The following is a 57,671-nucleotide window of genomic DNA, read 5'->3' as shown; positions in this document are numbered from 1 at the left end:
TTCTTGCAGAAATAGTCCACAAGACTTGTCTCAAAGAAAGCGAGGGATTGCCAGAATGAATCGCCAAACGCCAACGAAACAAGCCATTGTCGAAGCTGCCTTGCATTTATTTCATTTGAAAGGTTACCACGCGACCTCGATCCGGGATATTGCCAATAAAGCGAAGGTGAATGCTGCCAATATTGCCTACTATTTCAAAAACAAACAGGGACTGCTGGAGTTCTGTTTCACTTCCTATTTAGAAGACTATATCCTGGTCCTTGAGACCAACATGACCCTTCTCGACCTTAATGGACCGCAGCAATGCCTGCTGGACCTGGTGAAAGGCATTCTCGCCTTCCAGAGGGAAAACTTCCTGGCTGCGCGATTCATATATGGGGAATCTTCATTGGATTCCAATTTAAACCGGGAAATTCATTCGACTTATTTTACAAAGGAAAAGTCTTATTTTCAATATATTTTGGAACAAGGGATCAAGAACAGGAGCTTCCACTCGGTCTCAATCCCGATGTATCTGCTGCAGCTGAAGGGCCTCCTTACGGCTCCTGTCCTTCATACCCATTATGCGATGGATGTGCTTCATGTGTTCCCGCAGGAGGCTTATTACACGAATATCTATGCGAATGAAGTCGGGAGGTTCCTGCAGGATACCCTTTTCATTGCAAGGGACCTTGAGCCACAGTTGGCGGGAAGGGCCTGAAGTTATCCGTTGAACCCTGAAATCAAAGCCCGGTATCCCTGCCCCAAATCTTTGGCCTGATGGGCATCTGAGCCATAAACAAGCGGAATGCCGAGCTCCGTGGCACGTCTGGCAAACCGTTCTGGCGGATACGGTTCCCCGCAAAGCGGTTTAGCGAGACCGGCACCATTGTAATCGAGTTGATAATTTTCTTTCTTGATCAAATCCAGCACCCTGTATACACGCTCGTCAAAATTCAATGCGGATGGATGACGCTGCTGGAATTTATGGACAAGGGTGATATGTCCGATCCGTTTCGGCTTATATATGCCTAAATCAGCTTCAATTGATTTTTCTACTGTATCATAATATTTGGCATATAGCGCCTCGACGGATCCCAGTCTTTTAGCGATTTGACTGAACTCGTCTGCACTGTAATCCATGCAGTGCCAAGTGTTTTTGATCTTGATGAAGTGGACGGAAAGGATGCTGTCATCAAGGAACTCCCCGATTTCATTGAGGAACTCCTTTGTAGCTCTCTCATGGCCCTCGATAAAGTCGACTTCCAGTCCTGTTTTGATCAAGATTTTGTCTTTATGGCGTTCTTTCAATACGCGCAGCTCCTGAAAGTAATCGAGGAGCAGGGCAGCGTCCATGCCACTGTCCTTTTCAGGTGTCGGGTCTTGAAAGTCCCGTGGCAAGGGAGCGTGTTCCGTAAAGGTGATTTCCTTTAATCCCAGCTCGATCCCCCGCCTGATATAATCATCGAAAGTATCCGCAGAGCCGTGAGGGCAAAACGGAGTATGCACATGACTATCAGCTTTCATGGTCATTCCCTCCCAAAAAACAGGTATTTGTAGCAATTTTCTACAAAAAAATCATTTTTCTCATCAAAAATTATTGCTAACATGGTATCATAAAAGCATTAAATTTAACATTTTAAAAATTGATATATAATAGAGCAAGACTGTAAGGACTAGAACAGGGGGCCTAGCATGGAGTACATACTTGGAGTAATCGTATTAATTTTGATTTTCATCATTTGGGGTTATTTTTTCAAAAAGAGGTATTTTAAAGAAATCGATCGACTGGAATCCTGGAAAATAAGCATCATGCACCGCCCCGTGCTTGAAGAGCTTTCTAAAGTCAAACAATTGAACATGACTGGTGAAACGGAGGAAATGTTCGAAAACTGGCGTATCGAATGGGATGCCATCATTACGGACCATATGCCGAAGGTCGAAGAGCTTTTATTCGATGCAGAGGAGTACGTCGATAAGTACCGGTTCAGCCGCTCGAAAGAGGTACAGCACAAAATTACCGTCATGCTGAATGAAATAGAGGAAATGATCAAGAAGATTTTATATGAATTGAATGAACTTGTTGGCAGTGAGGAAAAGAACCGCTTGGAAATCGAGGATATTAAAGAATCCTACCGCCAATTGAAGAAATCATTGCTTGCACATAGACATAATTATGGGAAAGCGGCGGATAAGCTCGAAGGCTCCCTGGATGAAGTATTGCAGGTCCTGCAAAGGTATGAAGAAGAAACGGAAAACGGAAACTACTTGAATGCGAGGGAGCTTGTTCTTTCGATTAAGGATAAGCTGTCAGTCCTTGCCGTCAAAATGGAGATGCTGCCCAAACTATTGGTTGACAGCCAAACCGAGCTGCATGCCCAAATCAATGAATTGAAGGATGGGTATGAGGAGATGTCAGGGCAGGGCTACCTATTGAGCCATATCCATTTTCAGCAGGAGGTAGCAAGGCTTGAGGAGGAATTGGAGCTTTACAAGACGCAATTGGAAAATGCCGAAACGGAAGCTGTCGAAAAAGGCATTAAAGATATGCACGAAAGCATCGAGGTACTGTATGACCTGCTGGAAAAAGAGGTGCTCTCCAAACAGTATATCTTGAAGAATGATGAAGTCCTCAGGAAAACGATAAGTGACCTTGAATATGAAAATGATAAACTCAAAGTTGAAACGATACATGTCCAGCACACCTATCATTTGACTGAAAATGAGCTCGACGCACAACGGAAAATGGAAAAGCAGATTGCCCAGATTTCAAAACGCCATCAATTGCTCGTTTTGAAAATGGAGGATAATGTGATGGCAAGCTCATTGATCAGTGAAGAGATGCAGGGGCTTTCAGAGCAGCTGAAAGAATTGCAGGAAAATCAGAAAGATTTTACTGTCAAGCTGCAGGCTTTACGGAAGGATGAAATGGACGCGAGGGACTCATTGGCTGAATTGAAGCGGAAAATGGTTGAAACGGGCCGCTTGATTTCCAAAAGCAATATCCCCGGACTTCCCGAAGATTATAAAACGGTGCTCCAGGATGCCAAAGAAAGCATCGAGGACGTTCAAAATAAACTGGAGGAAAAGCCGCTTGATATGGCTGCCGTTTATATATATTTAGACAAAGCGGTCCAACAGGTGAATAAGGTTTACGAAAAGGCACAGGAATTGATCGAGCATATGTATTTGGCCGAAAAAGTGATTCAATTCGGAAATCGGTATCGCAGCAGTCATGATACTATTGCCGACAGCCTCAGGGAAGCAGAGGCGAAATTCCGCAGCTATGAATATCAAGCTGCATTGGAAACGGCAGCCACGGCGATTGAAAAGGTCGACCCAGGCAGCCTGCGGAAAATTGGTGCGAATATTGAAGAAGTCCTATCTTAAAACCCGCCATGGCGGGTTTTTTGATTTGGTGGCTAAAACAGATCCAAGAGCACGGTTAAAGCGCATAGCTCCATTTTTAGCGTGGCATTCAAACCGTGGCCATTGATTTACATTCTCTTTCAAATTCAATTATGTTATTATTAGTAGTTGCAACAGCAACAATCCTAATGATATGCAAAAGATTGACCATCATAGATACAAAACATGGAAGGTGAACCATGATTTATTTTGACAATAGTGCAACAACCAAACCATATCCAGAAGTCATCGAATCGTTCATGAAGGTATCTTCTGATTATTTCGGCAATCCCTCCTCGCTGCACGGGCTTGGGGTTCAAGCCGAAAAACTGCTTTCTGCAGCACGAAAGCAGATCGCTGATTTATTGAAGGTTAAAGGCTCTGAAATATATTTCACTTCAGGGGGAACGGAAGGAAATAATCTTGCCATTAAAGGTGCAGCCCAATACCGGAATAACCGGGGCAAACACATCATCACGACAGCGATCGAGCATCCATCTGTCGAAGATGCCTGTCAGTCATTGACGAAATCCGGTTTTGAGATCACGATTCTGCCCGTTAACGAATATGGGCAGATTGACATGACCGACCTTAAGGAGGCATTGCGGGAGGATACGATATTGGTTTCCATCATGCATGTCAATAATGAGGTAGGCTCGATACAACCGATTGCTGACATAGGAAAAATACTGGAGCGATACCCGCACGTGCTCTTTCATGTCGATAACGTCCAGGGAGCTGGTAAGGTTCCTTTATCTTTACGCGAAGCCAATATCGATTTATGCACCTTTTCCGGGCATAAAATCCATGGCTTGAAGGGGACAGGCTTCCTGTATATTCGTGAAGGCGTTCAGATCGACCCGCTGTTTCATGGGGGCAATCAAGAAACGCAAATCAGGAGCGGCACCGAAAATGTCGCTGGAATCGTTGCCCTTTCAAAAGCCTTCCGCATTAGCATGAACAATCAACTGCTGTATCATGATAAGCTTGAACAAATAAAAACATATTTATATAAAGGGTTATTGGAGACGGAAGGTGTGCTGGTCAACAGCCCTGAGGAGGGTGCACCGCATATATTGAATTTTTCCGTACCGCTGCTTAAATCAGAGGTATTGCTGCATGCTCTCGAATCGGATGGAATCATTGTTTCGACGACCAGCGCCTGTTCTTCGAAAAAAAGGTCGGTCAGCAAAACGGTGGATGCGATGTTCCGTGATCAAGCCCGGTCAGAGAGCGTCATCCGCATCAGCACTGCCTATGGAAATGAGCTGGAAGAAGCGAAGCGAGTTCTGGCTGCGATACGGAAAATCGTCGCTAACTTAGAAAAAATAATGAGGGTTGCTAAATGAAATTTGATCATATAATTATCCGCTATGGAGAAATCTCCACGAAAAAAAGAAACCGCAAAGGCTTTGTAGACAAAATGAAGGCACACATCCGCTGGAGTTTAAAGGATATCGAAGGTGTAGTGCTTACAGCAAACCGCGAGCGGATGTATGTCCTGCTGAACGGAGTGGACCATAAGCCTGTCATTGAACGGTTAAAGGGGATCTTTGGCATCCAGTCTTTAAGTCCGGCAATAAAAATCGAGCGTGACCTCGAAGTGATGAAAACGGCAGCGCTATATTACCTTAACCAAACTTCCGAAGAGGTAAGCACATTCAAGATCACGACGAAGCGTGCGGACAAGGATTTCCCCTATAATACCGATGAGATTAACAGGGCCCTCGGCGGACATTTGCTGCGAAATACGGAAAATGTAACAGTGGATGTAAAGAATCCCGATTTGAATCTGCTGGTCGAAGTGAGACGTGAAGCTGTATATCTGACGGGTGAAATCATTCAAGGTGCCGGAGGGCTTCCGTTCGGATCAAGCGGGAAGGCGATGTTAATGCTTTCAGGCGGGATCGATAGCCCTGTAGCCGGATTCCTTTCCATGAAACGCGGTTTGGATGTCGAAGCGATCCATTTTTACAGTCCGCCTTTCACAAGTGAAAGGTCCAGGCAAAAGGTCATTGATCTGGCAGGGAAGCTTGCTGAAATAAATGGAAGCATGAAGGTTCATATCGTGCCATTCACGGAAATTCAATTATTGATTCAAAAACAAATCCCGGAAAACTACTCGATGACCACAACTCGCCGCTTGATGATGCGTGTCGCCGATAAAATCCGTGAAAAAGAGGAAGCCATGGCCCTTATCACCGGCGAAAGCCTTGGCCAGGTGGCGAGTCAGACGATGAGCAGCATGTTTGCCATCAACGAGGTGACGAACACACCGATCTTGCGCCCGCTTATCACGATGGATAAAACCGAGATCATCAAAATTGCCAGGGAGCTCGACACGTTCGAAATATCCAATCTTCCATATGAAGATTGCTGTACCGTATTCACGCCGGCAAGTCCAAAAACGAAACCGAAACGTGAGAAGGTCAACTACTATGAAAGCTTCGTCGATTTCGATTCCTTGATTGAAAAAGCGGTGTCCGAAACCGAAATCTTGACCATTAAACCGGGGCAGACATTCGATAAAGAAGAAGCCATGGAAGACTTGTTTTAATATCCTGTAATTACCAATAAAATAGTGCGAATGAAGCCCTGTGTTTTAACACACTCTATAATCACAAGGAGGTGAAAAACACATGGCAAACAACAACAGCTCAAACGAATTATTGGTACCTGGAGTTGAACAAGCTCTAGAACAAATGAAATACGAAATCGCTTCTGAATTCGGCGTACAACTTGGTGCAGACACAACTGCTCGCGCTAACGGATCAGTAGGTGGAGAAATCACAAAACGCCTTGTTCAAATGGCTGAACAACAATTAGGCGGAGGATACAAAAGATAACTTCATAAATATGGCTACAGAGAGCGGGTTGTAAAACCCGCTCTCTTCTTTATGCACAAAAGATGGTTATATTCGAGTTTCTTTGAATAAACGAGTGCCTAAAGTGAAGGAACGACCAAAGAAACAATCATCTATTACACGGAAACGGCATTCGCTTAACCCTGGGGAAGCGTCTTTCATCTGTCCTCTCTTATGAATTTGTAAAAATACATGGATATGTGTGAGCAGTATCTTGTATAATGAGTAGGTACTAAGAGTTCATAATTGGAGGGAAGAAAATGAAACGTGAAGATTTATTAGCTCCGGAACAGTACAACTTAGTGAGTGAAATGGAACGTTTTGCAAAAAATCCAGAAAAAGTTGCTGTTCTTTGGGAGAACGAAGCCGGAGAGAAAAAACAACTTACATATGAAAAATTACTTAAACGTGCAAATAAAATCGGGAATGCCTTCAAGAAGGAAGGTCTCGGAAAAGGCGATACGGTCCTGATCATCATTCCTCGCCTGGTTGAAGCCTACCAGGTTTATTTAGCTGCATTGAAAATGGGCATGATCGTCATCCCTTGCTCGGAGATGCTGCGTGCAAAGGATCTGGAGTATCGGATTGGCCATGGTGATGTCAAAGGGATAGTCAGTTATCATGAATATACATCCGAACTGAATGAGGTAGATGGCGCCGCTGGCCTGCTGAAATTCTCGATCGGAAACCCTGTTGAAAATTGGCTCGATTTGGACGAGCTCGCCGCTGCCGAATCGGATCTGCTGGCAATGGCTGCGACGAAGAGTGAGGATATGGCCTTTTTATCTTACACATCCGGTACGACAGGAAATCCAAAAGGGGTCGTCCATACGCATGGCTGGGCTTATGCCCATCTGAAGACATCGGCAGCGAATTGGCTCGGCATCAGCGAGGGGGATGTGGTTTGGGCCACGGCAGGTCCGGGTTGGCAAAAGTGGATCTGGAGTCCGTTCCTGGCTGTTCTGGGAACGGGAGCAACGGGCCTTGCCTACCATGGCAAGTTCGAGGCGAAGAAATACCTTCAGCTGCTGCAGGATTACAAGGTGAATGCGTTATGCTGCACACCGACCGAGTACCGGCTGATGGCTAAGGTGGATAATCTTGATGACTATGAACTTTCACACCTTCACAGTGCCGTATCGGCAGGTGAGCCCCTCAATCAAAAAGTATTCGAGGTGTTCAAAAAACATTTTCATATCGAAGTCCGCGATGGATATGGACAAACCGAAAATACCCTATTGGTGGGGGTTACAAAAGGGATGGAGATCAAGCTGGGCTCGATGGGCAAACCGACTCCGGGGAACCATGTGGAAATCATTGATGATTCCGGCAACCCTTGTTCTCCCGGCATAGTCGGAGACATTGCCGTGCATGTCGATACGCCTGCACTCTTTAAAGAATATTTTAAAGACCCTGAGCGTACAGCCAAGCAATTCCGTGGCGAGTATTATATTACCGGCGATCAAGCGAAAAAGGATGAAGAGGGATATTTCTGGTTTGAAGGACGTGCCGATGATATCATCATAAGCTCCGGATATACTATAGGGCCGTTTGAAGTGGAAGATGCACTTGTCAAGCATCCATATGTGAAAGAGTGTGCCGTCATAGCCAGCCCTGATGAAATTAGGGGGAATGTGGTTAAGGCCTATGTCGTCTTGATGGATGATATCGATCCGCTTGGCCAGGGCTTGGTCAAAACCCTTCAAACGCATGTAAAAGAATTGACGGCCCCCTATAAATACCCAAGGAAGATCGAATTTCTTGATGAACTTCCGAAAACGACCTCCGGTAAAATCAAACGAATTGATTTACGGAAAAGGGAAGAAGGAATCCTGAATAACTAATCATCATCATTGGTCATTGGTCAGCCCTCGGGCTGACTTTTTTCGATTGACTGGGATGGAAGGGAATCTTACCTCTGGGAATCTGTGGAATGGGATGGTACACTTACTGCATATCCGTAAGAAACATTTAATAAGGAGTGTATAGCCGGTATGGGAACGTTATGGTTCAATGGGTCCATTTATACGATGATTAAAGAAGAAGATCGGGTGGAGGCACTTTTCAGCGAGGATGGTGTAATTGTCGACACAGGCAGTCTTGCCTATTTAAAGCAGGAGTATGCCGGCAATATTTCCAGGGAAATCGACTTAAAAGGACAAACGATGCTTCCAGGGTTGGTGGACAGCCACCTTCATTTGGTCGGACATGGCGAGGGTCTGCTTCGTATTGACCTTTCCTTGATGGAAAGCAGGGAAGCCATCCTGGGCGTCCTGAAGGAAAAGTGCGCCGTGACGCCTGCAGGAAAGTGGATTGTCGCTGAAGGCTGGAATGAAAACGAATGGACCAGTCCGGAATTGATTCTGCGGGATGAACTTGATGCGATATCGATGGAGCATCCCATCGTTTTGAAAAGGATCTGCCGTCATGCCTTGGTGGTGAATTCCTGCGCTCTCTTGGCAGCGGACATCGAGGAAGGTGCAGAGGAACCGGCAGGCGGTGTGATCTGCCGCTATCCCGATGGGCGGTTAAACGGTTTGTTTAAGGAAAGCCAGGCGCAAAACCTGATCTTAGACAGCCTGCCCGGCATTGACCAGGACTATATTGAAACGGCGCTTACGGAGGCGATACAAGATGCCCATAAGCTGGGGCTGACGGGCGGACATACGGAGGACCTCCATTATTACAATGGCTTCCAGCCGACGTACGCGGCGTTTAAAACGGTCATCGAGGAAAAGGGCATGGCCTTCCGGGCCAATTTGCTCGTACATCATGAAGCCCTTGAAGATATGCTGGCAGCAGGCGGCCGTTATCAAGGGGGAACGCAATATATCAAGTTCGACAGCATGAAGCTATTCGCCGATGGCTCGTTAGGCGGTCACACAGCCCTGCTGAGCGAGCCTTATGCAGATCAAAGCAATACGAATGGCGTGGCAATATTCACGGAAAATGAACTTCGCCGATGGGTGCAAAAAGCAAGGCAGGCAGATATGCCGATCGCGGCTCATGCGATTGGCGACCTTGCTTTTGAATATGTATTGGATGCACTCGTTGCCCTCCCCCCGAAAGCCGGCTTGCATGATCGGCTCATCCATGCTCAGATTGTCCGGCCGGACCTGTTGGAACGGGCAGCAAAACTGCCGGTGATCTTCGATATCCAGCCGGGCTTCGTACCGTCGGATTTCCCATGGGTCGAAGAAAAGGTTCCGGCAAAGCTATTGGCATCTTCATACGCATGGAAGACCTATTTGAACTTGGGCATCATTTGTGCGGGAGGTTCGGATGCGCCGATCGAGCCGCTCAATCCAATCTTGGGGATTCATGCTGCTGTGACGAGGGCAAAAATCGGCAGTGATGCTGCTGGCTATGGCTTGGCTGAAAGGCTCACCGTTTTTGAGGCATTTTCCCTTTATACGAAAGGCAGTGCCGCGGCTATAGGTCAGGAAAAACGGCGCGGTATGATCGTAAAGGGGTATGATGCCGACTTTACCGTGTTTGATCTGGATGTATTCAGGGTGAAGCCCGATGACCTCCTAACAGCTCAAGCCGTCATGACGGTCATTGATGACAGAATCATGTATGATAAAAATAACAGTTGCAAAACGGGCGATCGGGATGCAAAATAGGTAGATGGTTTTAAAAGATAAGGAATGAATGGAAAGAAGGCAGGTTATGAAAGTGAATGAACAAAAAGAAGGGGCAATATACGCCGCTCTTTCTTATATGATGTGGGGAATTGTTCCGATTTACTGGAAATTCCTTCAGGGGGTCGGTGCAACAGAGATTTTGGCGCAAAGGGTATTGTGGTCCTTCGTCTTCATGCTGGTGTTATTGCTGTTCATGAAAAAATGGCAAGCGTTTCTTGACTATGTCAAGAATATAGTTCGTAACCCGAAACTCTTTACGGCTTTACTTACAGCATCACTGCTCGTTACAGCTAACTGGGGAGTGTTCATTTGGGCCGTTAACTCCGGCCGGATCCTTGACACCAGCCTCGGCTATTATATCAATCCGCTGGTCAGCGTCCTCTTGGGCGTGGTCGTCTTAAAGGAAAAATTGAGCAGGGCGCAGATCACGTCCTTCGTGCTTGCTGGAATCGGTGTCTTGATCCTTGGGATTCATTTCGGCACCATTCCCTGGGTCTCCCTTGTATTGGCGATGACCTTTGGCTTGTACGGATTGGCAAAAAAAATGATCAAGGCCGAATCGGCGATCGGGCTGACGCTGGAAACGATGATGGTAACACCTCTCGCACTAGGTTACTTGATATATTTGTCCGCCCAGGCAGACATGCAATTCTTTACAGCGGGGAGCACGGGCTTGCTGTTGGTGGGCGGCGGGATCGTCACCGCGTTACCTCTTTTGTATTTTGCGAAAGGGGCAGAAAAAATCCCGCTTTCGATGCTTGGCATTTTTCAATACATCGCCCCGACCTTGTCCTTACTGATCGGTGTATTCGTTTATCATGAAAGCTTTACGAAAGCACATCTATTAGCCTTTTTGTTCATATGGTCGGCTTTGGCGGTTTATACGCTCTCCATTACGAAATGGGGGCAGGCAAGCGCCCGCAGGTTCAAAGGCAAAAGGAATATCGGTGCGTGAATATAAAAAAGATGCTTGGCGGAACTTTTCCTCCAAGCATTTTTTTTTTGCGCGGCCATGCATCATGAAACGTGAAGCTTCGAACCGATCTCGGCAACGATCGATTCAGGTAGGCTGCTCAGGCGGTAACTCTCTTCTTTACGGCCGGGAAATGGTTGGACTGTGTCATAATAGTAGGAACTATCAAGGCTGACGATATGGTTTGATAGGTATGCCGATATCGAGGCATTCAATTTTCGGTTATCGTTCAATTCATCAATGATTCCCTTGGAATTGGTAATGCCGATTCCGTGCCCAAAAAAGAGGTCTTTGCCTAATAGTATCGCGTTTTCCCCTTGCCATTCAGGCGTTTTTTCATTATGTTCAGGATTCTTGAAGTACACGCAGTCTCCTGGAATATAATCGGTGCCCCGATGAACGCGCAGGGCCATATTCGTCGGCGGATGCCAGTCATACAGGAATAGGTCCGAAAACAGATAATCAAAATTCCTTGGACCGATGATGTCCATGATTGCCCTTAAGAACGTAACGACAATGGCTGTGCCGCATTCGAAAGCGTACAGCCTTCCATTTTGGAAAATATCCGCAATGGCAAGATGGGGAGGGATCCCTGGCTGGAGGGTGAAGGTGCCATCCTTTGCGAGGCGCCAATATCGGTGGTTTGTTTCCGATTCATCGAGTGTTGCAAATTCTGCACCGCTTTTATCTAATGAAATGGCTGCGTCCATGACACGAAGCCTCAATTGAATTTCGAAATTAAGCTCTTCCAAACTCTGGTATTCAAAAACGGTCGCATATCCCGCCAGCAATTGAAGCAGCTCCAGCGCCTTAGATGGTATACCTGGCTGGATTTGACTGACATCTAACCATTTGTGATTAATCTTGATCATGTTCATATCCACCTTTTGCTTATGAGTTATGAATCTTGTGCATGGAAATGTCTGCAGGTCATGTTCATTATATGACTGACCGTAAGGAAGTGACCATGTGGAGCAGGAAAGGTGCAGGTCGTCAAGCCTGCTTCCGATGGCGGGCTGCAGCGAGATTTTTCTAGCGGAAGCAAATTAGTTTTCCCTTTTCACCATGAATTGATATAATGATAGGGAAAGTCCATATGTGCGAGAAATGTAGGGGAGCCAGTATTGCTGGCTGAGATTGCATCCTTTAGATGCTGACTCTTTGAACCTGATCTGGATGGTGCCAGCGGAGGGAACATATCATGACAGATTGTCCGTTTTGTATGTTAGCGTCCGAACTCAGCTTCGGGCGTTTTTTGTTTTTTATGCTGCAGAAGAACCCGGCGCCCTTCATCTTCCTGCATATGGATCTTATAAGATGAGTAGGAGGATACCCGCTTGAATAAATTTTTGCCATTGCTGACTTCGTTGTTCCTTTTAGCTGGATGTGGCGCCGGCGGAACGGAAGAAAAAGAGGAAGCCACAAAAAAGAAAGATAATGAAGCTGGATTGAAAAAGGTATCGGTCGTGCTTGACTGGACACCTAATACAAACCATACAGGATTGTATGTAGCCAAAGAAAAGGGGTATTTTAAAGAACAAGGATTGGATGTGGAGATCATTATGCCAGGTGAAGCCGGTGCCGATCAGCTAGTGGCCTCCGGGAAATCCGAATTCGGTGTAAGCTATCAGGAAGCGATCACCCAGGCGCGCGTCCAGGATGTGCCGATCGTTTCAGTGGCTGCAGTCATCCAGCATAATACGTCTGGATTCGCCTCACCAGTGGATAAAAACATTAAATCCCCTAAAGACTTCGAAGGGAAAACATACGGTGGCTGGGGGTCTCCGGTAGAAAAGGCCCTGATGGATTCACTGATGAAAAAAGAAAATGCGGATGTCAATAAGGTGGATATAGTGAATACAGGGGACGCTGATTTCTTCACTTCGGTTAAAAGGAATATAGACTTTGCCTGGATTTATTATGGATGGACAGGTGTCGAGGCAGAACTGAGAAATGAAAAGCTGAATATGGTTTACTTGACCGATTATTCGGACAAGCTCGATTACTATACACCTGTTCTGACAACGAATGAAAAGCTCATCAAAGAGGATCCAGATACCGTTAAGGCATTCGTTCATGCAGCTTCGAAAGGCTATCAGTATGCGATTGATGAACCGGATTCGGCTGCGGACATCTTGATGAAGGCGGCTCCGGACCTGGATGCGAAACTGGTGAGGAAAAGCCAGGCGTGGCTTGCAGACAAATATCAGGATGATGCTTCCCGCTGGGGTGAACAAAAGCTTGATATATGGAAGAATTACAGTGATTGGATGAAAGATAATAAGCTTCTTGAAGGAGATTTCAAACCTGAAGAAGCGTTTACTAATGAGTTTTTACCAAAATAGGAGGAAACAAAATGGCCAATTCTTTAATTAGCATACAAATCATCCCTAAAGGGGAAAATGTCATTCCTTTGGTCGATGAAGCAATCAAGATCATTGATGAATCAGGTGTCAAATACGAGGTTCACCCGCTGGAAACGACCATGGAGGGTGAGCTTTCCCAGTTATTTTCGGTGATAGAAAAAATGAATGACAGAATGATTGAATTAGGCTCGCCGAATGTCATTTCCCAAGTCAAAATATTATACCAGCCGAGCGGGATCACGATGGGAACTCTGACGGAGAAGTATCGGGCATGATCGGAAGGGGAATTTGGAAGAAGGGGGCTCCCTTCTTTCTTTTAATATTGCTGCTGGCGGCATGGGAGGCAGCGACAGTGATATGGAATATCGAAAAATGGCTGCTTCCCGCTCCATCCGTAATCTTTTTTGAAGGAATCGAGTCTGTTCACAATCTTCTCGGACATCTGTTATCAACCGTCGAGCTTGCGTTATCGGGCTTTTTGATTGGAAGCTGTATCGGCTTATTGATTGCAGCTGCCTTACATCTGTTCCCAGGTGTGAAGGATGCCGTTTATCCTTTGCTCATCCTGTCACAAAACATTCCCATCATCGTATTGGCCCCGCTTTTAGTGATATGGTTTGGCTTTGGGATGCTTCCCAAGCTCATTGTCATTTCTCTCGTGTGCTTTTTTCCGGTCGCCGTTGCCTCCTTGGATGGCCTGCGCCAAACACCGGATGAACTTAAGCATTATTTTAAAATGATGGGGGCGGGAAAAAGACAGTTATTTTGGAAGCTTGAACTCCCGCACTCGATTCCGTCCATTTTCTCCGGCCTCAAAATCTCGGCCACCTATAGTGTAATGGGGGCCGTCATATCCGAGTGGCTCGGGGCGAAATCCGGGATCGGCGTTTATATGACGCTCGCTTCCTCGGCATTCAGGACCGATCGGGTGTTTGTTGCCATTTTCATCATTATGGGAATGAGCCTGCTTTTCTTTGGTGTGATTAGCCTGCTTGAGAAGCATCTTGTTTCATGGAAGCGGAAGGAGGACGAAAAGCATGCATCTGGAAATTAAAGATGTTTCGTATTCCTTCGACGGTAAACGGAATATTTTGGAGAAGCTGAATTTCCATGTGAATGAAGGGGAATTCGTCACGATTCTTGGACCATCAGGCAGTGGGAAAAGTACATTGTTCCACTTGACAGGCGGCATTTTGAAGCCGGATCATGGCGACATTTTACTCGATGGCAAGAACATTAACGGCCTAAAGGGCCATATAAGCTATATGCCGCAGCAGCCTTCGCTATTGCCTTGGAGAACGGTATTGGAAAATGTCCTGCTAGGAAGCGAGCTTGCTGGCATGAAAGATAAAGAAAGGGCCAAATCGCTATTGAAGAAAGCAGGGCTGGGAGAGTATGAGCGGGCCTATCCGCATGAACTGTCCGGTGGCATGAAGCAAAGGGCCGCCTTTATTCGGAGTATCTTGAGTCCGCAGGATTTAATGTGCCTTGATGAACCATTTTCAGCCTTGGATGAGATGACGAGAGTGCAGATGCAAAAATGGTTGATGTCGTTTTGGGAGGAATATCGGCGGTCGGTGCTTTTCGTGACACATAGCATTGATGAAGCGATTTTCCTATCCGATAGGATTTACGTGTTGTCATCCAAGCCGGCCTCTGTCATCAAGGAGGTTGTCGTCCCATTCCCGAGGCCAAGGAGGGAAGACCAGCTCCTCAGTGATGAATTCATTCATTTGAAACGAAAATTATATGCTGCACTGAAACCAAATTAAACTCATGAGCTAAGGAGGGCCTGAAGCATGAAGATCATCGACAGCCATATCCATCTTGATCAATATGAGGGAATGAGGCAGGAGCAGCTACTTGCGGATATGGAAAAGGTGCAGGTGGAGGCACTGCTGACGGTTTCCATGGATTTGCCATCTTGCGTGAAAAATGCCCAGCTTTCACGCAAGGATTCACGAATTAAGCCGGCGTTTGGTTTTCACCCAGAGCAGGCGCTTCCCAGTGAACAGGAACTGAAGGACTTATTGGATTGGATGCGATTACACCAGCACCAGATGGTGGCCGTAGGAGAGATCGGGCTTCCTTATTATTTAAGGCAGGAAAACCCCGCCATCGAAATGGCAGGATACATAAAGATACTGGATAAGCTTCTTGCTTTTGCCAAGGAAATCGAGAAACCCGTTATCCTTCATGCCGTTTATGGCGATGCTCCCATTGTTTGCGATCTATTGGAAAAGCACGGTATCAAAAAGGCCCATTTCCACTGGTTCAAAGGCGATAGCGAGACGATGGCAAGGATGATCCAGAAGCGATACCGCATATCGATTACACCGGATGTGTGCTATGAAAGGGAGATCGTGGATCTGGTCGCTGCCTATCCGCTTGAGCTGATGATGGTCGAAACGGATGGTCCATGGGAGTTTGAAGGCGAGTTCAAGGGGAAGCCGACTCACCCGGGCATGATCCACGAAAGTGTTCGTCACATCGCTTCAATTAAAGGGTTGCCAATCGACCATGTGTACGGAATCCTCCATCAAAACACCAAAGATTTTTATGATATATGAAAAAGGTACCAGATATGATATCTGGTACCTTTTTCAGCGCTCATTAGAGAAACGTCCTTTTTACCTTTTCCCAAAAAGAATTATCCTTCAGCTTAACGGTTTTGATGACCTTGCCGCTTAAGCGGACCTTCACCTTTCCGAGATGGCTGATGCTCAAGGCTTCATTATCAAGTCCGACGATCGGATAGCTTGGACCGTTTTGTTCAAGCTGAATGGTTAATGTCCTATCGCTGCTTAATATGAATGAAGACCCAAGGGTCCGATACGTATTATTATTGATGGAGGCAAGCTCGCTCACCTGGAAACAAGGAAGGAGCGGGTCCACGACGGCCCCATTCACCGACTTATTATAAGCGGTGCTTCCCGTAGGGGTCGCAATGATGATTCCATCCCCGCGGAAGGTTTCAAAATGGATTTCGTCGATGGAAATATCCATGATGAACGTCTTCGTGATCGATGTCCGGATACTCAGTTCGTTAAGGGCATAAAAAGGAGGCTGCTCGTCCAATTGAATCTCGATTGTTGGATATTTTCGAACCTCGATTTGCTCTCTAGTCATGGCATCAATCATCTTATCAGTATCTTCCAGATGGAAATCGCAGTACATATTCAAATTTCCGGTGGTGGATATGCCTGCATATAAACAATCGTCCCTGAAGCCGGTTTTACGTACCGCCTGTAAAAAGGTCCCGTCATCACCAACGCTCACGATAATGTTGGCCTTTGTGAAATCTTGGACGACCTCATAGTCGTGCTGGTTCGCCAACTCCGCAAGACGTTCGACCTTGCTTTGCATTTCAGAACTTGAAGCATGGAAAAAGTAAATATTTCTTCTAGTGTTCATTATGATCCCCCTAATATGATTAGTAATGAAAGGGCTTTCTTATTCTCTATAAAGGAGCCGATGGACCGAAGGGGCCCTTGCATGTCCTGCCTAGAGGATGGTGTGCTGCACTTATACATAGTAGTTTATCATGTAATGAAGCATTTTAGTATGATGTTGCACTTTTCATTACGTTATGCAAGAGATTGACGTGCATAACTGAGAAAATCCGCTCGTGAAGAGGATGCTCTGCGCTCTTTTCAGCGGTATTCAATCGAGTATGGCTGCCAACAATGCACCGTGAATAGAAGAAGCGGGAGGGGAAAAATGATATAATCAATGGGTGTATCAGTCCCCTCGACATGATGGGGACGTATGAATGGAATTACGGATATTTAAGAAAGTAGGTTATGTGTATGAAAGTGCATATCATTGCTCCCTATGAATCGATGCTGCCCGTCGTTAGGGCGTGTCTGCCTCTGTATCCGGATTTGGAGATCGGCTATTCCGTGGGCGACCTGGAAAAGGGTGTGGAGCTTGCGAAATTGGAAGAGAAAAATGGGGCCGATGCCATCATCAGCAGGGGCGGTACGGCCAAATTGATTAAGGAAGCCGTCCATATCCCGGTCATCGACATGCATCTTTCCGGTTATGACATGATCCGTTCCCTGACTTTGGCGAGTGAGCTTAAAGATAAAACGGCCATTGTTGGATTTTCCAACATTACTTCAGGCGCCCAATCGATCATCGATTTATTGGACCTTCCCTTACAGGTATATACGGTTCGCGAATCCGGGGAAGTGGCTCCTCTCATTTTAGCTTTGAAAAACGAGGGATATAGACAAATCGTTGGTGATGTAATCACAATCAATGCCACCATCTCATACGGGATGAAGGGTTTCCTGATTCAATCGGGCCGGGAATCGATCATAAGGGCCATTAATGATGCGAAACAAATGATTTCTTACTTGCATTACAAAAATGATATCAATAAAATGCTTGAAAGGCTTTTGGTCAAAAAAGTTCAAAACCTTGTCATTTTCAATGGAGAGCATCAAGCTGTCTATGAGCATTTGACGGATTTTGATACGAACCCGTTGAACGATGGCCAATATCAGAGTATGAATGCGGAGCTTGATGCTGCTAAGCAGCATCTTCATGCCAATTTCTCACTGGATGGCAAGAGTATAGATGTAGAAGGCTTCTGGCATGATGGTTTGGAGGCATCATACCGGATGTATGTACTGGCGGCCAGTTCCGTGAAACGCTTGGATTTAAAAGGGGTGGAGTGCAAGGCAGCTTCTTTCCCTGAACCGATTGCGATGGACGCAGCACTTATAAACAATGTAGCCTCTCTCTACAAGAACCATGAAATCATTCATTTAAAAGGAAACCGGGGGACGGGGAAGGAATTTCTTGTCCATTATATACATAATGAGCTGGCGAATAATGGGATGCTCCTTACCGTTGATTTCACGGAGTTCAATGAAAGTGCACTTAACGGGCTGCCTTTGGATGATATCCGAACCGTTTTCTTGAAGAATATCGATCGGGTAAAGGAGTATGAGCGATTAAACGATTTTATATGCACCTGCTGCAAAAGTGGCCTATCGATATTTATCACATCAAACGACCAAGTTAGCGAAGCCATCGCAGCGCATCAGGAAATAAATGCAATTCACCTTCCGGATTTATCACGCCGCACCGAGGATATCGAAAAACTAACGAAATTTTTCTTATCCCATTATCATCAAACCTATGGAACAACGGCAATGAATATTAAAAGTGAGGCTCTGGCCCTTCTCAAGGATTATTCTTATCCGAATAACATGGACGATTTGAAGCGGTTCATCAAGCAAATAGCCTTGAATGAAAAAGAGTATGTGATCCAAAAAGAAACCATTGAGAAAGTACTGGAAGATGATGGCCTTCCCACGGACATCATCGTATCGCCAAAAGCGACGCTGAAGGAAATGGAAAAATACATCATTCAGCGCACCCTTAAGGAAGAAGAGTATAATCAAACAAAAACGGCAGAACGGTTAGGGATCAACCGGGCTACATTATGGCGCAAACTTAAAGAATGACTTTAAGTTTGTTTTTTTGATTAAGGTGTTGCATTTTTAAACTATTTTAATAGACTTCAGTATATTTTTATTTTAAAGTGTTGCTTTTATTAACAGTGTATTTTAATATATTCATTGAAAGCGCTTTTATCATAAAGAAAAGGGGTTTTTAATATGAGAATTAAAGCAACGTTAGATCGGATCCCAGGCGGGATGATGGTTGTGCCGTTGTTACTGGCGGCGACCATCAATACATTATTTCCAAATTTACTAAGAATCGGCGGCTTTACCGAGGCATTGTTCGTTAATAGCTCCAGTGCTTTAATCGCTTTATTTCTTTTGATTGCGGGAACACAAATCAATCTGCGCACTGCAGGAACATCTGTTAAAAAGGGCGTAACACTTTTAACATATAAGTGGGTATTGGGGGCTTTGGTCGGTCTTCTTGGCTTTTGGCTTGCCGATAGTAATGGCTTGTTTTTGGGGATGGCGCCGTTGGCCATCATTGCAGCCATGACGAATTCGAATGGCGGACTTTATATTGCCTTGGCAGGTCAGTATGGGAAGGAAGAAGATAAAGCGGCCTATCCATTCCTGGCATTAAGTGACGGTCCGTTCCTGACAATGGTGGCGCTTTCCATCTTCGGGACAATGGGCTTCGCAAACGGCATGTTCTCGCCGACTTCGTTCGTAGCCGTATTGCTTCCTCTTATAGTCGGGATTGTATTGGGGAATTTAGATCCGGAGATGAAGGATTTCCTTTCTAAGGGCAGTGATAAACTTGTTCCATTCTTTGCTTTTTCGTTAGGGATGGGAATTAATTTCACGGCAATCATCCAAGGTGGATTAAGTGGCGTATTACTCGGTGTAATCACCGTTGTTCTGACGGGCGGAGGAGGATATCTGATCTTCAAATGGATAGGGTGGAATCCTATTGTCGGGGCTTCCGAAGGTTCAACAGCGGGTAACGCGGTCGGAACTCCTGCAGCCATCGTCGCAGCCAATGCGTCATTTGGTATCCATGCTGAACTTGCGACTGTACAAATTGCAGCAAGTGTTGTCACGACAGCGATCCTTCTCCCGATATTTATCGGCTTCCTAGCGAAACATCTGGATAAAAAGGGTGGAGTGGCAAAGTACAATGAATAAACGTACCCATGTTTTGGAGGGGATTAAAAATGAAGTTAGCGATCATCGCAGATGATTTGACGGGTGCCAATGATAGTGGAGTTCAATTGGCACGTCATGGACTTAAAACGACCGTTCTTTTCGGAATGGATGAAAAGCATGTCCAGGATTATGATGCTGTCGTATTCGATACAGACAGCCGCTCACTGGAACGGCAGGAGGCGTACGATAATGTCAAGGAAGCGGCAGTTTTTTTGAAACGTTCCGGCTTTTCCGCGATTTTTAAAAAGCTCGACTCGACAATGCGCGGGAATATCGGTGCTGAAATCGATGCGCTGTATGAGGCGATTAACCCGGATTTAGTCATGATCGCTCCGGGGTATCCTAAAAACGGCCGATCGATCATTGATTCCGTTCACTATTTAAAGGGAATTCCCCTTGGGGAAACGGAAATTTCCAAGGATCCGAAAACGCCTGTGACCCAATCTTATTTGCCTGAGCTGATCGGTTCCCAGACGGGGCGGCCGATCGGGACGATTACCATAAGTGACTTGGAAAAAGGCAAAGATCATGTGAAGAGGAAGTTATCAAGGTTTGCAGGGGATTCTATTCCCTACATCCTCATCGATTCTTCCGAAGAGCAGCATTTGAAGGACATATTGGATTATACAAAGGATCTCGAGCTTGAATTGGCATGGGCGGGTTCGGCAGGGATCGCCAATTACCTTCCAGACTATCATTCTATTCCAGCCAAGGATTGCGAGCTTGCCATCCCTGATGGTACTTCCCCGGTCCTGACCGTGATCGGAAGTGTCAACAAGAACTCACGGCTGCAATTGAAGAGACTATTGGAAAAAACCGAGGTGCATGCCATTTCCTTCGATTCCTATAAAGCGGTATCCGATGACAATGAAAGAGCAGAGGAGATTAGACGAATCTATCAGGAGGCGATCGAAAAGGCAGCTTGCGGCAAGGATGTCGTCATATATTCAACCGCTGAAAAAGCCGATATCGAAAAGGCCTGGAGCACTGGTGAATCCAGGGGGCTTACACATACCCAAATCAGTAACGAAATTGTAAAAGCGATAGGTACAGTATGCTCCGTCTTATTGGAGAAACAATATTTCAAAGGTGTAACCATGACTGGCGGAGACACAGCCAAGCAAATATGCAATCTATGGGATGTACAAGGATTCGAATTGCTGGAGGAGTTGGAAACGGGGGTTCCCATTTCTAGGTTCCTGGGTAATGAAGACATATATGTCATCACGAAAGCGGGCGGATTCGGTTCGGAGGATGTATTGATACATGCAATGAAAAAGTTGAAGGGAGAAATGCAAAGATGAGACCGATTATTGGATTGACCATGGGAGATGCGGCCGGTATCGGCCCGGAAATTATCGTAAAGGCATTAACGCATATCGAGGTATATGAGCAGTGCAGGCCGCTGTTGATCGGGGATGCCAAAATAATAGAGAAGGTAAAGCCTATCGTCGGCTATACCGGAATGGTGAATGCCATTAAAGATCCGTCTGAGGCAAAGTATGAGTTTGGTGCGATAGATGTGCTGGATTTGGACATCCTTCCTTCCGACCTGCCATTCGGAGAGGTTTCGGCTCTAGCCGGAGACGGCGCATTTCAATACCTGGCAAAGGCAATCGACTTGGCGAAGGAGAAAAAAATCCATTCGATCTGCACAGCACCGCTGAATAAAGAAGCGCTCCACAAAGGGGGGCATATGTATCCGGGCCATACGGAGATACTGGCTGATCTCACGGATACTGAAGATTTTTCGATGATGCTGACCACTCCCAATTTGAAGGTCATTCATTTGACCACACATATGGGACTGATTGAAGCCATCGAAAGCATCAATCCTGAGCGAACGTACAAGGTGATCAAACTTGCACATGATACATTGACCAAGGCTGGGTTCCAAAATCCAAGCATCGCGGTTTGTGGAATAAACCCTCATGCAGGGGAAAATGGTTTATTCGGAAATGGCGAAGAGGAAGAGAAGCTAATGCCTGGCATCGAGCAGGCGCAAAAAGAAGGCATCCATGCAACAGGCCCGCTTCCTGCCGATACATTGTTCTTCAGGGCTGGACGCGGGGATTTTGATATTGTCGTTGCTTGTTATCATGACCAAGGTCATGCACCGGTCAAGGTAATGGGTATTGAGGCCGGCGTCAACATCACAGTCGGGCTGAAAGGCGGGATCATCAGGACCTCCGTCGATCATGGCACCGCCTTCGATATAGCAGGAAAGAACATTGCTGATGAGAAAAGCATGCTTGCAGCCATCCATTCAGCCATTGAATTAGCGCCGAAAGAATGAGTGCAGAAGCTGCCGGAATCCAATTCCGGCAGCTTTTATGTAGTACCTTCATCTGGAAATCGTTCACTGGAATCAGTAGGGATGACAAGTTCTTTTTAAGACGGCATAAAGAAAAGTGCGGCTTTCATTTCCAATTAGAGGATTATTTGCTACAATTTTAACTATCTTAGTTTATCATGGAATGAAACATTTCTGGATGCAATTCGTATGGTAAGAAGGATACATATCGTTAAGGGGGAACACAGATGAATGGAAAGCGTTGGGCCGCACTTGGAATCGCAGCCGTTTTATTTTTTGTCTCTATTCTGGTAGGGACCGCTACGACTTTTTTTACTGCTGATACGGAAAGTGTGATTGATGAAATATTCGCTTCCGACAGCGAGTTTTATGAAGAAATCATTGAAGGCGAGGACTACACGAACGTAATCGCCGTTTTTGATGTAGAGGGAACGATTCAAGATACTGGGGAAGCATCATTACTAAGCTCGGCAACATATAATCACCGAGCCTTCATGGATAAGCTGAAGATGGCAGAAGAAAATGATGACATCAAGGGAATAATCCTCCGGGTGAATTCACCTGGCGGCGGTGTCGTCGAGAGTGCAGAAATCTATGACAAGATCCTGGATATTAAAAAGGTCAAAAAACCTGTCTATGTTTCGATGGGGTCGATGGCCGCTTCCGGCGGATATTATATTTCCGCACCGGCCGATAAGATTTATGCAAGCCCGGAAACGATGACAGGCTCACTCGGCGTCATCATGCACGGGTATAATTATGAAAAGCTTGCCAAGAAATATGGCGTAGAGTTTGAAACGATCAAAAGCGGACCGCATAAGGACATCATGAGTCCGACCCGGGAAATGACGGGTGAGGAACGAGATATATTGCAAAACATGATCAATAACTCGTATGATCAATTCGTGAAGGTCATTGCAGACGGCCGCGGTATGACGGAGCAGGAAGTAAGGAAAATCGCCGATGGCCGCATTTATGATGGACGTCAGGCGAAGGAAAACCATTTAATAGATGACTTTGGCCATTTGGATGATGTCATTGCCGCCATGAAAAAAGACATAGGTAAAAAAGATGCTCAAGTCATCCGTTATACGGATGAGGCAGGCTTTGGGTCGTTATTCAGTATGGGAGCGCAAAAAATGTTGGGAAATGATGTGGAAACGGCAGTCTTGACAAAAATCCTTTCCTCTTCAAATTCCCCACGCTTAATGTATTTGTATGCGGAATAGGGGGGCTGAAGGATGACGGAACGAAATGAAAACAATGAAAAAATCGCTTCACCCGATCCACTGGAAAGTCAGCATGGACCCGTTCAGTCGGATTTATCAGCAACGGTGGTTACCGTGGACAAGGAACTGAAGGCTGTCTGTTTTGCTGGCTTTTGGATGAGGTTTTGGGCGTATTTAGCGGACCTGCTGGTTATAGGGAGCTTGAATCGGATCTTGATTCATCCGATCTTCAAGTTTTATGAAGGGACAGATGATCTCTGGTTTTCGGCAGAGGGCTTTTTGACGGGAATCGTATTCTTCCTATACTTTGTCCTGATGACCAAGTTCTTGAACCAAACCTTGGGCAAAATGATTTTTGGCCTGAAAGTCGTGGCATTGAAGGAAGAGGCAACGGTCATTTCCTGGGGAACGGTGTTATTCAGGGAACTGGTCGGCCGCTACATTTCAAAGGTTACGTGGATTGGCTATCTCTTGGCAGGACTATTGCCGAAGAAACAGGCCTTACATGATGTCTTTGCAGACACAAGCGTGGTCTTGGTGAGAAGATGAGTATGTCATGAACCTGCAAGAGCGAGATCTTCGCTTTTGCAGGTTTATTTTTTTGTGGATATGCCGATACTTGGAGGAAAAGGGTGTGGATGCATGAAGTGGCTTTTGTTGATTGCAGGTTGCCTCATTTTACTGCTGCTTCTTCTTATGTTCACTAAAATAAAGGTGTACATTGACTTAAAGCATATTCACAAAAATGACCAAATACATATTAAATTAACAGCTTGGTATGGGCTTTTCCATTATACGATCAAAGTGCCTGTCATCAAAAAGGAAGAAGGCTCGGCAACGGTAACCGTTAAGAAAGAACAAGGAATGAAGGAAGAAAGCAAAAAGGAAGAAACGAAAAAGATCACACCGGAACATTTACGTGACGGCATGGCCGACCTTCGGACAATGATTGTGCATATCGTCGGCTTTCACCGAATCGTCCGTCAGTTCACGCGAAAGGTCAAGGTGAAAAAATTCGTGTGGCACAGCATGATCGGAACCAAAAACGCTGCCCATACAGGTATGCTCACCGGGGCATGCTGGGCTCTTAAAGGGTCCATCATCGGCCTATTGACCTCGTATCTGAATTTTCAAATCATGCCCTCTTATTCCATCACGCCTAACTTTCAGCGATGGCAGGCCAATACGATAATTTCCTGCATATTACAATTTAGGATCGGGCAAGCTATGTGGACTGGAATAAAATTGCTTCGTTATTGGAAAGGCAGGAAGGCGGATTTCAGGTCCCGGAATTTAGCGAGGCTATCAGGTGATTCCAATAAACAATCGTTCTAGAGGGAGGAATTTAGATGTCAGATCATCCAATCCAAGGCTTAATGAAAGAAGCGATGGAAAATCTGAAAGAAATGGTCGATGTGAACACGATCATCGGCGATCCGGTGGAAACTCCGGATGGAAGTGTCATTTTAACCGTTTCCAAAGTGGGCTTCGGCTTTGCGGCAGGCGGCAGCGAATTTGTGATTGATGGCAATCAACAAGGACAGCAAGGTGAAAGCAAACAACCATTTGGCGGCGGTAGCGGTGGCGGTGTCTCGATCACACCGATAGCATTTTTGATCGTCGGTTCCCATGGTGTGAAGATGATTCATCTGGATGAAGGGACCCACCTTCTTGAAAAAATGATGGATTTGGCTCCTCAGGTAGTCGATAAAATCCAGTCCATGCTAGCCAAGAAGGATAGTAATCAAAAGCAAGGGGCAAGTCAACCGCCAGCAACGAGATACCAGGAACCTAAACAAGACTTGGATTTCTAAATGCGACTCGGCATCCGCCGAGTTTTTTTGTGCAATAATCGCCTCATCCCTGTAGCGTGCTTGCGTGTTCGCCATGAGCTCTTTCACTTTTTCCAATTCAATTAATTGCAAAATTCCGGTAAAACAAATATCATTAGGCTTGTACATATAGCAGAAAAAGGAGGAATTATTAATGGCTTCAGTTACATTCAAGAACAACCCGGTCACTTTGATCGGACAAGAACTAAAAGTGGGGGACAAGGCTCCCGATTTTACTGTATTGGCCAATGACTTATCACCCGTTACATTAAGCGATTCGAAAGGATCTGTCCGTATTATCAGTGTCGTTCCTTCAGTGGATACAGGTGTATGTGATGCACAAACACGTAAATTCAATGAAGAAGCGGCTAAATTGGATAATGTGAAAGTATTGACGATCAGTAACGATCTTCCTTTCGCACAGAAACGCTGGTGCGCTGCGAGCGGATTGGAGAATGTCCAAGTTCTTTCCGATCACCGCGACCTATCCTTCGGGGAAGCATATGGTGTCGTCATGCAAGAATTACGTCTTTTGGCACGCTCCGTCTTCGTCGTGAACAGTTCCGATGAAATCACTTATGTGGAATATGTGAGCGAAGGCACGAACCATCCAAATTACGAAGGTGCAATTGAAGCGGCCAAAGCGTCAAAATAAGCTGTATTTTTTAAAAAAACCGGGCACAATGGGCCCGGTTTTTTTGTTTTCATGTTGTTTTTTTTCTGATCAACAGCTTGTCGTTGAAGTGGACAACAGCCTTTCTAGGCCCTGATTTTCAATGTGGATGCAGTTATCTGAATCATCTTTGCGTATTCTGTTATACCGTTTTTTTTAGGTTCAATATGCTGATTTAGTTAGTCCGAATTCTCACCATTCAATGGTAAAACAATCTTACCATACCACTCTTGACCATTAGGTGTACCGATTTTTATATCAACTTCATTAGGCCAAGCCGGCATTTGCCTTGGGTAATGCCCCCCTGCTTGTTGCCCTGCCCGATATCCATCTCTATACCCTTGTCGATACCCCTGTCGATACCCTTGCCGAAATCCTTGTTGAAATCCTTGTTGAAATCCTTGTTGAAATCCTTGTTGTTGCCTGTTGAATTCTTCTGCTGATTGTATATCATGTTGCTGATTTATCGGATTAACCGGCCCATGATAGTATTGATTTTGATTATCCATATAATCACCACCTCATGTATAGTACTCTGTTTGGGCATTCATGGAGCCTTTCCCAGTAATAAAAAATACTGGGCAATTTTTTTGAGCTTATTTCACGCAAAGCGAAATGAAATGGAAGGCGGCGAGACTCCTGCGGGAAATGCGTGTCTACGGGAGACCCGCAGGCGGAAAAGCCGAGGAGCCTCACGGACCGCCTCGCCTCTGGATAAGGGAGCGCCTGCAGTGCAATGGAACGATCGAGGTCCATTTCACCTAAAACTGTGGAAATCTAGATTCCATCTTCGTGTTCACTCAGGGCGGAAAGCAAAGTCCGATGCACAGCCTAGGACGATTGCTAGGGTCTCCGGCTTGTATCTCTTTGTTCTTACCTTTAAAATAGGGACAGAAGCAAACAGGAGGAATTAACAAGTGAAGTCTACCCCAGTTGAACAATTATTTAATGAATTTAATGAAACAGCCCAGATATTGCAAGATGAATTATCTTGTACCTACCTTGATGCCCTAGGTGAAACGGGCGAGAATTTCTTCCAAAGGAAAGTCCTGCAGGAGGAAATGAGTGAGGTATCAAAGAAGAGGTTAATGAAGCATTATGAGGACTTTGCTCCTGAGAAATATGAAAAGGAAGCTATCCGGAAAGCGTATCAGCTTGCCATATTGAAGGGCATGCAGCAGAGCGTGCAGCCGAACCATCAAATGACCCCTGATGCAGTCGGCATGTTCGTCAGTTATTTAGTCGGTAAGTTCACCAAAAATGAAAAAGAGCTGGTCATGCTCGATCCCGCCGTCGGAACAGGGAATTTATTATTTGCGATCTTGAACCAACTGCCTGATAAAAACATCGCTTCCTATGGCGTCGAGATTGATGAAACATTGATCAGGCTGGCGTATGCAGGCGCCAACCTGCAAGAGCATCCGCTCGAATTCTTCAATCAGGATAGTTTGGAGCCGCTTTTCATCGATCCTTCGGATGTCGTGGTGAGTGATTTGCCAATCGGTTATTATCCAAACGATATCCGGGCAGCAGATTATCAATTGAAGGCCGGAGAGGGTCATTCCTATGCTCACCATTTGTTTATTGAACAGAGCATTAAACACGTCAAGGATGGAGGACATCTATTTTTCATCGTCCCGAATAACTTGTTCGTTTCGGAAGAAGCGCCGAAGCTTAACGATTTCCTGAAAAAACATGTCCATATCCAAGGAATGGTGCAGCTGCCTCTTTCCATGTTTAAAAATGAAGCGGCGGCAAAAAGCATCCTGATCCTTCAAAAGAAAAAAGAAGGAATCGAAGCACCGAAGAAGGCATTGCTCGTACAACTTCCGAAGCTTTCGGATTATGAAGCGACGAGTTCGGTAATGAAGCAAATGGATGATTGGTTTAAAGCGGAAAAATGATAAATGAAGGCTGATGCCACCCGCATCGGCCTTCATTTCTTTTGTTTGATGAAGTAGTTATTTTTTACCTTCCCTTTTTATTTGGTAGTATCCATCCTCCATGATAAGATTGTACTATATACTGCATATTTCTTTTTAGGGAACCATAAGAAAATGCAGACTAGCTTAGAGTAAAGGAGCAAGATGGATGCCAAAAATCATCGCAATAAATGCAGGCAGCTCTTCTTTGAAATTTCAACTTTTCGAGATGCCTGAGGAAAAAGTAATTACAAAAGGTCTAGTGGAAAGGATAGGCTTGAAAAATTCCACTTTTACTATGAGTGTCGATGGAGAAAATGTTTCCGAGACGATAGATATACCAAATCATGAGGTGGCTGTTGGGATTTTGTTGGAAAAGCTGATCAACCATCGCATCATTGACTCCTTTGATGAAATAGACGGCGTTGGGCATCGTGTGGTGCATGGCGGTGAGGTGTTCAGTGATTCTGTCCTGATTACGGAGGAAGTAATCAAGGAAATCGATAAGCTTTCGGAGCTGGCGCCGCTTCATAATCCAGCCAATAGCACGGGAATCAAAGCCTTCAGGCACATACTGGGAGATGTTCCGGCCGTTGCGGTATTTGATACGGCCTTCCACCAGACGATGCCTGCGAGTTCTTATATGTATAGCTTACCCTTCGAATATTATGAAGAGTATGGAATAAGGAAGTATGGATTTCATGGCACATCCCATAAATATGTTTCCCAACGGGCTGCAAAAATGATCGGCCGCCCGCTTGAACAGCTTCGTTTGATATCCTGCCATCTTGGGAATGGTGCCAGCATTACGGCGATAAAAGGCGGCAAGTCGATGGATACATCGATGGGCTTCACACCATTGGCAGGCGTTACAATGGGGACACGTTCAGGAAATATCGACCCTGCGCTGATTCCTTATATCATGGAAAAAACAGGTAAGACCGCTGATGAAGTGCTGGATGTCTTGAATCAGCAAAGCGGCATGCTTGCCCTTTCCGGATTTTCGAGCGATTTGCGTGATATCCAGGGCGAGGCTGACAAAGGCAATGAACGGGCAAAACTCGCCCTTGAAGTGTTTGCAGGCAGGATTCACAAATATATCGGTTCCTATTCGGCGAAAATGGGGGGAGTGGATGGCATCATTTTCACAGCCGGCATCGGTGAAAACAGCCAGGCGATCAGAGCCCGCATTTTGGAAGGACTGGAATTCATGGGTGTTTATTGGGATAGAGATCTTAACCGTACCTCATCAGGTAAGGAAGCGTTCATCAGCTCACCCTATTCCCCTGTGAAAGTGATGGTCATTCCCACGAATGAAGAAATCATGATCGTCAGGGATACAATGAAAGTCGCTTTGAGCGAAAGAGCGGAAAATATATCTTCCTGAGTTTCTTATAAGAGTAAGAGAGTCCCCTACCATCTTGTCCGGTAAGGGGCTCTCTTTTTTTCATAAGCTGATCCGAATTCTTGAAACCGATCGTGTATGGTATACTTAAGGGAGAATCCACCAATTTTGTACATAGGAGGCTTGATGCATGGAATTCACCAATCGGGAAATGAAAGTTTGGAATGAAATTAAGGAATGGCAAGAAAATCTATATCAATATGAGCCGACGGATCTTGCTGCATTGTATGATAAATGGCTGGAGCAGGGGTTTTCGCTGTTGCCTGAGAACGTTCAGCAGCAGTTCTTCGAAAAGCTTGATACATGGCTTTTCCATTTGCATGCGATGGTTCAAAGTTCACAGATTCAGATAGATGCAAGGGAGCGGATTTTAGCATCGGCCCGCGTTTTTGATGAAGAAATCGATATGCTTGGTGACTTGAATCTTTTATCGATAGATCAGTTGAATTACATAGCGAACCAGCATATTGCCAAGCATCGTTTATATTCATTTGCACAGGGAGGGATGAGTGGATCAGGCGGCCTGCTATTGCTGGGAAGCGATATTCCGGCCATGACGGTCATCAATATCCGGACCGTACAGCTGATCGCCATGTCTTATGGGTACGAGGTGAATACGCCTTTTGAAATGATGGTGGCCCTTAAAGTATTCAATGCAGGTGCGATGCCAAAGCGGCTCCAGGGAATAGCTTGGGAAGAATTGATCCAGGAAATCCAAACGGCAGAAGACGATTATTTTTATTTGGGGATTGAAGAGCTGACAAATCCGAACTGGATGGAACAGCCACTGAAGCAGTTGTTGAAGGCCTTATCGATTGCTGTCTTCCGTAAAAAACTGGTTCGGGGCATTCCGTTCATCAGCATCGCCATCGGAGCAGGGGCCAATTACCAAATGACCCGGAGTGTCAGTGAATTTGCTCAGAAGTTTTATCAATATCGTTATTTACTGGAGAAGAAGGCTGATGCATGATGAGCGTCAATAATCATAAAAGGGCGATTACGGAGGCCATTCGCTGCATGGTGATTACCGTTAGCGATACGCGGAATGAAGAAACGGATAAAAGCGGTGCACTGATGATGGAATTATTGGAAGCGAATGGACATGAAGTGTCAAAATACGAAATCGTAAAAGATGAAAAAGATAGGATTCAGGCTGCGGTTACATCCGGCTGTCGCAGCGGCCAGGTGGACGTCATCTTGACGAATGGCGGTACGGGAATCGCCAAACGGGATGTAACGATCGAGGCGGTCAGTGAGTTGATGTCCAAAGAAATTCCAGGATTCGGCGAGCTTTTCCGTATGCTCAGCTTTCAGGAGGACATCGGTTCGGCGGCGATACTATCGAGGGCCGTTGCCGGAATCGTGAATGATAAAGCCGTTTTTTCCACACCTGGCTCATCAGGGGCGGTGAGGCTTGCGATGAATAAATTGATTCTTCCTGAACTGGGACATGTCGTCGGTGAACTCAGGAAAGATCTATAAACGGTTTATGAAGTGTACCTTATGTATAAGGACTCTTAATGAAAACCGGTTATATTGAAGGAAATGCTGCCTGTATATTGCAGGCAGCATCTTTTTTTTGATTTCACAAGTTAGATACAAAAGCACCCTAGAGGATAGACTTTTTCAAAGGATCTATTCTCTAGGGTGCTTTTCTTATCCTTGAGGCTTTTTTTTTGCATAGAGGAGCGCTTAATTATGCATCTTTTCACTAACGCCTTGGTTGGCCCGGTACCAAAGCCACAAGTCATTAATGATCGATGCCAGTTCGGCAATTTCGGAATTGAGACGACATGATGCGGTAAAGTCGCTCTCATCGGCGAGCTGGTCCTGCTTCCGGTTAATGGCTGTTTCCAGCTCCTTGATGCGGTCGGGGATGCTCCCGCGAATGTTCTCCCAATGCACGAGTATTTGCTGCTGCTCGCCCTTTGTATATTGATCCCACTCCAAGTTCAAATCAGGAATGGCGATGCCGAGCCGTTCGTCATAGGTAAATAACTCTTCCATATTCCCTCCGCTTTTCAGTTTTTCATACTATTAGTTTACTATATTCCTGCCAATGCATCCAATGGAAGGTGCGTGTGATAATATGAACGGAATTTTTAGCTAAATCTTCAAAATACCCCTTGTATTCCTTTTATAAAAATGATAAAGTACTAATCATAGAATGAATAAAAATAACAATGTATGAATTTTTATTCACACGAAAGGGACGATGAAAATGGCAAATCCAAAAGTTGTTTTAGCATATTCCGGAGGTTTGGATACTTCCGTTGCAATTAAATGGTTACAAGATCAAGGATATGAAGTGGTGGCATGCTGCTTGGATGTCGGTGAAGGAAAAGATCTCGATTTCATTAAGGAAAAAGCGATTACGGTTGGTGCCGTCAGTTCATATGTGATTGATGCAAAAGATGAATTTGCCGATGAATTCGCTTTAACGGCCCTTCAGGCACACACTTTGTACGAAGGGAAATATCCATTGGTATCAGCTCTGTCACGTCCTTTGATCGCCAAGAAGCTAGTGGAAGTGGCTGAAGCGGAAAATGCGGTAGCTGTTGCGCACGGTTGCACGGGAAAAGGAAATGACCAAGTGCGTTTCGAAGTTTCCATAGCCGCCCTGAATCCTGATTTAGAAGTTCTTGCACCTGTCCGTGACTGGAAATGGTCCCGTGAAGAGGAAATTGAATATGCGGCGAAAAATGGAATACCTGTACCAATCGGCTTGGCAAGCCCATTCTCGATAGACCAAAACCTTTGGGGAAGAAGCAATGAGTGCGGAATCCTGGAGGATCCATGGGCCGCTCCGCCGGAAGAGGCGTACGATCTGACGGCAAGCCTCGAAAACACGCCGGATACGGCTGATATCATTGAAATTGGATTTGAACAAGGCGTGCCGGTCACGTTGAATGACAAACACTATAACTTGGCAGACTTGATTGTTGAACTGAATCAAATCGCCGGCAAGCACGGAGTTGGACGTATCGACCATGTGGAAAATAGATTAGTAGGAATCAAATCCCGTGAAGTCTATGAAGCTCCTGGTGCGATGACACTGATTGCTGCCCATAAAGAGCTGGAGGACATTACGCTTGTAAAAGAACTGGCTCATTTCAAGCCTGTGATCGAAAAGAAAATGACTGAATTGATTTATGAAGGACTTTGGTTCTCGCCGCTTCAAAAAGCATTGGCCGCCTTCTTGAAAGAGACACAAGTGAACGTAACGGGAACCGTTCGCGTGAAGCTATTCAAAGGTCATGCGATCGTTGAAGGCAGAAAATCCGAATACTCGCTTTATGATGAGAAATTGGCCACTTATACTAAAGCGGATGAATTCGATCATGATGCAGCAGTTGGATTCATTAAGCTATGGGGACTTCCGACGAAAGTGAACAGCATGGTCACTAACAAGAAGGTGACAGTGTGAGCAGCAAGCTTTGGGGAGGAAGATTCACGAAATCTGCAGAGGAATGGGTAGATGAATTCGGAGCTTCCATCTCCTTTGACCAGGAGCTTGTCCAGGAAGATATTCAAGGAAGCTTGGCCCATGTAACGATGCTGAAGCAATGCGGCATCCTCCCTGAAGAAGATGCAGTACAGATTATTGCCGGGCTGAAGATTTTACAGGGAAAAGCGGAAAAGGGCGAGTTGACTTTCCAGGTTGAGATGGAGGATATCCATCTTAACCTGGAAAGCATGCTGATAAGTGAAATCGGTCCAGTGGGCGGAAAGCTCCATACGGGCAGAAGCCGAAATGACCAGGTCGCGACAGATCTTCATTTATATATGCGGAATCAAACGAATGTAATCCTTCAGCTCATCAATGATCTTCAGGAAGCGATTTTGGGACAGGCCAAGAACAATGTCGAAACACTAATTCCAGGTTATACCCATTTACAGCGGGCACAGCCCATTTCATTCGCTCATCATTTAATGGCTTATTTCTGGATGCTTGAGCGTGATAAAGAGCGTTTTTCCGAAAGCTACAAAAGAATCAACGTGTCGCCATTGGGTGCTGGCGCACTTGCCGGGACGACCTTTCCTATCGACCGTGCCCTCAGTGCCGAGCTCTTGGGGTTTGATGGGATATATGAAAATAGCCTTGATGCGGTAAGCGATCGTGATTTTGCCATTGAGTTCTTGAGCAACAGTGCGACGTTGATGATGCATTTATCCCGTTTCAGTGAAGAAATCATCCTTTGGTCAAGCCAGGAATTTCAATTCGTTGAATTGGACGATGCGTTTTCAACGGGAAGCAGCATCATGCCGCAGAAGAAAAACCCGGACATGGCTGAATTGATCCGCGGCAAAACGGGACGTGTTTATGGGAATCTGACGGGGTTATTGACTGTTTTGAAAGGACTTCCGCTGGCGTATAACAAGGATATGCAAGAAGATAAAGAAGGCGTTTTTGATACGGTAAAAACCATTATAGGTTCTCTGAAGATTTTTGCTGGCATGATTTCAACCATGAACGTGAAAAAGGACATCATGGAGTCAGCGACAAGGAATGATTTCTCGAATGCGACGGAATTGGCTGACTATCTGGCTGCAAAGGGAATGCCCTTCCGAAAGGCCCACGAGGTTGTCGGGAAACTGGTGTTGCAGTGTGTCCAGAAAGGGTGTTATTTAGTCGATCTAAGCATCGGGCAATTCCAGGAAGCATCCGAGCTTTTCGACCATGATATATACGATGCGCTCAATCCTTACGAAGCTGTCAAACGCCGTAATAGTGCGGGCGGTACGGGATTTGCCCAAGTGCAGCTTGCCATTGAAAAAGCGGAGAAGCTAATCATGAAATAACAGCAAAAAAGCTCATTCACCGACCTGGTGAACGAGCTTTTTTGCTGATTATTTGTCCGTATTCGTGCGCACGACGATTACATCGCAGCTGGCTTGGCGAACGATGCCCTCTGACACGCTGCCGATCAGGAAGCGCTCGACAGCATTGAGACCTGTTGCACCGCATACGATTAGATCAATGGAATGTTTTTTTGCTAAATCTTTTGGAATTTGCACCTTTGGTGATCCGTATGCGATTTCCGTTTGGACGTGTACGATCCCGGATGCAACGGCTTCCATCTTGTACTTCTCCAATAGCTCATTGGCAAAGGCATCAGATCGTTCACGGAGGGTCATATCATAAGCTTCGATTGTAGGGAAATTCCTGGTATCGACGATGTGTGCAAGTACAAGGGTCGCGTCACTGAGTTTCGCCAAGTAGATGGCCTTTTTTAAAGCCCACTCCGCTTCTTCCGAACCATCCACCGCTACGAGAATATTTTTATAATCTATACTATTCATAGTGAATCTCCTCCTTCTTTTTCATACCTATTATACGATGGTTTTCCTGTTGGGTATTTTTTCAATTATAACAAATTAGCGAATGTTTAGCCAATGATCAAAGAAACCGTAATCTAACATAATAAAGTGATTGATTCCTTTATCGTTAAATGTCGTTAATCAATTTGTTTATTTTTGGTAACCTCATGGGGGAGGGGAGTTTTCCTTGAATCTTTCAAAAATGATCAATCTGGCATTTTATTTATATAGGCTTGTGTTTATCTTCATCTATTTCCTTGCGATCATTTACATTACTATCACAGGGGTTTCCATCAGTGTGGCAAGTCTTGCTGCCTTGCTTCTTTGATCCAGTGGATATCCTCGAAATTTACCGATAGACATGAAAACAAGGAAAGGAAAATGATATTCATAATCATAACAAGTGTGGGCGTGCTTCTTTTGCTTTCTTGCCTGGTCCTTTTGGGAGTGAATGAATATAAATCGCGTTTCACCACTGAAAGGTGGCTGGGGGACCATGAAGGGAGAAATGATATGGTCGATGATTTATTGAAGGAACATAGACTCATCGGATGACGGAAAAAGAAGTGATCGCGCTTTTAGGTCCGCCGACAGATACCGAATATTTTTCAGCGGAAGCTGCGAACGTTTATTTTCTTGGAGCCGAAAGGGGCTTCATCAGTATAGATGGTGAGTGGCTGCTCCTATGGTATGACGGCAGTGGTAAAGTCGTTAAGCAAGCAATCAGGACCGATTAGTCATTGAAAGAGAATCGCGAAGAAAAAGCAAACCCCCATCTTGAATGAGATGGGGGTTCGTGGGGTTGGGCGCCCCATCACTTGATGATTTGCAAGCTCTTCGGATATTTGGTCAGAACTTCACAGCCTGTTTCGGTGATCAAAAGATCATCCTCGATCCTCACGCCAGCAACATTTGGAACATAGATGCCCGGTTCAATCGTATAAACCATACCGGACTGAAGCTGAAGGGAATTCGTTTCGGTCAGGGACGGGTATTCATGGACGCTGATTCCAAGTCCGTGGCCAAGTCTATGCGGGAAGAATTCCCCATATCCTTTATCGCGGATGATGTTTCTGGCGATCAAGTCAACGGCCGAGCAGGCAACGCCTGGCTTACTGGCGGCAACGGCAGCTTCCTGGGCAACGCGAACCGTTTCATAGATTTCTGCCTGTTTGTCATTAATGTCACCATAAGCGACGGTCCTGGTGATGTCAGAGCAATATCCCTCGTGAACGACGCCTAAGTCAAAGAGAACCAGATCGCCGCGCTGAACCTTCGTATTTCCTGGTGTACCGTGAGGCGAGGCACCATTTTTACCAGTCAGTACCATCGTGGAGAAGGACATTTGGCTGACTCCGGCCTTTTTCAATTCATACTCGATCGCTGCAAGGATTGCCATTTCCGTTTTACCTTCATGGATTTCGCTGACACCGACTTCAATCGCAAAGTCGGCAAGTCGGCAGGCTTCGCGGATTTTGACCATTTCATCCTCCGACTTGATCATTCGCATCTTTTGCAGTTTTTCTTCTGCCCCAACGAGCTTTGGTGCACCGAAATGATGCTGGATGTGCTCGTAGCGTTCCACATTCATATGTTCTTTTTCAATGGCCATTTTATGGATGGTCAATCCGCGGTCTGCCACGGCTTGCTTAATTTTATCCCATGGATTTTCAATATCTGTATAACCGATGATATCCCCATCCCATCCAGCTTGTTTCGCATCGGGTACCTCCATTTGCGGACAGACCAAGAATGGATCGGCATCTGCAAAAATGGCAAGTGAAAGCAGTCTTTCATGCGGATCACTGAAAAATCCGCTTAAATAGAAGATGCTCTCCGTGGATGTCAGGAAAGCGGCTTCCATTTCATTGGTTTGAAGCCAATTTTGTAATTCTCTCAAACGTTCATTCATGACGTTACCTCCATTAATAAGATATAATTACCTTAGCAATATTTAAAAGCATAGTAAATGGGAAAGTCCCAAGAAAGCTTATGGAATTAAAACTAGAGGGTATGGGAAGGGAGCATCATAAATGAAAGTATCTTTTCATGGACATGCAGTTGTAAAAGTCGAAACGAATGGAAAAACGATCTTATTCGACCCGTTCATCAACGGAAATTCACTAACGGATTTGAAGGTGGACGATGTCAAACCGGATGTGATCATCCTGACGCATGGACATAATGACCACGTAGGAGACACGGTTGAATTGGCCAAGAAACATGATGCCCTTGTCATCGGCATCGCAGAGCTTGCCGATTATTTTGATGCACAAGGACTCCGGACTCATGGAATGAGCATCGGCGGTGCATATGAGTTCGAATTCGGAAAAGTGAAGCTTACGCCTGCCTTTCATGGTACAGGCTTCAATGCAGGAGATGGACAAATCATCTATTTAGGCATGCCGGCAGGTGTGTTATTGACGATAGAAGGCAAAACCATCTATCATGCCGGAGATACGTCGGTATATTCAGATATGAAATTGATTGGGGAACGTCATCCGATTGACCTGGCCTTTTTGCCAATCGGCGACAATTACACGATGGGACCTGAAGATGCGGCACTGGCAGCAAAATTCCTTCAAGCCAAACAAGTCGTGCCGATTCATTACAATACGTTCCCTGTCATCAAGCAGGACCCCAACCGATTCCTTGACATGCTTGAAGAAGGAAATGGATTCATCATGGAACCCGGGGATGAAATTGAATTATAAACAGCGATAGCTTTTGGAGAAGGGGTATACTGCGGACTGACTCGATAAGTATGGAGTTGGTCTGCAGTTTTTTTGTTATGCCAAGGTTAGATTGTTTTATTCCGCTGTACGCGAAAACGAAGATGGAATTCCGATTGTCCACATGTAGCTGGCGGGAAACGTCCTCAAATTCGAGGGCATAGCCCAAACCCGCGAGTAAAGTCAAAAAATTCGCGAGTAAAAGTGCCGAACTCGCGAGTAACGGCCACAAGTGCGTGTGATAAGCGCAATCTTTTCTGAAAACCCACATCAAAATCTCGCCATGCAGGTCAGTCTTTTTACGCTTCGCAAGCATAAAATGAATAGATGGCAAAAAAGGGGGGGATTGGATGAAGCAGAGGTTGTTGTTATGTTTGCTTTTATGCGGGGTGATGCTGTATTATGCCGTGCCGCGATTGTCTTTGGAAAGCGGGGGCTTGGAGGGCTTGTTTGCCGGTTGTTGGCTGCTGTTCGCATTGCTGGCTGTGGCCGGAAACTTGACCGGCATTCTTTATTCACCCAAAAAGCAGAAGCGGAAACGGCAGGCGGAATACAAAAGGCTGCGCCAATATTAGCAGTTGTTTGATAAACTGGGCTCTTTGACCTTATAATGGGGAATAGGAATACCGTGAAAAGGGTGAAGCGCTTGGCTACAAAGCATGAACAAATATTAAAGCACATCGATGGGCTTCCGGTTGGCGAGAAGATTTCGGTCCGCCAAATTGCGAAGGCATTGAATGTTAGTGAAGGAACGGCGTACCGGGCCATTAAAGAGGCGGAGAATCAAGGCTATGTAAGCTCGATTGAACGGGTAGGCACGATACGTATTGAAAAAAAGAAAAAAGAGAATATTGAAAAGCTCACGTTTGCCGAGGTAGTCAATATTGTGGACGGACAAGTTCTGGGCGGCAAAACGGGACTTCATAAGACATTGAATAAATTCGTCATCGGGGCAATGAAGCTGGATGCGATGATGAGATACACTGGGGCCGGAAATCTGCTGATCGTCGGGAACCGTACACAGGCCCATGAGCATGCACTGAATGCTGGGGCGGCGGTGCTCATTACCGGGGGCTTCGATACGGAAGAGCCGGTTAAGCGTCTAGCTGATGAATTGGAGATGCCCATCATTTCGACGAGCTATGATACTTTCACTGTAGCTACGATGATTAACCGGGCAATCTATGACCAGTTGATCAAAAAGGAAATCTTGCTTGTGGAGGATATCTTGACGCCCGTCCAGGAAACGACTTTTTTGACGATCGGCGACAGGGTGCAGACATGGCACGATCTCAATCAGGAATCAGGGCACAGCCGATTTCCTGTTGTTGATGACAATATGAAGGTACAAGGAATGGTCACCTCAAAAGATATCATCGGCCAGGAGGAATGGACACTCATCGAAAAGGTGATGACGAAAAACCCGATGACCGTCGGTGATAAAACGAGTGTAGCCTCTTCTGCGCATATGATGGTATGGGAAGGCATCGAATTGATTCCGGTCGTGAATGACAGTCATATCCTCAAGGGAATCGTCAGCAGGCAGGATGTACTGAAGGCGCTGCAAATGAGCCAAAGGCAGCCGCAGGTCGGCGAAACGATCGATGATACGATAACGAGCCAGCTTGTGATGACTTCAAACCGGGGGAAAGGTGATGAAGTGTACAACTATGGCGTCACTCCGCAAATGACCAATTATCTTGGAACGATTTCGAGCGGTGTCTTCACGACATTGGTTACGGATTCAGCGAATCGGGCACTGAGAAGCTACAAACGAGGTGACTTGGTCGTGGAGAATATGACGATTTATTTCATCAAGCCAGTCCAGATCGACAGTACGCTTGAAATCCACCCTCGCGTTCTTGACGTCGGGCGGAAATTCGGGAAAGTGGATGTCGAGGTGTTTAACCAAGGCAAACTTGTCGGAAAAGCAATGTTAACGTGTCAATTGCTGGACAGATCATGAAAAATAAACAAAAAGGATAATCGAAGGTCGATTATCCTTTTTGATTTGCGGCTTCTTCAATCGCATATGGCAGGTAATATTTATACATTTTGTAGCCCCCAAAAATGCTGAACAGGCCGACTGAGATGAAAACGGCGGCGATGATATAAGTGGTGGTCGTGTGGAACAGGAAAAGCTGATTGACTCCAAAAAGGGCAACAAACGTTCCAAGGGCAATGGAAGACTTTCCGGAGATCCATTTTTTCTCCATCGGCATTTTGGTGCGCACCGATTTGATTTTATAAAACAGATATAGCCCCAGTGAAAGAACGATCAAGGTGACAATGATAGGCATCGTTTAAAATTCCCCCAATTTAACATATGTACCTTTATATTGTAGCGGGAAATTCCAGGGAATGCCACAATAAACCAGATGAGTCTTCCTATTTCTCCGAATATTTGATTAAATGAAAGATATCAACTTTAAGTTAGAAAATAATCTTACATATGTTGGAGGGAAATCTATATGAAAGCTGAAATTTTGGCAGAAATAAAGCGTTATGATACCATCATTCTCCATCGCCATGTCCGGCCGGACCCGGACGCTTATGGTTCACAGGGAGGGCTGGCGGAAATCCTGAAAGCATCTTTCCCTGAAAAGCGGATATACACGGTCGGTAAGGAAGAACCGTCTTTGAATTATTTAAGAAGGCTTGATGTGATTTCGGATGAAACGTATCAAGGGGCTTTGGTGATCGTATGTGATACGGCGAATACCGACCGGATTTGTGATGCACGGTATAAGACGGGAGACAAGCTGGTCAAGATCGATCATCATCCGAATGAAGATCCATATGGAGATATGAGGTGGGTCGATACATCTGCAAGTTCGACATGCGAAATGGTTTACGATTTTTACCTTTTCGGTAAAGATCAAGGGTTGAAGATGGGGGATGAAGCGGCACGCCTGCTTTATGCCGGCATCGTTGGCGATACAGGACGCTTCCTGTTCCAGAGCACGACTGAAAAGACATTTGATTACGCAGGTGAATTGATCAATTATTCGTTTTCCCGCCCTCGGCTTTATCAGGAGATGTACGATGTCAAGGAAAGCATTGTCCGCTTGAATGGTTATGTGCTGCAGCATTTTGAAATCCTGCCATACGGCACGGGTAAAATGATCATCACGAAAGACATCCTTGAAAAATTCGATGCTTCGGCATCTGAGGCTTCACAGCTTGTTTCTGCTCTCGGCTCCATCGAAAATGTAAAATCATGGGTATTTTTTATTGAAGAAGATCAAGAGATCAGAGTCCGTTTCCGTTCTAAAGGGCCGATCATCAATACGATCGCCCGGAAATACAACGGCGGCGGCCATCCGTTAGCTGCCGGAGCTTCGATCCATTCCTGGGATGATGTCGATAACATCCTTGCCGATATGGAAGCGCTGAATAAAGCGGAGTGAAGAAACGTAAAAGACCAAATCGCATCTGATTTGGTCTTTACCTTCATGTTTAAGTCATGAAGTGGTCCGTTTAAGTTTGATTTCGATATTCATTTTCGTATAAAACATGATTTCGGATACTTGTAGATGATACCGCTTTTTATTGATGGTCATGATTTTATTTTCGATGGATTTTTTCAGTAACAGCTTTCCGTTATATACACTCACGACATCCTTGGCAAGCAGCGAGGATAGGTCGTCCTCGATCAAATCCTCCGCTTCGGCCACACTCAGATGATCGAGGCTATAATCCGTTCCGTTCGTAATCTTCACTTCCACTTCCTGAATCGTTAAGATTTCTTCGTTTTGCTGATTTAATTTTTTGTAATCTTGCTCCCAAATGGCGATCTTTCCTTTTAAATCCTTGATATCTTCCCGCTGTTCGTGAAGGGTCCGGATTTGCTTCTCCTGTTGGACCCCGTGCATATAAAAGAACATCACCCAGCTCAGCAATCCGCCAATGGCAGCCCCGGCAAAAAAACGCTGCCAGGTGGGTGCCCGATGATAAGGGGGGATCCTCATGAGGAAATATGCTCCTGCGTGAACCAATTGATGATCAGCGCCCCTGTCTGCGCCCCGCCAAGGGCCGATAAAATCAATAAAACCTGTTTGACGATATCCTTCGTTTCGCCATGAAAAATGCCGCGTTCAAAATTATAGACCATATCAAAGGTGCCTCCGATGGCCGCGACGATCGCCCATATTCTCAGGCTGTCCGATAATCGGAAAACAGCCGTCATCGGGGCCTGTCCCGTAAAGAAAGCGGCGAGGCCCCCGATTATCGAGCCGCCAAGCAATACGCCAAGCGATATGAAAAAGCTATTGAGAAAGGCTGGAACAAAGGCTTCATTCATGTATCATCATCCTTTTTCGCTTGATATTCTTCTATTCCAATTATATGGGGAGTGCAGGGGTAATATGATAGTCTGTGGAAATACGGTGTGAAAGAGGATTGGAAATGAGAACATATTTTCTTTTTTTGAAATAAACACTATAATGAAAGAAACATGCCTTACAAAGGTGGGAGAATAAAACGTGTATACTCATCTCCATATCCAGAGCGGATACAGCCTGCTGACAAGCACGGTGAAGATTACTGAGCTCGTGGCCAAAGCGAAAGCGGATGGTTGTACAAGCTTGGCCTTGACCGATCGAAATGTCATGTACGGTTCAATCTATTTTTATAAAGAATGCAAGAGACAGGGCATAAAGCCGATCATCGGGATTCTAGCGGATGTCCTTGATGAATGGGAAACGGCACATGGACTTCTTTTACTAGCAAAAAATCTACAAGGATACCAGAACCTGCTTAAAATAAGCAGTGCCATAAAAACGAAATCACCTTCGGGCATCCCGATGAATTGGCTTAAAGGCTATTCCAGGGGATTGATAGCGATCACGCCGGGGGCAGAAGGGGAAATAGAATCGCTGTTAAGGGAAGGAAGGGAAGAAGAGGCCCGGCAGGCAGCAAGGAGGTTTCAGCACATTTTTGGAGCGGATAACTTTTACGCATCGATGCAACGATTGTCGATTGCAAATGAAGAGGAAGGAAACGCTGCGATAAGCGTGCTTGCCAGAGAGCTGGGGATTAAGGTCGTGGCGACGAATCCAGTCTATTATTTGAACGAAAGCGATGCCCTTGCCCAAGAAGTGCTTCTGGCGATTGGAAATGGTGACAAGCTCGCTGATGAAACGCGCACGGTGCTTGGATCCAACGAGCATTATTTAAAAAGCCGCAGCCAGATGGCCGAGCTATTTCATGACAGGCCGGATGCACTCGAAAATACGCTCCACATTGCCGGTCAATGCAATCTTGATATTCCATTCCACCGGTCACTTCTGCCTAAATATCCTACCGAAGCCGGTATAACGGCAGAGGAAATGCTTGAAGCCGTTTGTTTCGAGGGATTGAAGAAAAGAATGCCCGAACCGCCCGTTGAATATGAAGACCGGCTTCGATATGAACTCGGGATCATCACTAAGATGAAGTTCAGTGATTACTTTTTGATTGTGTGGGACTTCATGAAATTTGCGAAGGACAACCAAATCCTGACCGGCCCGGGAAGGGGATCTGCCGCAGGTTCGATGGTGGCTTATGTGCTGTCGATAACGGATGTCGATCCAATCGAGCATTCCTTGCTGTTTGAGCGTTTCCTGAATCCGGAAAGGGTCTCGATGCCCGATATCGATATTGATTTCCCTGATAACCGGCGTGAAGAGGTGATTGCCTATGTGGCGAAGAAATATGGTGAATATCATGTAGCCCAGATCATCACGTTCGGTACATTGGCGGCCAAGGCTGCATTGAGGGACACGGGACGTGTTTTCGGCTTGAATTCCAAGGAGCAGGAAGCAGTTTCGAAAATGATTCCAAACCGCCTTGGCATTACGCTGCCTGAAGCCTTCAAGGAATCGAAAAGACTGCGCGATTTCGTCAATGAGAGCCATGTCAATCAAAAGCTCTTTCAAACGGCTCTATTGCTCGAAGGTTTGCCTCGCCACACGTCGACACATGCAGCAGGCGTCGTCATCAGCGACCAGGCACTGACGGAGCATATCCCGATTTCCGGAGGACATGATGGCATCCATCTGACGCAATATCCGATGGACCTTCTAGAAGAGCTTGGACTCCTTAAAATGGACTTCCTTGGACTTCGCAACTTGACGCTCATCGAAAATATCTTGAAAAATATCCAAAAAGGAACCGGGAGAAAGCTCGACCTGTCCCAAATTCCCATGGATGATCCCGAGACCTTGGAGCTATTGGGAAGAGGCGAAACAACCGGAGTGTTTCAATTCGAATCGGATGGCATCAGAAAGGTTTTGATCAAGCTGAAGCCGAACCGATTCGAGGATATCGTTGCAGTCAATGCCCTCTACCGTCCGGGTCCGATGGAAAACATTCCATTATTCATCGAGCGAAAGCACGGCTTGGCACCAATCGATTACTTGCACAAGGATTTGCGGGATATCCTTGAACCTACATATGGAGTCATCGTCTATCAGGAGCAAATCATGCAAATCGCCTCACGTCTTGCAGGTTTTTCTCTTGGGGAGGCAGACCTGCTCAGGCGGGCCGTTTCGAAGAAGAAAAAGGATGTGCTGGATCAGGAGCGGCAGCATTTTGTGAGCGGGGCGTTGCAGCAAGGGTATTCCGAAAAAACCGCGGATGATATCTATTCCTTGATTGTCCGGTTCGCCAATTACGGATTCAACCGCAGCCATGCGGTCGCATACAGCGTCATTGCCTATCAGCTAGCCTACTTGAAAACCCACCATCCTGAATATTTCATGGCAGCCCTCATGACCTCGGTGATCGGTAATGATGAAAAGGTTGCCCAGTATATCCGTGAGGCAAAAAAGAAAGGGATTACCGTCCTTGCTCCTTCCATTAACAGGAGCGGCTATCCGTTCTTGCCGGAAAAGGAAGGGATCCGTTTTAGCCTAGGTGCCATCAAAGGGATAGGCGGTACCGTCTTGAAGGAAATCTTCGCGGCAAGAAGGCAAAAGAAATTCGCGGATTTATTCGATTTCTGTTTACGGGTTTCGGGGAAAATCGTCAATAGAAAGGTGCTCGAAGCTTTAGTGAATTCTGGTGCATTGGATGAATTCGGGGAAGACCGGGCCACCTTGCTGGCAAGCTTGGACGTCGCGATCAGCCATACCGAATTGGTCAATCCGGGTGATGATCTATTCGATATGTTTTCCGATGGAGAATTTCCCCTGAAGCCAAAGTACAACCACGTCGATCCCATCCCGATCGAAGATAAACTGGCCTTGGAAAAAAGCGCATTGGGTCTTTACTTATCGAATCACCCTGTTACCAGCTACCGGGAGCTTTTTCAATACTTCGGCTGTTTGAGCATAGATGAAGCGACCAATAAAAAGGAATCCAAAATCTTGCTTGGCGCCTATATTACGACGGTTAAAACGATAAGGACGAAAAAGGGCGATGTGATGGCATTCCTGAATGTGAGTGATGAAGAGGGGGAAATCGAAGCGGTCGTCTTCCCGAATGTGTATAAGCACCATTCAGCGGAATTGGGCCACGGTCAAATCATCATGCTGCAAGGAACGCTTGAAGAGCGGGATGGAAAAAACCAGGTGCTGATCAAAAGCGTATATCCACTCGAAAAAGTCAAGCGAATGAAGGAAGAAAGAAATGGAACGATCTTCCTGAAGGTCGAAGCCGACAAGCAAACGAAGGACTCGCTGCAAAAAATAAAAAAAATTTTACTGCAGCACGGTGGCGAAACGAAGGTCATGCTTTTTTACGAAAGGGAAAACCGCTATGTACAGCTATCCTATTGGGATTGGGTCAATCCCACGGAGAGTTTGATGCAGGCATTAATTGACATGGTCGGAAAAGGTAATGTAGTTTACAAGAAAGAATAACTGTTTTACAACTTTAATAGTTATGTTATATTGAAAACAGGCCGCTGTGGTCTGACCACTAGATTTCAGCATATAATATCCGGTTTGCCCAATTCGTTATAGGAGTGAAAATATGTCATTAAGAGAAGAAGCTTTACATATGCATCGCTTGAATCAAGGGAAATTAGAAACAGTTTCGAAAGTGCCTGTCAGGAATGCAGAAGATTTAAGCCTCGCATACTCTCCAGGTGTTGCAGAACCTTGTAAAGAAATATACGATAAGCCTGAAACCGTTTATGATTACACGATGAAAGGGAATACCGTCGCCGTGATTTCCGATGGAACGGCTGTGCTGGGGCTTGGAAACATTGGTCCCGAGGCAGCTTTGCCAGTAATGGAAGGTAAAGCCGTATTATTTAAAAGCTTTGCGGGAGTGGACGCTTTTCCGATTTGTTTAAAAACGACGGATGTGGATAAAATTGTAGAGACCGTTAAATTACTCGAGCCAACATTCGGCGGAGTCAATTTAGAGGACATCGCCGCACCGAATTGCTTCGAAATCGAAGAACGGCTCAAGAAAGAAATGAACATTCCGGTTTTTCATGATGATCAGCACGGTACGGCGATCGTAACCGTTGCAGGTCTTGTAAATGCTTTACGCCTTGTCAATAAATCGATATCGGAAATTAAAGTAGTGGCGAATGGCGCTGGAGCTGCCGGCATCGCCATCATTAAATTGCTTTATAGCTATGGCGTTCGTGACATCATCATGTGCGATACGAAGGGCGCCATTTATGAGGGCCGTTCTACAGGCATGAATGATATCAAAGAACAAGTAGCGAAAGTGACCAACCGCAATAAGGTTTCAGGACCTTTGGAAGCCGTCATCCAAGACGCGGATGTATTTATTGGCGTCTCTGCCGCTGGCGCTTTGACTAAAGAAATGGTTTCGTCAATGAACCGGGATGCGATCATCTTTGCGATGGCCAATCCGGACCCGGAAATCATGCCTGAGGATGCGAAGGCTGCAGGTGCAAGAGTGGTGGGAACGGGTCGTTCGGATTTCCCGAATCAGGTTAATAACGTTCTTGCATTCCCGGGAATTTTCCGCGGGGCGCTGGATGTACGTGCGACACATATCAATGAAAAGATGAAGGTAGCTGCCGTAAAGGCCATTGCCGGTTTAATACAAGAACATGAGCTGAATGAAGATTATGTCATTCCAGCTCCATTCGATGCGAGGGTGGCTCCTGCCGTTGCATCTGCTGTTGCCAAGGCAGCGATGGAAACGGGAGTAGCCAGGATTCATGTCGATCCTGAGGAAATCAAAGAAAAAACAAAGAAATTAGCGATCATTGGAAAAAGTGAGGAATAATTAATTTGAAGGATCGTACTTCTTCATCCAAAATTTATCTCGATGTCGTTGAGAGCCTTCGTAGAATGATCGAAGCGGACAGCCTCTTGCCAGGGGACAAAATCCCCTCGGAAAGGGAGCTGTCGGATCGTTTTAATGTCGGCCGTTCATCAGTCCGTGAGGCATTGCGTGCCTTGGAGCTATTAGGGCTGATAGAAACGAGGCGTGGTGAAGGGACGTTTATCAGGGATTTCCAGGAGCATAAGTTAGTCGAGCTTCTGGGAACCTTTTTTTTGCAAGACAAAAAGGTGCAAGAAGACTTGGCTGAGACGAAAAGGTTGATTGAAATTGACTGCTTGAGGATCGTCGCCTTCTTTGCAACGGCAGAAGATATCAAGCGGCTGATGGGCTGGGTCAAAGCGGAGGATTTTCGTGATGACGACTTCTTCTTGAGAATTGCGATCTTGAATCGCAACCGATTGCTGGAAAGAATTTGGCGCATTATTAACAGCTATGCTAGAACATCAGAGATTGTGCAGGGTAATGTGAAAAAAGAAGATTATTTGTCACTTCTTACATATTTGCTCGAACGGGATGAAGAAAAAGCTATCGAAACGTATCTTATTAGAATTAGAAATATGTCGAAGGACGAGTGACACCTTTTTACACGATACTAATTTCATTTCTGATATAGTTTGTACCAAGTATCATAAACTAGATAATTGGTGGTAAAGGGAGGATTAAGCTTGCTTAAAGAGCTATTTGCGAAGTCTAAGAAGAAATATGCAACGGTTCCTTTAGATCGGGAGAAACAAGATGTACCAGAAGGAATTATGACCAAATGCCCCGGCTGCAAAAAAATCATGTACACAAAAGAATTAGTGAAAAACAATAAAGTCTGCCTCCACTGCGGTTTCCACCATTCGATGTCTTCGCATGAACGAATCGAATGTGTATTTGATGCCGGCAGCTTCAAGGAATTCGATCAGGAAATGATCTCCGTCAATCCGCTTGAATTCCCGGATTACCTAGATAAATTGGAGAAGGATAAGAAGAAAGCCAAGATTAACGAGGCAGTCGTTACAGGTGTAGGGACCATCAATGGGTACCAAGTATCGACAGCCATCATGGATTCCAATTTCCGGATGGGAAGCATGGGGTCGGTCGTGGGCGAAAAAATCACCCGTGCCATCGAACGCGCAGGTGAATTGAAGATTCCGTTCATCATATTCACAGCATCTGGCGGAGCCCGGATGCAGGAGGGCGTACTGAGCTTGATGCAGATGGCCAAGACGAGTGCAGCCCTAAAGATGTTCAGCAATGAAGGCGGCTTGATCGTTTCGATGATGACCCACCCGACGACGGGCGGCGTTTCGGCAAGCTTTGCATCGCTTGGTGATATTAACCTTGCTGAACCTGGTGCCCTGATCGGTTTTGCAGGGCGGAGGATCATTGAACAGACCATTCATGAAGAGCTTCCTGAAGACTTCCAAACGGCTGAGTTTCTGATGAAGCACGGTCAATTGGATGCGGTTGTCAAACGTACGGAATTGAAAGAAACCTTGACGACGATCCTAAAAATCCATGCCCCGGGTGGTGAGTGATTATGATATATGAATTAGAGTTCGAGCGTCCCGTAACGGACCTGAAAAATAAGATTAAAGAGCTGAAGGCACTAACGAAAGACGCTGACGTGGATCTTACGGCTGAAATCGAAACGCTGGAAAAACGCTTGGAAAAGCTGGAAGTGGATATTTACGACCATTTGAAGCCATGGGATCGAGTCCAGATCGCCCGGCACCCGGCCCGTCCGACCACGCTTGATTACATCCCATTATTATTCAATGATTTCATCGAGTTTCATGGTGACCGGTATTATGGGGACGATGAAGCGATTGTTGCTGGCATTGCACAATTCGATGGCCGTGCCGTGACCGTAATTGGTCATCAACGCGGCAAGGATACGAAGGAGAATATCCGCCGTAACTTTGGCATGCCTCATCCGGAAGGCTATCGAAAAGCGCTGCGCTTGATGAAACAAGCCGAAAAGTTCAATCGGCCGATTATTTGCTTCATCGACACGAAGGGGGCATTCCCTGGTAAAGCTGCCGAAGAACGCGGCCAAAGTGAAGCCATTGCAAAGAACCTTTTTGAAATGGCGGGGCTTAAGGTTCCGGTCATCAGCATTGTCATCGGTGAAGGGGGAAGTGGCGGTGCCTTGGCACTTGGAGTTGGAGATCGGATCTTCATGCTGGAGAATTCAACATACTCCGTCATTTCTCCTGAAGGTGCTGCTGCGTTATTATGGAAGGATGCTTCCCAAGCTAAACGAGCTGCTGAATCGATGCAGATCACGGCTCCTGACTTGAATCGCTTAGGGGTCATTGATGAAATCATTCCGGAAGTCAAGGGCGGCGCCCACAGGGATGCAAATGTTCAGGCTGAAGCCATCAAGGAAACCCTGAAACGTTCCTTCACTGAGCTCCTTCCATTGAAAAGTGAGGATCTCATCAACCAACGTTACATGAAATTCAAACAAATCGGTGAATATGAATTTGCAAAGCAACCTGGGGAAAAACCTGAGGAAGTAAAACAGCATTCATAAACTGTAAAGGGAAAAACGTGCTGCCCAGGGCAACACGTTTTTTCAGCCTTTCATACGGGGCCAATGCATCGCATGCCCTTCCGCTAAAGCTAGATGTTTGTATGAAGAATGTAAAGATTTACGCCATTTTACTTCAATTTCTGTACAGAATCGGTTAGTCTAATAACATCAAGTAACCATAAGTTGAAATAGTTACTGCTTATTGAAGCTTGAAAAAGGGTACAATGGTATATATGGGCTTAAATTTGATTAGTGTAGTAGAGAGGTGACATTTATGAAAAGAATCGGTGTATTGACAAGCGGAGGAGATTCTCCAGGTATGAATGCGGCAGTCCGTGCGGTTGTCCGGAAAGGCATTTTTCATGAAATGGAGGTCTTCGGGATTTATCATGGCTATCAGGGCCTGATCAATGGCGACATAAGGCAGCTTGAACTTGGGTCTGTCGGTGATATCATCCATCGCGGGGGGACGATGCTACATACAGCTCGCTGTCTGGATTTCAAGACAGAAGAGGGCCAATTAAAAGCGATAGAACAATTGAATAAATTTGGGATCGAGGGCCTTGTCGTAATTGGCGGCGATGGTTCATACATGGGAGCCAAGGCATTAACTGAAAGGGGCTTTCCTTGTATAGGCGTTCCCGGAACGATCGATAATGACATACCTGGGACAGACTTTACGATCGGTTTCGATACGGCTCTGAATACCGTCATCGATGCCATCGATAAAATTCGCGATACGGCGACCTCTCATGAACGGACTTATGTCGTCGAAGTAATGGGAAGAAATGCCGGAGACATTGCACTATGGGCCGGGCTGGCCGGAGGAGCGGAAACAATTCTTTGCCCAGAGTATGATTATGATATGGATGATTTGGTCGGGAAGTTGAATCGCGGGCATGATCGCGGTAAAAAGCACAGCATTATCATCGTTGCTGAAGGCGTTGGAAGTGCTGTCGATGTTTCCAGGAAAATCGAGGAAAAAGCAGGCGTTGAAACACGAGTGACGGTCCTTGGCCATGTGCAGCGCGGCGGATCTCCTTCCGCTAACGACCGTGTCCTTGCAAGCAGGCTGGGCGCCAGGGCCGTGGAATTGCTATTGGAGGGCAAAGGAGGCAGGGCTGTAGGAATTGAACAGAACCGGCTTGTCGACTATGATATCATTGAAGTATTGGGTAAACAGCATACAATCGACAAGAAAATGTATGATTTATCATCCGAGCTATCCATCTAAAGCAATCAGTAATGACCAACGAACAGTTTAAAATAATTCGGTTTCATATATATAGAGACAAATTATACTATGCCCCTGTCTCCATGAGATGGACAGGCGGCGAGTTTTCCTAAAAGGAGGATCACACCATGCGAAAAACGAAGATTGTTTGTACGATCGGCCCCGCAAGTGAAAGTATCGAAAAGCTGGTTCAATTAATGGAAGCAGGGATGAATGTAGCTCGGCTAAATTTTTCTCACGGCAATCATGAAGAACATGCCGCTAGGATCACCAACATAAGGGAGGCTAGCGAAAAATCAGGTAAACAGGTAGCCATCCTGTTGGATACAAAAGGTCCTGAAATACGCACCAATAACATGGAGAACGATTCCATGGAGCTGGTAGCCGGTAACGAAGTCATCATTTCCATGACCGAGGTGCTTGGAACGCCAGAGAAATTCTCCATTACTTATGAAGGACTGCTTCATGATGTCCATACCGGCTCCAAAATCCTTTTGGATGACGGTCTGATCGGTCTTGAAGTCTTGAAGATTGATGAAGGAAAGAAAGAAATCCGCACGAAAATATTGAACAGCGGTACCCTTAAGAACAAAAAAGGCGTCAATGTGCCGGGCGTTTCAGTGAATCTGCCGGGAATCACGGAGAAAGACGAACAGGATATCTTGTTTGGAATCGAACAGGGTATCGATTTTGTTGCGGCATCATTTGTACGCAGAGCATCCGATGTTCTCGAAGTGCGTGAATTACTGCAGCAAAACGGGGCAGAACATATTCAGATCATTCCAAAAATCGAAAACCAAGAAGGCGTAGACCGTCTTGATGAAATCCTCGAAGTTTCAGATGGCTTGATGGTGGCCCGTGGCGACCTAGGCGTGGAAATCCCAGCTGAAGAAGTGCCGCTAGTCCAAAAGCAAATGATCAAGAAATGCAACAACGCCGGGAAACCAGTGATTACGGCTACACAAATGCTTGATTCCATGCAGCGTAACCCAAGGCCGACACGTGCTGAAGCAAGTGATGTCGCCAATGCCATCTTTGATGGAACGGATGCCATCATGCTTTCAGGAGAAACAGCAGCAGGCACTTATCCTGTTGAAGCAGTGCAAACGATGCATAACATTGCATCACGTGCTGAAACGGCGCTTAATTATCGGAATATATTATCAATCAGAAGTAAAGTGAACCGCCATAATGTTACTGATGCCATCGGTCAGTCGGTTGCCCATACTGCACTCAATCTCAATGCAGGAGCGATCATCACACCTACGGAAAGCGGCCATACGGCAAGGATGATCTCTAAATATCGCCCGAAAGCACCAATCATCGCGGTTACATCCAATGAACATGTATCCAGAAGCCTTGCATTGGCTTGGGGAGTTTATCCGCAAATCGGACCTAAGGCGACGACTACGGATGAAATGCTCCAAACGGCAATCGATGAAAGCTTGCATTCCGGATTGGTATCACATGGAGACTTAGTGGTCATAACTGCCGGTGTACCTGTCGGTGAAACAGGCACGACCAATTTGATGAAGATCCACGTGTTGGGGGATGTTCTTTTAAAGGCGCAAGGAATCGGCAGGAGATCCGCAAAAGGTCAAGTGGTCATCGCCAAGAATGCCAAGGAAGCCTTGGAAAAAGTAACAGAAGGCTCTGTACTGGTTACGATCGGCTCCGATCGCGATATGATGCCGGCCATTGAGAAATGTGCGGCCTTGATTACCGAAGAAGGCGGATTGACAAGCCATGCCGCTGTCGTAGGCGTCACTTTGGGCATACCTGTCATCGTTGGTGCTGAAGACGCGACCAAAACCTTCAAGGATGGACAAAGAGTAACCGTCGATTCAGGCCGTGGCGTCATTTATGATGGACATGCTAACGTTTTATAGAATGAAAATTTGGCTCATTCCGCGCCAATGATGTAAGATGGGTGTACCGTACCAGAAATGGGCTGTGCAGGAGGAAAAAAGTAAATGAGATATTTTTTATTGTTTATCATTGCGATGCCGGTCGTTGAAATTATCGTCCTATTGCTGTCAGGCAAGGTGATTGGCTTTTGGCCTACGTTGTTCCTGATCATAGGCACGGGTTTAATCGGTGCCTATCTTGCCAAAAAGCAAGGAATGGAAACCTGGAGAAAGGCACAGGAACAGATTCGTTATGGAATGATGCCTGGAAATGAAATCATCGATGGGATCTGCATTTTCATCGGGGCCGCCCTGCTGCTGTCCCCGGGACTCATCTCGGATATCGCGGGCTTGATCCTAGTGTTTCCGCCAACCCGGAATCTCCTCAAGCCGATTGTCATCCGGTTTCTCATGAACAGGATGAACAAAGGAAAAGTCACCATCATTCGCCATAAATAATATAAGGCTGTTTAAAGGCTCATGCTTTTAAACAGCCTTTTTATTTTGGGGAAATTGAGATTGATGAAGCATCCCGGAGTGATCCCGTGGTGTTTTTTTTCGGCTCTTTTCGTAAAGGTTGTCGTTTTTAAAACGAAATTAATCACACCGCATTACTTGGTAAGCAACAAAGGATGCGAAAACTGCCTTTTTTCATGAGATGTTATCGTGCTCTGTTACAATACAAAAATTCTCATGGCAGTGGCTGGATCGTATCAAGTAAGGCGGATAAAACATTGATATGACAGGCTTTATTTACCTTGTTCTCTTTTTTCTGAATTTTTTAGAAAAAACTGGTGACAAAATTATACAACGTGTTATATAATACAAACAGGAAATAAAACAACTGTATTATAACATAAGGAAGTTGGAAAGGAAGTGGAGAAGCAACATGATTACGGAAGCAAAAGGCTTACAAATTACAGGCAACATTAAGCCGGGATATGAACAAATACTTACAGCGGAAGCTCTTCAATTCATAGAAAGAATTGAGCGGCATTTTAGTGAAAGAAGGAAGGAATTGCTGGCACGGCGCTTGAGCATCCAAGAAGGATTGAATCAAGGCAAGCTTCCTGATTTCCTTGACGAAACGAAGCATGTTCGTGAAAGTGATTGGACCATTGCTCCGCTCCCGCACGACCTGCAAGACCGCAGGGTTGAAATTACCGGACCGGTCGATCGCAAGATGATCATCAATGCCTTGAATTCTGGTGCCAATGTTTTTATGGCTGACTTTGAAGATGCCAATTCACCGACTTGGGAAAACTGCCTGGATGGCCAGCTGAATTTGCGCGATGCCATCAATGGCACGATTTCATTTGAAAATGCAAAGGGGAAAGTATACGAATTAAAAGGAAAGACAGCTGTACTGAAGGTAAGGCCCCGAGGCTGGCATTTGGAAGAAAAGCATGTTCTTTTGGATGGACAGCCAATATCAGCCAGCATCTTTGACTTTGGTCTTTATTTCTACCACAACGCACAAGCATTGATGGAAAAACGAAGCGGCCCGTATTTCTACCTGCCAAAAATGGAAAGCCATCTGGAAGCAAGACTATGGAATGATATATTCGTATATGCACAGAACGATTTGAGGATCCCGCAAGGAACCATCAAGGCAACGGTGTTGATAGAAACGATTCTTGCTGCATTCGAAATGGACGAAATTCTGTACGAGCTGAAAGAGCATTCGGCTGGACTGAACTGCGGACGCTGGGATTATATCTTTAGTTTCCTCAAAAAATTCCGTCACTCGGATGATGTCATCTTCCCTGATCGCATGCAAGTCACGATGACAGTACCGAACATGAGGGCGTATTCTTTACTGGCGATCAAGACATGCCACCGTCGGAATGCTCCGGCAATCGGCGGAATGGCCGCACAAATCCCGGTAAAAAATGATCCAGTCAAGAATGATGAGGCTTTTGCGAAAGTCCGGGCCGATAAGGAGCGGGAGGCAAGGGACGGTCATGATGGAACATGGGTGGCGCATCCCGGGATGGTAAGTACGGCAAAAGAGGTGTTTGATTTGCTGGTTCCAAAACCGAATCAAATTCACCGGAAACGTGAAGATGTCGAAGTAACGGCCCGACAGTTACTCGAAGTACCCGAAGGAACCATCACGGAGGCAGGATTAAGGACGAACATTAATGTGGGCATCCAATATATCGCTTCTTGGTTAAGCGGAAGAGGGGCAGCGCCCATCAATAACTTAATGGAAGATGCAGCAACGGCTGAAATTTCAAGAGCTCAAGTTTGGCAGTGGATCCGTCATCCAAAAGGGATTCTCGATGATGGCAGGAACATAGACGAGACATTATTCCGCCAAATCAAAGAAGAGGAATTGGCATCCATAAGATCCGAGGTAGGCGAAGAAGTCTTCCAAACAGGAAAGTTCACAGAAGCTACTAGACTATTCGAAGAATTGATCGAAGCGGATGAGTTTGCTGATTTCTTGACCAATCCGGCATACGAACAATTATCTTAATTTTTAAAATAATCATATAAAACAGGAGGAAATGACTATGACGAACGAAAGAGCGCAACAACTACAACAAAGCTGGGAAAACGACTCACGGTGGACTGGGATTAAACGTCCTTATACGGCCGAAGAAGTGATTAAATTAAGAGGCTCCATCGATATCGAACAAACCTTGGCCCGCCGCGGATCAGAGAAACTATGGAATCTATTGAAAACCGAGGATTTCATCCATGCATTGGGGGCGTTGACTGGCAACCAGGCCATGCAGCAGGTGAAGGCTGGTTTAAAAGCGATTTACCTTAGTGGATGGCAAGTGGCAGCCGATGCCAACATTGCCGGGCAAATGTATCCCGATCAAAGCTTATATCCGGCCAACTCTGTGCCGCAAGTAGTGAAACGCATTAATCAGACACTTCAGCGTGCAGATCAAATCAGCTTTGCTGAAGGCAAGGATGATATCGATTGGTTCGCTCCAATCGTGGCGGATGCTGAAGCTGGTTTTGGAGGAGCCCTTAATGTCTTCGAATTGATGAAAGGGATGATCGAAGCCGGAGCGTCCGGCGTCCACTTTGAAGACCAGCTTTCCTCCGAGAAAAAATGCGGTCACCTGGGCGGCAAGGTCCTTCTTCCGACACAAACGGCCGTACGTAATTTGGTTTCCGCCCGTTTGGCAGCGGACGTAATGGGAACACCGACCATCTTAATTGCCCGTACGGATGCAGATGCGGCCGATTTGATTACCGATGATATCGATCCGGTGGATGCGCCATTCATTACAGGCGAAAGAACACCAGAAGGATTCTACCGCACGAATGCAGGGCTGGACCAGGCCATTGCACGCGGCTTGGCATATGCACCATATGCCGACCTGATCTGGTGCGAAACCTCGGAGCCTAATCTAGCGGATGCACGCCGCTTTGCGGAAGCGATCCATGCCGAGTTCCCTGGAAAACTGCTGGCTTACAATTGTTCGCCATCATTCAACTGGAAAGCGAAATTAAGTGATGAAGAAATTGCCAGCTACCAAGTGGAATTGGGTAAATTGGGTTACAAATTCCAATTCGTAACACTTGCAGGCTTCCACTCATTGAATCACAGCATGTTCAACCTGGCTCTAGGTTATAAAGAACGCGGTATGGCTGCATACTCTGAATTGCAGCAAGCTGAGTTCGCCAGTGAACCTGATGGCTATACAGCAACACGTCATCAACGTGAAGTGGGAACAGGTTACTTCGATGAAGTGGCACAGGTCGTTTCAGGGGGAACCTCATCGACGACGGCACTTGCAGGTTCTACGGAAGCAGAGCAATTCGAAACTACGAAATAAGTCTGCACATAAAAAAAATCCGCCTCCATCCGAGGCGGTTTTTTTATGATATCAGGAGAATGCTATCCTATATAGAGATGTCCTTATGTGGTTTTTTTTGTATCCGTGCCGATGATGAAACTCCAAATGGCCTTGAAGACATGGGCACGCTGAAGTGTATTGTATATCACGAGTGCGACAGGGCCTGCTATCAGTCCTAGGAACCCGATCAACTTGAAGCCGATGAACAGGGCGATGAGAGTGGCAAGCGGATCAAGACCGATGCTGGAAGAGAGAACCTTTGGCTCTATCAATTGGCGCTGGACGACGACGATTATGTAAAGCACGGACAAACCGATGGCAAGGCTCGTATTTCCAACGATGAACTCGAATATGATCCACGGGATGAAGATGGTGCCCGTCCCTAAATAAGGAATGATATCGACCAAGCCGCAAATCAAGGCAATCGTGATCGAATAGTTCACCCCTAAAATGAGAAACCCGATCAAAATCGTCACCGTGGTCAATGAAACAAGTGTGAATTGAGCACGGATGAAGCCGAATAAGGCTCGTTTCAAGTCCCGGAACAAGCGCTTGGCTCCAGAGAAAATCTTATCGGGCAGCACCTTGCCAGTCATCCTACCGAAGGCGTCCCAATCCTTACTGATGAAGAAAGTGCCGAGCAGCGTAAACAGGAGGGCAGTTGCAGTGGTTGGGAACCAGCCGATGATCGTTGGAATGTTTTTCAAGATGGTTTGAATGAATCCGCTAACTCCTGTTGTGATGGATTCACCGATATTCTGGATATTCTTGAGGACGGTATCTTGTTGGTCGACATCCAAATTATTGAACATCGCTGCGATTTGGTTGTATAACGGGATGATGGTGGTGGCGATATAAGACTCTATATAATCAACGATTGTTTCGATATGTTCAGGTATGACTCCTGCAAGGTAATTGGTACCGGATATGATCTCGGTAACCAGCAAGGTGATGAGTCCCGCAAATATCAGAAAAATGATGAAGAGGGAAACGAATACAGCAAAACCCCGTGGTAACCTGCCTTTCTTTTCGAAGAAAGTGACAAGCGGATTCATCAAGAATGCGATTACCATCGCAATGATGAATGGATATGTATATTTGGACAAATAAAATAACGCAATTCCGCCAAAAATCACTCCGCCGATGACGAGTAAAAAGCGAATGAAGCGATACACATAAACTGGATTCAAATCATATCCTCCTTCTATCATAAAGTTTGTATTATAATTGTAACGAGAATGGAAATGAAAGGAAAGATTCTTTCGTCCTTCGTTGCAACTTTTTCCCCCACTGATTGTTCAACTTACGAGGAAAGAGGAAAGTTTGCTATGTTAAAATAACAATAAAAGAAGAATGGAGTCGAAGATTTAATGGTATACGGACCAATTGCGTTTTTAATATTACTTGCAGCAATCGGCTGGTTCGGAAAAAATACGTCGCTGATCATGGCTGCCTGTTTCCTTTTGATCATGAAAGTGGTGGGTCTCGACGCTAAGGTTTTTCCTTATTTGGAGGCGAAAGGAATCAATCTGGGGGTCACGATCATCACCATTTCCGTACTGATACCCATAGCGAATGGAGCAATTGGATTCAAGGAGCTCGGCGATGCAGTTAAATCCCCGTATGCCT

At 45.8% G+C, this 57,671-nt stretch carries 57 protein-coding genes and 1 riboswitch (1 of these 58 running past the window's edge); of the genes, 46 read left to right on the top strand and 11 right to left on the bottom strand.

Translation table 11 applies throughout. The features are described 5' to 3' along the window. Positions 1-55 precede the first annotated feature (55 nt). Positions 56-700: a forespore capture DNA-binding protein RefZ gene (gene refZ / locus QNI08_RS01685; RefSeq protein ID WP_285765689.1), complete on the top strand. Its 645-nt coding sequence runs from the start codon at positions 56-58 to the stop codon at positions 698-700. A gap of 2 nt (positions 701-702) precedes the next feature. Here refZ and hisJ read toward each other — a convergent pair whose 3' ends face one another. Continuing rightward, positions 703-1,506, bottom strand: a complete 804-nt coding sequence (hisJ, locus tag QNI08_RS01680; protein ID WP_285765688.1) for a histidinol-phosphatase HisJ — start codon at positions 1,504-1,506, stop codon at positions 703-705. A gap of 168 nt (positions 1,507-1,674) precedes the next feature. Between hisJ and ezrA the strand changes: the two genes are divergently transcribed. The 7 genes from ezrA (at position 1,675) to rarD (ending at position 10,853) form a co-directional block, all read left to right on the top strand. Then, positions 1,675-3,369 carry a septation ring formation regulator EzrA gene (gene ezrA, locus QNI08_RS01675; protein WP_285765687.1) on the top strand — a complete coding sequence of 565 codons (1,695 nt, stop codon included), beginning with the start codon at positions 1,675-1,677 and terminating at the stop codon, positions 3,367-3,369. Between the two features lie 218 nt (positions 3,370-3,587). After that, positions 3,588-4,736: a cysteine desulfurase family protein gene (locus QNI08_RS01670; protein WP_285765686.1), complete on the top strand. Its 1,149-nt coding sequence runs from the start codon at positions 3,588-3,590 to the stop codon at positions 4,734-4,736. Then, positions 4,733-5,944, top strand: a complete 1,212-nt coding sequence (thiI, locus tag QNI08_RS01665) for a tRNA uracil 4-sulfurtransferase ThiI (protein ID WP_285765685.1) — start codon at positions 4,733-4,735, stop codon at positions 5,942-5,944. The genes QNI08_RS01670 and thiI overlap by 4 nt, the downstream gene beginning before the upstream one ends. An 82-nt stretch (positions 5,945-6,026) precedes the next feature. After that, the gene (locus tag QNI08_RS01660) at positions 6,027-6,233 is read left to right on the top strand and encodes an alpha/beta-type small acid-soluble spore protein (RefSeq protein WP_057911412.1); all 207 of its coding nucleotides are present in this window, start codon (positions 6,027-6,029) and stop codon (positions 6,231-6,233) included. 278 nt (positions 6,234-6,511) lie between these two features. Next, positions 6,512-8,095: an acyl-CoA synthetase MbcS gene (gene mbcS, locus QNI08_RS01655; protein WP_285765684.1), complete on the top strand. Its 1,584-nt coding sequence runs from the start codon at positions 6,512-6,514 to the stop codon at positions 8,093-8,095. Positions 8,096-8,245: 150 nt separating this feature from the next. Then, complete coding sequence (locus QNI08_RS01650; protein WP_285765683.1) at positions 8,246-9,877, top strand: amidohydrolase; 1,632 nt, start codon at positions 8,246-8,248, stop codon at positions 9,875-9,877. A gap of 46 nt (positions 9,878-9,923) precedes the next feature. Beyond that, positions 9,924-10,853 carry an EamA family transporter RarD gene (rarD, locus tag QNI08_RS01645; RefSeq protein WP_285765682.1) on the top strand — a complete coding sequence of 310 codons (930 nt, stop codon included), beginning with the start codon at positions 9,924-9,926 and terminating at the stop codon, positions 10,851-10,853. A 62-nt stretch (positions 10,854-10,915) separates the two neighbouring features. On the opposite strand, the gene QNI08_RS01640 is transcribed toward rarD, so the two are convergent. Next, positions 10,916-11,743, bottom strand: a complete 828-nt coding sequence (locus QNI08_RS01640) for a protein-glutamine gamma-glutamyltransferase (protein WP_285765681.1) — start codon at positions 11,741-11,743, stop codon at positions 10,916-10,918. A 229-nt stretch (positions 11,744-11,972) separates the two neighbouring features. After that, positions 11,973-12,082: riboswitch (TPP riboswitch) on the top strand. 126 nt (positions 12,083-12,208) lie between these two features. On the opposite strand from QNI08_RS01640, the gene QNI08_RS01635 reads away from it, so the two are divergent. The 5 genes from QNI08_RS01635 to QNI08_RS01615 are packed head-to-tail and all read left to right on the top strand — an operon-like array spanning position 12,209 to position 15,807. Next, positions 12,209-13,216 (top strand): ABC transporter substrate-binding protein, encoded by a 1,008-nt coding sequence (locus QNI08_RS01635; RefSeq protein ID WP_285765680.1) that lies wholly within the window; start codon positions 12,209-12,211, stop codon positions 13,214-13,216. 11 nt (positions 13,217-13,227) lie between these two features. After that, positions 13,228-13,512 carry a thiamine-binding protein gene (locus QNI08_RS01630; protein ID WP_285765679.1) on the top strand — a complete coding sequence of 95 codons (285 nt, stop codon included), beginning with the start codon at positions 13,228-13,230 and terminating at the stop codon, positions 13,510-13,512. Continuing rightward, positions 13,509-14,291 (top strand): ABC transporter permease, encoded by a 783-nt coding sequence (locus QNI08_RS01625; RefSeq protein ID WP_285765678.1) that lies wholly within the window; start codon positions 13,509-13,511, stop codon positions 14,289-14,291. The genes QNI08_RS01630 and QNI08_RS01625 overlap by 4 nt, the downstream gene beginning before the upstream one ends. Then, the gene (locus tag QNI08_RS01620; RefSeq protein ID WP_285765677.1) at positions 14,275-15,009 is read left to right on the top strand and encodes an ABC transporter ATP-binding protein; all 735 of its coding nucleotides are present in this window, start codon (positions 14,275-14,277) and stop codon (positions 15,007-15,009) included. Before QNI08_RS01625 ends, QNI08_RS01620 begins: the two co-directional genes overlap by 17 nt. 27 nt (positions 15,010-15,036) lie before the next feature. Next, positions 15,037-15,807 carry a TatD family hydrolase gene (locus QNI08_RS01615; RefSeq protein WP_285765676.1) on the top strand — a complete coding sequence of 257 codons (771 nt, stop codon included), beginning with the start codon at positions 15,037-15,039 and terminating at the stop codon, positions 15,805-15,807. A gap of 43 nt (positions 15,808-15,850) precedes the next feature. Here the strand turns inward: QNI08_RS01615 and QNI08_RS01610 are convergent, their stop codons facing one another. Further along, the gene (locus QNI08_RS01610) at positions 15,851-16,654 is read right to left on the bottom strand and encodes an NAD kinase (RefSeq protein ID WP_285765874.1); all 804 of its coding nucleotides are present in this window, start codon (positions 16,652-16,654) and stop codon (positions 15,851-15,853) included. 392 nt (positions 16,655-17,046) lie between these two features. On the opposite strand from QNI08_RS01610, the gene QNI08_RS01605 reads away from it, so the two are divergent. From QNI08_RS01605 to tpx, 9 genes are all read left to right on the top strand, one after another. Next, on the top strand, positions 17,047-18,717 hold the full coding sequence (locus tag QNI08_RS01605; protein WP_285765675.1) for a PrpR N-terminal domain-containing protein: 1,671 nt from the start codon (positions 17,047-17,049) through the stop codon (positions 18,715-18,717). Positions 18,718-18,870: 153 nt separating this feature from the next. After that, positions 18,871-19,845 (top strand): 2-keto-3-deoxygluconate permease, encoded by a 975-nt coding sequence (locus tag QNI08_RS01600; protein ID WP_285765674.1) that lies wholly within the window; start codon positions 18,871-18,873, stop codon positions 19,843-19,845. 29 nt (positions 19,846-19,874) lie between these two features. Next, the gene (locus QNI08_RS01595; protein WP_285765673.1) at positions 19,875-21,170 is read left to right on the top strand and encodes a four-carbon acid sugar kinase family protein; all 1,296 of its coding nucleotides are present in this window, start codon (positions 19,875-19,877) and stop codon (positions 21,168-21,170) included. Continuing rightward, a complete protein-coding gene (gene pdxA, locus QNI08_RS01590) occupies positions 21,167-22,162 on the top strand; it encodes a 4-hydroxythreonine-4-phosphate dehydrogenase PdxA (RefSeq protein WP_285765672.1) in 996 nt (331 codons plus the stop codon). The genes QNI08_RS01595 and pdxA overlap by 4 nt, the downstream gene beginning before the upstream one ends. Before the next feature lie 245 nt (positions 22,163-22,407). Further along, positions 22,408-23,409: a signal peptide peptidase SppA gene (sppA, locus tag QNI08_RS01585; RefSeq protein ID WP_285765671.1), complete on the top strand. Its 1,002-nt coding sequence runs from the start codon at positions 22,408-22,410 to the stop codon at positions 23,407-23,409. Positions 23,410-23,421: 12 nt separating this feature from the next. Beyond that, positions 23,422-23,958 carry an RDD family protein gene (locus tag QNI08_RS01580; protein WP_285765670.1) on the top strand — a complete coding sequence of 179 codons (537 nt, stop codon included), beginning with the start codon at positions 23,422-23,424 and terminating at the stop codon, positions 23,956-23,958. A 93-nt stretch (positions 23,959-24,051) separates the two neighbouring features. Continuing rightward, entirely contained in the window at positions 24,052-24,744 is a 693-nt protein-coding gene (locus QNI08_RS01575; protein WP_285765669.1) for a DUF2953 domain-containing protein, read from the top strand. 14 nt (positions 24,745-24,758) lie between these two features. Then, positions 24,759-25,223 (top strand): GerW family sporulation protein, encoded by a 465-nt coding sequence (gene ytfJ, locus QNI08_RS01570; RefSeq protein ID WP_285765668.1) that lies wholly within the window; start codon positions 24,759-24,761, stop codon positions 25,221-25,223. Between the two features lie 172 nt (positions 25,224-25,395). Continuing rightward, positions 25,396-25,896, top strand: a complete 501-nt coding sequence (tpx, locus tag QNI08_RS01565; protein WP_285765667.1) for a thiol peroxidase — start codon at positions 25,396-25,398, stop codon at positions 25,894-25,896. A 197-nt stretch (positions 25,897-26,093) separates the two neighbouring features. Here the strand turns inward: tpx and QNI08_RS01560 are convergent, their stop codons facing one another. Beyond that, complete coding sequence (locus QNI08_RS01560; RefSeq protein ID WP_285765666.1) at positions 26,094-26,423, bottom strand: hypothetical protein; 330 nt, start codon at positions 26,421-26,423, stop codon at positions 26,094-26,096. A 408-nt stretch (positions 26,424-26,831) separates the two neighbouring features. Between QNI08_RS01560 and QNI08_RS01555 the strand changes: the two genes are divergently transcribed. From QNI08_RS01555 to QNI08_RS01540, 4 genes are all read left to right on the top strand, one after another. Continuing rightward, positions 26,832-27,818 (top strand): class I SAM-dependent methyltransferase, encoded by a 987-nt coding sequence (locus tag QNI08_RS01555; protein WP_285765665.1) that lies wholly within the window; start codon positions 26,832-26,834, stop codon positions 27,816-27,818. Positions 27,819-28,005: 187 nt separating this feature from the next. After that, positions 28,006-29,223: an acetate kinase gene (locus tag QNI08_RS01550; RefSeq protein ID WP_285765664.1), complete on the top strand. Its 1,218-nt coding sequence runs from the start codon at positions 28,006-28,008 to the stop codon at positions 29,221-29,223. A gap of 148 nt (positions 29,224-29,371) precedes the next feature. Next, entirely contained in the window at positions 29,372-30,211 is an 840-nt protein-coding gene (locus QNI08_RS01545; RefSeq protein ID WP_285765663.1) for an EcsC family protein, read from the top strand. After that, entirely contained in the window at positions 30,211-30,723 is a 513-nt protein-coding gene (locus QNI08_RS01540; RefSeq protein WP_285765873.1) for a MogA/MoaB family molybdenum cofactor biosynthesis protein, read from the top strand. The genes QNI08_RS01545 and QNI08_RS01540 overlap by 1 nt, the downstream gene beginning before the upstream one ends. Before the next feature lie 210 nt (positions 30,724-30,933). On the opposite strand, the gene QNI08_RS01535 is transcribed toward QNI08_RS01540, so the two are convergent. Next, positions 30,934-31,248 carry a hypothetical protein gene (locus tag QNI08_RS01535; RefSeq protein WP_285765662.1) on the bottom strand — a complete coding sequence of 105 codons (315 nt, stop codon included), beginning with the start codon at positions 31,246-31,248 and terminating at the stop codon, positions 30,934-30,936. 214 nt (positions 31,249-31,462) lie between these two features. Here QNI08_RS01535 and QNI08_RS01530 point away from each other — a divergent pair, with 214 nt between their 5' ends. Continuing rightward, positions 31,463-32,668: an argininosuccinate synthase gene (locus QNI08_RS01530; RefSeq protein WP_285765661.1), complete on the top strand. Its 1,206-nt coding sequence runs from the start codon at positions 31,463-31,465 to the stop codon at positions 32,666-32,668. Continuing rightward, on the top strand, positions 32,665-34,044 hold the full coding sequence (gene argH, locus QNI08_RS01525) for an argininosuccinate lyase (protein ID WP_285765660.1): 1,380 nt from the start codon (positions 32,665-32,667) through the stop codon (positions 34,042-34,044). Before QNI08_RS01530 ends, argH begins: the two co-directional genes overlap by 4 nt. A gap of 48 nt (positions 34,045-34,092) precedes the next feature. Here the strand turns inward: argH and QNI08_RS01520 are convergent, their stop codons facing one another. Next, a complete protein-coding gene (locus QNI08_RS01520) occupies positions 34,093-34,545 on the bottom strand; it encodes a universal stress protein (RefSeq protein WP_285765659.1) in 453 nt (150 codons plus the stop codon). 205 nt (positions 34,546-34,750) lie between these two features. On the opposite strand from QNI08_RS01520, the gene QNI08_RS01515 reads away from it, so the two are divergent. From QNI08_RS01515 to QNI08_RS01505, 3 genes are read left to right on the top strand one after another with little or no spacing between them, the layout of a single operon-like run. Further along, positions 34,751-34,891, top strand: a complete 141-nt coding sequence (locus QNI08_RS01515; protein WP_285765658.1) for a hypothetical protein — start codon at positions 34,751-34,753, stop codon at positions 34,889-34,891. Between the two features lie 53 nt (positions 34,892-34,944). Further along, the gene (locus tag QNI08_RS01510) at positions 34,945-35,118 is read left to right on the top strand and encodes a hypothetical protein (RefSeq protein ID WP_285765657.1); all 174 of its coding nucleotides are present in this window, start codon (positions 34,945-34,947) and stop codon (positions 35,116-35,118) included. Beyond that, complete coding sequence (locus QNI08_RS01505; protein WP_285765656.1) at positions 35,115-35,300, top strand: hypothetical protein; 186 nt, start codon at positions 35,115-35,117, stop codon at positions 35,298-35,300. Before QNI08_RS01510 ends, QNI08_RS01505 begins: the two co-directional genes overlap by 4 nt. A gap of 77 nt (positions 35,301-35,377) precedes the next feature. Here QNI08_RS01505 and QNI08_RS01500 read toward each other — a convergent pair whose 3' ends face one another. Further along, a complete protein-coding gene (locus QNI08_RS01500) occupies positions 35,378-36,475 on the bottom strand; it encodes a M24 family metallopeptidase (protein WP_285765655.1) in 1,098 nt (365 codons plus the stop codon). Positions 36,476-36,596: 121 nt separating this feature from the next. Between QNI08_RS01500 and QNI08_RS01495 the strand changes: the two genes are divergently transcribed. The 3 genes from QNI08_RS01495 (at position 36,597) to QNI08_RS01485 (ending at position 39,261) form a co-directional block, all read left to right on the top strand. Next, complete coding sequence (locus QNI08_RS01495) at positions 36,597-37,277, top strand: metal-dependent hydrolase (RefSeq protein WP_285765654.1); 681 nt, start codon at positions 36,597-36,599, stop codon at positions 37,275-37,277. Positions 37,278-37,645: 368 nt separating this feature from the next. Further along, complete coding sequence (locus QNI08_RS01490) at positions 37,646-37,870, top strand: hypothetical protein (protein WP_285765653.1); 225 nt, start codon at positions 37,646-37,648, stop codon at positions 37,868-37,870. A 71-nt stretch (positions 37,871-37,941) separates the two neighbouring features. After that, positions 37,942-39,261 (top strand): DRTGG domain-containing protein, encoded by a 1,320-nt coding sequence (locus tag QNI08_RS01485; RefSeq protein WP_285765652.1) that lies wholly within the window; start codon positions 37,942-37,944, stop codon positions 39,259-39,261. A 31-nt stretch (positions 39,262-39,292) separates the two neighbouring features. Here the strand turns inward: QNI08_RS01485 and QNI08_RS01480 are convergent, their stop codons facing one another. Beyond that, positions 39,293-39,595: a YtpI family protein gene (locus tag QNI08_RS01480; protein ID WP_285765651.1), complete on the bottom strand. Its 303-nt coding sequence runs from the start codon at positions 39,593-39,595 to the stop codon at positions 39,293-39,295. Positions 39,596-39,766: 171 nt separating this feature from the next. On the opposite strand from QNI08_RS01480, the gene QNI08_RS01475 reads away from it, so the two are divergent. Continuing rightward, positions 39,767-40,705, top strand: coding sequence for a DHH family phosphoesterase (locus tag QNI08_RS01475; protein ID WP_285765650.1), 939 nt, complete (start codon positions 39,767-39,769; stop codon positions 40,703-40,705). Between the two features lie 54 nt (positions 40,706-40,759). Here the strand turns inward: QNI08_RS01475 and ytrI are convergent, their stop codons facing one another. Both ytrI and ytrH read right to left on the bottom strand, forming a co-directional pair. After that, positions 40,760-41,266: a sporulation membrane protein YtrI gene (ytrI, locus tag QNI08_RS01470; RefSeq protein ID WP_285765649.1), complete on the bottom strand. Its 507-nt coding sequence runs from the start codon at positions 41,264-41,266 to the stop codon at positions 40,760-40,762. Next, a complete protein-coding gene (gene ytrH / locus QNI08_RS01465) occupies positions 41,263-41,598 on the bottom strand; it encodes a sporulation membrane protein YtrH (RefSeq protein WP_057911443.1) in 336 nt (111 codons plus the stop codon). The genes ytrI and ytrH overlap by 4 nt, the downstream gene beginning before the upstream one ends. A gap of 181 nt (positions 41,599-41,779) precedes the next feature. On the opposite strand from ytrH, the gene dnaE reads away from it, so the two are divergent. The 10 genes from dnaE to aceA all read left to right on the top strand — a co-directional run bounded on the left by dnaE (position 41,780) and on the right by aceA (position 56,021). Further along, on the top strand, positions 41,780-45,139 hold the full coding sequence (gene dnaE / locus QNI08_RS01460; RefSeq protein ID WP_285765648.1) for a DNA polymerase III subunit alpha: 3,360 nt from the start codon (positions 41,780-41,782) through the stop codon (positions 45,137-45,139). A 112-nt stretch (positions 45,140-45,251) separates the two neighbouring features. Beyond that, positions 45,252-46,493 (top strand): NADP-dependent malic enzyme, encoded by a 1,242-nt coding sequence (gene ystJ, locus QNI08_RS01455; protein WP_285765647.1) that lies wholly within the window; start codon positions 45,252-45,254, stop codon positions 46,491-46,493. Between the two features lie 5 nt (positions 46,494-46,498). Further along, complete coding sequence (locus QNI08_RS01450) at positions 46,499-47,128, top strand: FadR/GntR family transcriptional regulator (RefSeq protein ID WP_285765646.1); 630 nt, start codon at positions 46,499-46,501, stop codon at positions 47,126-47,128. A gap of 90 nt (positions 47,129-47,218) precedes the next feature. Then, a complete protein-coding gene (accD, locus tag QNI08_RS01445; RefSeq protein ID WP_285765645.1) occupies positions 47,219-48,076 on the top strand; it encodes an acetyl-CoA carboxylase, carboxyltransferase subunit beta in 858 nt (285 codons plus the stop codon). Positions 48,077-48,078: 2 nt separating this feature from the next. After that, the gene (gene accA, locus QNI08_RS01440) at positions 48,079-49,077 is read left to right on the top strand and encodes an acetyl-CoA carboxylase carboxyl transferase subunit alpha (RefSeq protein WP_285765644.1); all 999 of its coding nucleotides are present in this window, start codon (positions 48,079-48,081) and stop codon (positions 49,075-49,077) included. A gap of 274 nt (positions 49,078-49,351) precedes the next feature. Continuing rightward, the gene (gene pfkA / locus QNI08_RS01435) at positions 49,352-50,311 is read left to right on the top strand and encodes a 6-phosphofructokinase (RefSeq protein WP_285765643.1); all 960 of its coding nucleotides are present in this window, start codon (positions 49,352-49,354) and stop codon (positions 50,309-50,311) included. Positions 50,312-50,439: 128 nt separating this feature from the next. Then, the gene (gene pyk, locus QNI08_RS01430) at positions 50,440-52,200 is read left to right on the top strand and encodes a pyruvate kinase (protein ID WP_285765642.1); all 1,761 of its coding nucleotides are present in this window, start codon (positions 50,440-50,442) and stop codon (positions 52,198-52,200) included. A gap of 84 nt (positions 52,201-52,284) precedes the next feature. Next, positions 52,285-52,677 carry an FxsA family protein gene (locus QNI08_RS01425; protein WP_285765641.1) on the top strand — a complete coding sequence of 131 codons (393 nt, stop codon included), beginning with the start codon at positions 52,285-52,287 and terminating at the stop codon, positions 52,675-52,677. A gap of 430 nt (positions 52,678-53,107) precedes the next feature. Beyond that, on the top strand, positions 53,108-54,700 hold the full coding sequence (gene aceB, locus QNI08_RS01420; protein WP_285765640.1) for a malate synthase A: 1,593 nt from the start codon (positions 53,108-53,110) through the stop codon (positions 54,698-54,700). Positions 54,701-54,737: 37 nt separating this feature from the next. After that, positions 54,738-56,021, top strand: coding sequence for an isocitrate lyase (aceA, locus tag QNI08_RS01415; protein WP_285765639.1), 1,284 nt, complete (start codon positions 54,738-54,740; stop codon positions 56,019-56,021). A gap of 83 nt (positions 56,022-56,104) precedes the next feature. On the opposite strand, the gene ytvI is transcribed toward aceA, so the two are convergent. Continuing rightward, positions 56,105-57,232: a sporulation integral membrane protein YtvI gene (gene ytvI, locus QNI08_RS01410; RefSeq protein WP_285765638.1), complete on the bottom strand. Its 1,128-nt coding sequence runs from the start codon at positions 57,230-57,232 to the stop codon at positions 56,105-56,107. A 180-nt stretch (positions 57,233-57,412) separates the two neighbouring features. Between ytvI and QNI08_RS01405 the strand changes: the two genes are divergently transcribed. Further along, a protein-coding gene (locus QNI08_RS01405; RefSeq protein ID WP_285765637.1) for a DUF441 domain-containing protein crosses the window boundary here: on the top strand, positions 57,413-57,671 show its 5' portion. It continues 203 nt past the right edge of the window; 259 of the gene's 462 nt are visible here — the first part of the coding sequence; it begins with the start codon at positions 57,413-57,415; its stop codon lies off the right edge, out of view.

This window comes from Peribacillus folii (assembly GCF_030271255.1).
In the GTDB taxonomy this organism is placed as follows: Bacteria; Bacillota; Bacilli; order Bacillales; family DSM-1321; genus Peribacillus.
The sequence above is the reverse complement of the archived record's forward strand: the minus strand, read 5'-3'. Positions and strand labels throughout refer to the sequence as shown.

What these genes read in the sequence shown, in the direction of transcription:
- ezrA (WP_285765687.1), top strand. Translation starts at nt 1,675, where the DNA reads ATGGAGTACATACTTGGAGTAATCGTATTAATTTTGATTTTCATCATT.
- pyk (WP_285765642.1), top strand. Translation starts at nt 50,440, where the DNA reads ATGCGAAAAACGAAGATTGTTTGTACGATCGGCCCCGCAAGTGAAAGT.
- mbcS (WP_285765684.1), top strand. Translation starts at nt 6,512, where the DNA reads ATGAAACGTGAAGATTTATTAGCTCCGGAACAGTACAACTTAGTGAGT.
- QNI08_RS01640 (WP_285765681.1), bottom strand. Translation starts at nt 11,743, where the DNA reads ATGATCAAGATTAATCACAAATGGTTAGATGTCAGTCAAATCCAGCCA.
- aceB (WP_285765640.1), top strand. Translation starts at nt 53,108, where the DNA reads ATGATTACGGAAGCAAAAGGCTTACAAATTACAGGCAACATTAAGCCG.
- QNI08_RS01530 (WP_285765661.1), top strand. Translation starts at nt 31,463, where the DNA reads ATGGCAAATCCAAAAGTTGTTTTAGCATATTCCGGAGGTTTGGATACT.
- pdxA (WP_285765672.1), top strand. Translation starts at nt 21,167, where the DNA reads ATGAGACCGATTATTGGATTGACCATGGGAGATGCGGCCGGTATCGGC.
- QNI08_RS01560 (WP_285765666.1), bottom strand. Translation starts at nt 26,423, where the DNA reads ATGGATAATCAAAATCAATACTATCATGGGCCGGTTAATCCGATAAAT.
- ytfJ (WP_285765668.1), top strand. Translation starts at nt 24,759, where the DNA reads ATGTCAGATCATCCAATCCAAGGCTTAATGAAAGAAGCGATGGAAAAT.
- QNI08_RS01595 (WP_285765673.1), top strand. Translation starts at nt 19,875, where the DNA reads ATGAAGTTAGCGATCATCGCAGATGATTTGACGGGTGCCAATGATAGT.
- QNI08_RS01575 (WP_285765669.1), top strand. Translation starts at nt 24,052, where the DNA reads ATGAAGTGGCTTTTGTTGATTGCAGGTTGCCTCATTTTACTGCTGCTT.
- QNI08_RS01480 (WP_285765651.1), bottom strand. Translation starts at nt 39,595, where the DNA reads ATGCCTATCATTGTCACCTTGATCGTTCTTTCACTGGGGCTATATCTG.
- QNI08_RS01495 (WP_285765654.1), top strand. Translation starts at nt 36,597, where the DNA reads ATGAAAGTATCTTTTCATGGACATGCAGTTGTAAAAGTCGAAACGAAT.
- hisJ (WP_285765688.1), bottom strand. Translation starts at nt 1,506, where the DNA reads ATGAAAGCTGATAGTCATGTGCATACTCCGTTTTGCCCTCACGGCTCT.
- QNI08_RS01510 (WP_285765657.1), top strand. Translation starts at nt 34,945, where the DNA reads ATGATATTCATAATCATAACAAGTGTGGGCGTGCTTCTTTTGCTTTCT.
- QNI08_RS01550 (WP_285765664.1), top strand. Translation starts at nt 28,006, where the DNA reads ATGCCAAAAATCATCGCAATAAATGCAGGCAGCTCTTCTTTGAAATTT.
- QNI08_RS01580 (WP_285765670.1), top strand. Translation starts at nt 23,422, where the DNA reads ATGACGGAACGAAATGAAAACAATGAAAAAATCGCTTCACCCGATCCA.
- QNI08_RS01650 (WP_285765683.1), top strand. Translation starts at nt 8,246, where the DNA reads ATGGGAACGTTATGGTTCAATGGGTCCATTTATACGATGATTAAAGAA.
- tpx (WP_285765667.1), top strand. Translation starts at nt 25,396, where the DNA reads ATGGCTTCAGTTACATTCAAGAACAACCCGGTCACTTTGATCGGACAA.
- QNI08_RS01475 (WP_285765650.1), top strand. Translation starts at nt 39,767, where the DNA reads ATGAAAGCTGAAATTTTGGCAGAAATAAAGCGTTATGATACCATCATT.
- ytrH (WP_057911443.1), bottom strand. Translation starts at nt 41,598, where the DNA reads ATGAATGAAGCCTTTGTTCCAGCCTTTCTCAATAGCTTTTTCATATCG.
- QNI08_RS01540 (WP_285765873.1), top strand. Translation starts at nt 30,211, where the DNA reads ATGAGCGTCAATAATCATAAAAGGGCGATTACGGAGGCCATTCGCTGC.
- QNI08_RS01615 (WP_285765676.1), top strand. Translation starts at nt 15,037, where the DNA reads ATGAAGATCATCGACAGCCATATCCATCTTGATCAATATGAGGGAATG.
- QNI08_RS01620 (WP_285765677.1), top strand. Translation starts at nt 14,275, where the DNA reads ATGCATCTGGAAATTAAAGATGTTTCGTATTCCTTCGACGGTAAACGG.
- QNI08_RS01490 (WP_285765653.1), top strand. Translation starts at nt 37,646, where the DNA reads ATGAAGCAGAGGTTGTTGTTATGTTTGCTTTTATGCGGGGTGATGCTG.
- rarD (WP_285765682.1), top strand. Translation starts at nt 9,924, where the DNA reads ATGAAAGTGAATGAACAAAAAGAAGGGGCAATATACGCCGCTCTTTCT.
- QNI08_RS01425 (WP_285765641.1), top strand. Translation starts at nt 52,285, where the DNA reads ATGAGATATTTTTTATTGTTTATCATTGCGATGCCGGTCGTTGAAATT.
- QNI08_RS01545 (WP_285765663.1), top strand. Translation starts at nt 29,372, where the DNA reads ATGGAATTCACCAATCGGGAAATGAAAGTTTGGAATGAAATTAAGGAA.
- QNI08_RS01505 (WP_285765656.1), top strand. Translation starts at nt 35,115, where the DNA reads ATGACGGAAAAAGAAGTGATCGCGCTTTTAGGTCCGCCGACAGATACC.
- QNI08_RS01670 (WP_285765686.1), top strand. Translation starts at nt 3,588, where the DNA reads ATGATTTATTTTGACAATAGTGCAACAACCAAACCATATCCAGAAGTC.
- sppA (WP_285765671.1), top strand. Translation starts at nt 22,408, where the DNA reads ATGAATGGAAAGCGTTGGGCCGCACTTGGAATCGCAGCCGTTTTATTT.
- QNI08_RS01605 (WP_285765675.1), top strand. Translation starts at nt 17,047, where the DNA reads ATGAAAGTGCATATCATTGCTCCCTATGAATCGATGCTGCCCGTCGTT.
- QNI08_RS01535 (WP_285765662.1), bottom strand. Translation starts at nt 31,248, where the DNA reads ATGGAAGAGTTATTTACCTATGACGAACGGCTCGGCATCGCCATTCCT.
- QNI08_RS01660 (WP_057911412.1), top strand. Translation starts at nt 6,027, where the DNA reads ATGGCAAACAACAACAGCTCAAACGAATTATTGGTACCTGGAGTTGAA.
- QNI08_RS01600 (WP_285765674.1), top strand. Translation starts at nt 18,871, where the DNA reads ATGAGAATTAAAGCAACGTTAGATCGGATCCCAGGCGGGATGATGGTT.
- QNI08_RS01625 (WP_285765678.1), top strand. Translation starts at nt 13,509, where the DNA reads ATGATCGGAAGGGGAATTTGGAAGAAGGGGGCTCCCTTCTTTCTTTTA.
- thiI (WP_285765685.1), top strand. Translation starts at nt 4,733, where the DNA reads ATGAAATTTGATCATATAATTATCCGCTATGGAGAAATCTCCACGAAA.
- QNI08_RS01630 (WP_285765679.1), top strand. Translation starts at nt 13,228, where the DNA reads ATGGCCAATTCTTTAATTAGCATACAAATCATCCCTAAAGGGGAAAAT.
- QNI08_RS01520 (WP_285765659.1), bottom strand. Translation starts at nt 34,545, where the DNA reads ATGAATAGTATAGATTATAAAAATATTCTCGTAGCGGTGGATGGTTCG.
- QNI08_RS01500 (WP_285765655.1), bottom strand. Translation starts at nt 36,475, where the DNA reads ATGAATGAACGTTTGAGAGAATTACAAAATTGGCTTCAAACCAATGAA.
- ystJ (WP_285765647.1), top strand. Translation starts at nt 45,252, where the DNA reads ATGTCATTAAGAGAAGAAGCTTTACATATGCATCGCTTGAATCAAGGG.
- aceA (WP_285765639.1), top strand. Translation starts at nt 54,738, where the DNA reads ATGACGAACGAAAGAGCGCAACAACTACAACAAAGCTGGGAAAACGAC.
- accA (WP_285765644.1), top strand. Translation starts at nt 48,079, where the DNA reads ATGATATATGAATTAGAGTTCGAGCGTCCCGTAACGGACCTGAAAAAT.
- pfkA (WP_285765643.1), top strand. Translation starts at nt 49,352, where the DNA reads ATGAAAAGAATCGGTGTATTGACAAGCGGAGGAGATTCTCCAGGTATG.
- refZ (WP_285765689.1), top strand. Translation starts at nt 56, where the DNA reads ATGAATCGCCAAACGCCAACGAAACAAGCCATTGTCGAAGCTGCCTTG.
- ytrI (WP_285765649.1), bottom strand. Translation starts at nt 41,266, where the DNA reads ATGAGGATCCCCCCTTATCATCGGGCACCCACCTGGCAGCGTTTTTTT.